Annotated in this window: 51 protein-coding genes and 3 pseudogenes (1 of these 54 only partly in view); 29 read left to right on the forward strand and 25 right to left on the reverse strand. The window is 39.9% G+C overall.

The window, feature by feature from the left end:
• Positions 1 to 950, reverse strand: the start of a protein-coding gene (ppsA, locus tag LZZ98_RS07155) for a phosphoenolpyruvate synthase (RefSeq protein ID WP_237787242.1). The gene continues 1,429 nt to the left of window position 1, outside the view; only the first 950 of its 2,379 coding nucleotides appear in the window; its start codon is at positions 948 to 950; its stop codon lies beyond the left edge, outside the window.
• 153 nt (positions 951 to 1,103) lie between these two features.
• On the opposite strand from ppsA, the gene ppsR reads away from it, so the two are divergent.
• Positions 1,104 to 1,940 carry a posphoenolpyruvate synthetase regulatory kinase/phosphorylase PpsR gene (ppsR, locus tag LZZ98_RS07160; protein WP_086175047.1) on the forward strand — a complete coding sequence of 279 codons (837 nt, stop codon included), beginning with the start codon at positions 1,104 to 1,106 and terminating at the stop codon, positions 1,938 to 1,940.
• 103 nt (positions 1,941 to 2,043) lie between these two features.
• A complete protein-coding gene (locus tag LZZ98_RS07165) occupies positions 2,044 to 2,787 on the forward strand; it encodes a hypothetical protein (RefSeq protein WP_237787243.1) in 744 nt (247 codons plus the stop codon).
• A 70-nt stretch (positions 2,788 to 2,857) separates the two neighbouring features.
• Here LZZ98_RS07165 and LZZ98_RS07170 read toward each other — a convergent pair whose 3' ends face one another.
• From LZZ98_RS07170 to LZZ98_RS07200, 7 genes are all read right to left on the reverse strand, one after another.
• Entirely contained in the window at positions 2,858 to 3,412 is a 555-nt protein-coding gene (locus tag LZZ98_RS07170; protein WP_237787244.1) for a flavoprotein, read from the reverse strand.
• A 20-nt stretch (positions 3,413 to 3,432) separates the two neighbouring features.
• Entirely contained in the window at positions 3,433 to 3,714 is a 282-nt protein-coding gene (locus tag LZZ98_RS07175) for a hypothetical protein (RefSeq protein ID WP_237787245.1), read from the reverse strand.
• 112 nt (positions 3,715 to 3,826) lie between these two features.
• Positions 3,827 to 3,994 (reverse strand): hypothetical protein, encoded by a 168-nt coding sequence (locus tag LZZ98_RS07180; RefSeq protein ID WP_237787246.1) that lies wholly within the window; start codon positions 3,992 to 3,994, stop codon positions 3,827 to 3,829.
• Between the two features lie 546 nt (positions 3,995 to 4,540).
• Complete coding sequence (gene yiaA, locus LZZ98_RS07185) at positions 4,541 to 4,948, reverse strand: inner membrane protein YiaA (RefSeq protein WP_237787247.1); 408 nt, start codon at positions 4,946 to 4,948, stop codon at positions 4,541 to 4,543.
• A gap of 171 nt (positions 4,949 to 5,119) precedes the next feature.
• Positions 5,120 to 6,121, reverse strand: a complete 1,002-nt coding sequence (locus LZZ98_RS07190; RefSeq protein ID WP_237787248.1) for an LLM class flavin-dependent oxidoreductase — start codon at positions 6,119 to 6,121, stop codon at positions 5,120 to 5,122.
• Positions 6,122 to 6,279: 158 nt separating this feature from the next.
• Positions 6,280 to 6,795 (reverse strand): hypothetical protein, encoded by a 516-nt coding sequence (locus LZZ98_RS07195; protein ID WP_237787249.1) that lies wholly within the window; start codon positions 6,793 to 6,795, stop codon positions 6,280 to 6,282.
• A 192-nt stretch (positions 6,796 to 6,987) separates the two neighbouring features.
• Positions 6,988 to 7,419: a hypothetical protein gene (locus tag LZZ98_RS07200; RefSeq protein ID WP_086175054.1), complete on the reverse strand. Its 432-nt coding sequence runs from the start codon at positions 7,417 to 7,419 to the stop codon at positions 6,988 to 6,990.
• A 366-nt stretch (positions 7,420 to 7,785) separates the two neighbouring features.
• Between LZZ98_RS07200 and prfA the strand changes: the two genes are divergently transcribed.
• Together prfA and prmC are read left to right on the forward strand one after the other, a co-directional pair.
• Positions 7,786 to 8,874: a peptide chain release factor 1 gene (prfA, locus tag LZZ98_RS07205; protein ID WP_237787250.1), complete on the forward strand. Its 1,089-nt coding sequence runs from the start codon at positions 7,786 to 7,788 to the stop codon at positions 8,872 to 8,874.
• Positions 8,874 to 9,692, forward strand: coding sequence for a peptide chain release factor N(5)-glutamine methyltransferase (gene prmC, locus LZZ98_RS07210; RefSeq protein WP_237787251.1), 819 nt, complete (start codon positions 8,874 to 8,876; stop codon positions 9,690 to 9,692). The genes prfA and prmC overlap by 1 nt, the downstream gene beginning before the upstream one ends.
• 44 nt (positions 9,693 to 9,736) lie before the next feature.
• Here prmC and LZZ98_RS07215 read toward each other — a convergent pair whose 3' ends face one another.
• From LZZ98_RS07215 to LZZ98_RS07230, 4 genes are all read right to left on the reverse strand, one after another.
• Positions 9,737 to 10,567, reverse strand: a complete 831-nt coding sequence (locus tag LZZ98_RS07215; protein WP_237787252.1) for an ABC transporter permease — start codon at positions 10,565 to 10,567, stop codon at positions 9,737 to 9,739.
• A complete protein-coding gene (locus LZZ98_RS07220) occupies positions 10,567 to 11,535 on the reverse strand; it encodes an aliphatic sulfonate ABC transporter substrate-binding protein (protein WP_237787253.1) in 969 nt (322 codons plus the stop codon). Before LZZ98_RS07220 ends, LZZ98_RS07215 begins: the two co-directional genes overlap by 1 nt.
• Before the next feature lie 572 nt (positions 11,536 to 12,107).
• The gene (locus tag LZZ98_RS07225) at positions 12,108 to 12,461 is read right to left on the reverse strand and encodes a hypothetical protein (RefSeq protein ID WP_237787254.1); all 354 of its coding nucleotides are present in this window, start codon (positions 12,459 to 12,461) and stop codon (positions 12,108 to 12,110) included.
• Between the two features lie 210 nt (positions 12,462 to 12,671).
• A complete protein-coding gene (locus LZZ98_RS07230) occupies positions 12,672 to 13,694 on the reverse strand; it encodes an AraC family transcriptional regulator (RefSeq protein WP_237787255.1) in 1,023 nt (340 codons plus the stop codon).
• Positions 13,695 to 13,850: 156 nt separating this feature from the next.
• Between LZZ98_RS07230 and LZZ98_RS07235 the strand changes: the two genes are divergently transcribed.
• From LZZ98_RS07235 to LZZ98_RS07275, 9 genes and pseudogenes are all read left to right on the forward strand, one after another.
• Complete coding sequence (locus tag LZZ98_RS07235) at positions 13,851 to 14,621, forward strand: 3-hydroxyacyl-CoA dehydrogenase (protein WP_237787256.1); 771 nt, start codon at positions 13,851 to 13,853, stop codon at positions 14,619 to 14,621.
• Positions 14,622 to 14,877: 256 nt separating this feature from the next.
• On the forward strand, positions 14,878 to 16,014 hold the full coding sequence (locus LZZ98_RS07240) for an acyl-CoA dehydrogenase family protein (protein WP_237787257.1): 1,137 nt from the start codon (positions 14,878 to 14,880) through the stop codon (positions 16,012 to 16,014).
• A gap of 264 nt (positions 16,015 to 16,278) precedes the next feature.
• Positions 16,279 to 17,925: an AMP-binding protein gene (locus LZZ98_RS07245; RefSeq protein ID WP_237787258.1), complete on the forward strand. Its 1,647-nt coding sequence runs from the start codon at positions 16,279 to 16,281 to the stop codon at positions 17,923 to 17,925.
• A 231-nt stretch (positions 17,926 to 18,156) separates the two neighbouring features.
• A pseudogene (locus LZZ98_RS07250) lies at positions 18,157 to 18,420 on the forward strand (ATP cone domain-containing protein); the annotation flags it as partial.
• A 276-nt stretch (positions 18,421 to 18,696) separates the two neighbouring features.
• Positions 18,697 to 18,897 carry a hypothetical protein gene (locus LZZ98_RS07255; RefSeq protein WP_237787259.1) on the forward strand — a complete coding sequence of 67 codons (201 nt, stop codon included), beginning with the start codon at positions 18,697 to 18,699 and terminating at the stop codon, positions 18,895 to 18,897.
• Between the two features lie 91 nt (positions 18,898 to 18,988).
• Entirely contained in the window at positions 18,989 to 19,744 is a 756-nt protein-coding gene (locus tag LZZ98_RS07260) for a HesA/MoeB/ThiF family protein (protein ID WP_269091604.1), read from the forward strand.
• 58 nt (positions 19,745 to 19,802) lie between these two features.
• Positions 19,803 to 21,101: an ABC1 kinase family protein gene (locus tag LZZ98_RS07265; protein ID WP_237787261.1), complete on the forward strand. Its 1,299-nt coding sequence runs from the start codon at positions 19,803 to 19,805 to the stop codon at positions 21,099 to 21,101.
• Positions 21,102 to 21,257: 156 nt separating this feature from the next.
• Positions 21,258 to 21,638 (forward strand): dihydroneopterin aldolase, encoded by a 381-nt coding sequence (gene folB, locus LZZ98_RS07270; RefSeq protein ID WP_237787262.1) that lies wholly within the window; start codon positions 21,258 to 21,260, stop codon positions 21,636 to 21,638.
• Positions 21,595 to 22,032, forward strand: a complete 438-nt coding sequence (locus tag LZZ98_RS07275) for a 2-amino-4-hydroxy-6-hydroxymethyldihydropteridine diphosphokinase (RefSeq protein WP_237787263.1) — start codon at positions 21,595 to 21,597, stop codon at positions 22,030 to 22,032. Before folB ends, LZZ98_RS07275 begins: the two co-directional genes overlap by 44 nt.
• Positions 22,033 to 23,171: 1,139 nt before the next feature.
• Here the strand turns inward: LZZ98_RS07275 and LZZ98_RS07280 are convergent.
• Positions 23,172 to 23,498 carry a pyrimidine/purine nucleoside phosphorylase gene (locus LZZ98_RS07280; protein ID WP_237787264.1) on the reverse strand — a complete coding sequence of 109 codons (327 nt, stop codon included), beginning with the start codon at positions 23,496 to 23,498 and terminating at the stop codon, positions 23,172 to 23,174.
• A gap of 484 nt (positions 23,499 to 23,982) precedes the next feature.
• Here LZZ98_RS07280 and LZZ98_RS07285 point away from each other — a divergent pair, with 484 nt between their 5' ends.
• The gene (locus LZZ98_RS07285) at positions 23,983 to 24,555 is read left to right on the forward strand and encodes a DedA family protein (protein WP_237787265.1); all 573 of its coding nucleotides are present in this window, start codon (positions 23,983 to 23,985) and stop codon (positions 24,553 to 24,555) included.
• Positions 24,556 to 24,608: 53 nt separating this feature from the next.
• On the opposite strand, the gene coq7 is transcribed toward LZZ98_RS07285, so the two are convergent.
• Together coq7 and LZZ98_RS07295 are read right to left on the reverse strand one after the other, a co-directional pair.
• The gene (gene coq7, locus LZZ98_RS07290) at positions 24,609 to 25,244 is read right to left on the reverse strand and encodes a 2-polyprenyl-3-methyl-6-methoxy-1,4-benzoquinone monooxygenase (protein ID WP_237787266.1); all 636 of its coding nucleotides are present in this window, start codon (positions 25,242 to 25,244) and stop codon (positions 24,609 to 24,611) included.
• Between the two features lie 4 nt (positions 25,245 to 25,248).
• Positions 25,249 to 26,571, reverse strand: a complete 1,323-nt coding sequence (locus LZZ98_RS07295) for an MFS transporter (protein ID WP_237787267.1) — start codon at positions 26,569 to 26,571, stop codon at positions 25,249 to 25,251.
• A gap of 177 nt (positions 26,572 to 26,748) precedes the next feature.
• Here LZZ98_RS07295 and LZZ98_RS07300 point away from each other — a divergent pair, with 177 nt between their 5' ends.
• From LZZ98_RS07300 to LZZ98_RS07310, 3 genes are all read left to right on the forward strand, one after another.
• A complete protein-coding gene (locus LZZ98_RS07300; protein WP_237787293.1) occupies positions 26,749 to 29,472 on the forward strand; it encodes an autotransporter assembly complex protein TamA in 2,724 nt (907 codons plus the stop codon).
• Between the two features lie 38 nt (positions 29,473 to 29,510).
• Positions 29,511 to 34,025: a translocation/assembly module TamB domain-containing protein gene (locus LZZ98_RS07305; protein WP_237787268.1), complete on the forward strand. Its 4,515-nt coding sequence runs from the start codon at positions 29,511 to 29,513 to the stop codon at positions 34,023 to 34,025.
• A 107-nt stretch (positions 34,026 to 34,132) separates the two neighbouring features.
• Positions 34,133 to 34,570 (forward strand): Sbal_3080 family lipoprotein, encoded by a 438-nt coding sequence (locus tag LZZ98_RS07310; RefSeq protein ID WP_237787269.1) that lies wholly within the window; start codon positions 34,133 to 34,135, stop codon positions 34,568 to 34,570.
• 100 nt (positions 34,571 to 34,670) lie between these two features.
• Here the strand turns inward: LZZ98_RS07310 and LZZ98_RS07315 are convergent, their stop codons facing one another.
• Positions 34,671 to 34,880, reverse strand: a complete 210-nt coding sequence (locus LZZ98_RS07315; RefSeq protein WP_086175076.1) for a cold-shock protein — start codon at positions 34,878 to 34,880, stop codon at positions 34,671 to 34,673.
• Between the two features lie 541 nt (positions 34,881 to 35,421).
• Here LZZ98_RS07315 and LZZ98_RS07320 point away from each other — a divergent pair.
• From LZZ98_RS07320 to LZZ98_RS07340, 5 genes and pseudogenes are all read left to right on the forward strand, one after another.
• Positions 35,422 to 35,781 carry a hypothetical protein gene (locus LZZ98_RS07320; RefSeq protein ID WP_086198044.1) on the forward strand — a complete coding sequence of 120 codons (360 nt, stop codon included), beginning with the start codon at positions 35,422 to 35,424 and terminating at the stop codon, positions 35,779 to 35,781.
• A 146-nt stretch (positions 35,782 to 35,927) separates the two neighbouring features.
• Positions 35,928 to 36,200 carry a hypothetical protein gene (locus LZZ98_RS07325; RefSeq protein WP_237787270.1) on the forward strand — a complete coding sequence of 91 codons (273 nt, stop codon included), beginning with the start codon at positions 35,928 to 35,930 and terminating at the stop codon, positions 36,198 to 36,200.
• A gap of 294 nt (positions 36,201 to 36,494) precedes the next feature.
• Entirely contained in the window at positions 36,495 to 39,134 is a 2,640-nt protein-coding gene (locus LZZ98_RS07330; protein WP_237787271.1) for a bifunctional aconitate hydratase 2/2-methylisocitrate dehydratase, read from the forward strand.
• 354 nt (positions 39,135 to 39,488) lie between these two features.
• Positions 39,489 to 40,654 (forward strand): annotated as a pseudogene (locus LZZ98_RS07335) (IS3 family transposase).
• Positions 40,655 to 40,970: 316 nt separating this feature from the next.
• Positions 40,971 to 41,114, forward strand: a complete 144-nt coding sequence (locus tag LZZ98_RS07340) for a hypothetical protein (RefSeq protein ID WP_237787272.1) — start codon at positions 40,971 to 40,973, stop codon at positions 41,112 to 41,114.
• Between the two features lie 58 nt (positions 41,115 to 41,172).
• Here the strand turns inward: LZZ98_RS07340 and LZZ98_RS07345 are convergent, their stop codons facing one another.
• Entirely contained in the window at positions 41,173 to 42,312 is a 1,140-nt protein-coding gene (locus tag LZZ98_RS07345; RefSeq protein ID WP_237787273.1) for a catalase family protein, read from the reverse strand.
• Positions 42,313 to 42,935: 623 nt separating this feature from the next.
• A complete protein-coding gene (locus LZZ98_RS07350) occupies positions 42,936 to 43,796 on the reverse strand; it encodes an alpha/beta hydrolase family protein (protein WP_237787274.1) in 861 nt (286 codons plus the stop codon).
• A gap of 120 nt (positions 43,797 to 43,916) precedes the next feature.
• Between LZZ98_RS07350 and LZZ98_RS07355 the strand changes: the two genes are divergently transcribed.
• A complete protein-coding gene (locus tag LZZ98_RS07355; RefSeq protein WP_237787275.1) occupies positions 43,917 to 44,381 on the forward strand; it encodes a hypothetical protein in 465 nt (154 codons plus the stop codon).
• A gap of 84 nt (positions 44,382 to 44,465) precedes the next feature.
• Here LZZ98_RS07355 and LZZ98_RS07360 read toward each other — a convergent pair whose 3' ends face one another.
• Entirely contained in the window at positions 44,466 to 44,708 is a 243-nt protein-coding gene (locus tag LZZ98_RS07360; protein ID WP_086175145.1) for a hypothetical protein, read from the reverse strand.
• Positions 44,709 to 45,192: 484 nt separating this feature from the next.
• Positions 45,193 to 46,479, reverse strand: coding sequence for a branched-chain amino acid transport system II carrier protein (gene brnQ / locus LZZ98_RS07365; protein WP_237787276.1), 1,287 nt, complete (start codon positions 46,477 to 46,479; stop codon positions 45,193 to 45,195).
• Between the two features lie 357 nt (positions 46,480 to 46,836).
• Between brnQ and map the strand changes: the two genes are divergently transcribed.
• On the forward strand, positions 46,837 to 47,631 hold the full coding sequence (gene map, locus LZZ98_RS07370) for a type I methionyl aminopeptidase (protein WP_237787277.1): 795 nt from the start codon (positions 46,837 to 46,839) through the stop codon (positions 47,629 to 47,631).
• A 404-nt stretch (positions 47,632 to 48,035) separates the two neighbouring features.
• On the opposite strand, the gene LZZ98_RS07375 is transcribed toward map, so the two are convergent.
• Positions 48,036 to 48,935, reverse strand: coding sequence for a LysR substrate-binding domain-containing protein (locus tag LZZ98_RS07375; RefSeq protein ID WP_237787278.1), 900 nt, complete (start codon positions 48,933 to 48,935; stop codon positions 48,036 to 48,038).
• A gap of 346 nt (positions 48,936 to 49,281) precedes the next feature.
• Between LZZ98_RS07375 and LZZ98_RS07380 the strand changes: the two genes are divergently transcribed.
• Positions 49,282 to 50,196 (forward strand): LysR family transcriptional regulator, encoded by a 915-nt coding sequence (locus LZZ98_RS07380; protein WP_086175149.1) that lies wholly within the window; start codon positions 49,282 to 49,284, stop codon positions 50,194 to 50,196.
• Between the two features lie 28 nt (positions 50,197 to 50,224).
• On the opposite strand, the pseudogene LZZ98_RS07385 reads toward LZZ98_RS07380, so the two are convergent.
• Both LZZ98_RS07385 and LZZ98_RS07390 read right to left on the reverse strand, forming a co-directional pair.
• A pseudogene (locus LZZ98_RS07385) lies at positions 50,225 to 51,134 on the reverse strand (alpha/beta fold hydrolase).
• A gap of 15 nt (positions 51,135 to 51,149) precedes the next feature.
• Complete coding sequence (locus LZZ98_RS07390) at positions 51,150 to 51,695, reverse strand: PadR family transcriptional regulator (RefSeq protein WP_237787279.1); 546 nt, start codon at positions 51,693 to 51,695, stop codon at positions 51,150 to 51,152.
• A 138-nt stretch (positions 51,696 to 51,833) separates the two neighbouring features.
• Between LZZ98_RS07390 and LZZ98_RS07395 the strand changes: the two genes are divergently transcribed.
• The 4 genes from LZZ98_RS07395 (at position 51,834) to LZZ98_RS07410 (ending at position 56,055) form a co-directional block, all read left to right on the forward strand.
• Complete coding sequence (locus tag LZZ98_RS07395) at positions 51,834 to 53,858, forward strand: NADPH-dependent 2,4-dienoyl-CoA reductase (protein ID WP_237787280.1); 2,025 nt, start codon at positions 51,834 to 51,836, stop codon at positions 53,856 to 53,858.
• Positions 53,859 to 53,984: 126 nt separating this feature from the next.
• Complete coding sequence (locus tag LZZ98_RS07400; protein ID WP_442862694.1) at positions 53,985 to 54,383, forward strand: nuclear transport factor 2 family protein; 399 nt, start codon at positions 53,985 to 53,987, stop codon at positions 54,381 to 54,383.
• Between the two features lie 85 nt (positions 54,384 to 54,468).
• Complete coding sequence (locus LZZ98_RS07405) at positions 54,469 to 55,557, forward strand: YheT family hydrolase (protein WP_237787282.1); 1,089 nt, start codon at positions 54,469 to 54,471, stop codon at positions 55,555 to 55,557.
• A gap of 264 nt (positions 55,558 to 55,821) precedes the next feature.
• Positions 55,822 to 56,055, forward strand: a complete 234-nt coding sequence (locus LZZ98_RS07410) for a hypothetical protein (RefSeq protein ID WP_086175168.1) — start codon at positions 55,822 to 55,824, stop codon at positions 56,053 to 56,055.
• Positions 56,056 to 56,739: 684 nt separating this feature from the next.
• On the opposite strand, the gene LZZ98_RS07415 is transcribed toward LZZ98_RS07410, so the two are convergent.
• Both LZZ98_RS07415 and LZZ98_RS07420 read right to left on the reverse strand, forming a co-directional pair.
• Positions 56,740 to 57,051: a hypothetical protein gene (locus tag LZZ98_RS07415; RefSeq protein WP_237787283.1), complete on the reverse strand. Its 312-nt coding sequence runs from the start codon at positions 57,049 to 57,051 to the stop codon at positions 56,740 to 56,742.
• A 93-nt stretch (positions 57,052 to 57,144) separates the two neighbouring features.
• Positions 57,145 to 57,510, reverse strand: coding sequence for a hypothetical protein (locus LZZ98_RS07420; RefSeq protein WP_237787284.1), 366 nt, complete (start codon positions 57,508 to 57,510; stop codon positions 57,145 to 57,147).
• Positions 57,511 to 57,671: the final 161 nt, after the last annotated feature.

Raw genomic sequence — 57,671 nt, forward strand, 5'->3', positions numbered from 1 at the left:
GCCCATTCGATGTCCATTGGCGCACCGTAATGTTCTTCAATGATCAAGGCTTGTTTTGCAAGTTCTTGAAGTTCATGATCATTTAAAGAAAACTGTTGACGGTCTTGTTTTTCAACGTCGACTACAACCACAGACTTACCTGCAGCGCCTTCTTCACCATAAATCATTTTTTGGTGTTTAGAACCAAGGTTACGACGCAGGATTGAATGTTTGCCGTTTTTAAGAAGTGGTTTAGAGATATAGAATTCGTCAGGATTTACAGCACCTTGAACAACCATTTCACCCAAGCCATAAGACGCAGTGATAAATACTGCATCACGGAAGCCAGATTCTGTGTCCAAAGTGAACATTACACCTGCAGCACCAGTTTCTGAGCGCACCATACGTTGTACGCCAGCAGAAAGGGCAACCACGTCATGTGCAAAGTTTTGGTGTACACGGTAAGAAATTGCGCGGTCGTTATAAAGAGATGCAAATACTTCTTTAATTGCAATAAGAACGTTGTCAATGCCACGGATGTTCAGGAAAGTTTCTTGCTGACCGGCGAAAGAAGCATCCGGTAAGTCTTCTGCAGTCGCAGATGAACGAACGGCAACCGCGATGTCGGGGTTGCCGTTTGAAAGAATTGCGAAAGATTCACGAACTTCTTTTTCAAGTTCTGCCGTAAGCGGAGTTTCGACAATCCATTGACGGATTTTAGCGCCAGTTTCTGCTAGAGCTATTACGTCATCAACATTTAGTGCTGCAAGCTCTGCGTTGATTTTAGCGTTTAGGCCGCTTTGCTCGAGAAATTCACGATATGCAGCAGCTGTGGTTGCAAAACCACCCGGTACCGATACACCAGCATTAGACAAATGGCTGATCATTTCACCCAATGATGAGTTTTTCCCACCAACGAGTTCAACGTCGTGTTTCCCTAATTTTTCTAGACCAATTACGCGCGCTTCCAAAGTTGTTACTCCACTTATGCAGTATTAATCACTATCTTGGCATGAAATTATAGCAAATCGCCGAGCTTTAAGAATTTACTGGGCGACAGTCATGTAAGATGGTTTACTATAAAGATTATATAGCACTAAGACAAATATTTAAGGAGAATTTTAATGTCAGAAGGTAAACAGATTAAGCGCAGTGTGTTTTTTATCTCCGATGGTACTGCAATTACTGCTGAAACCCTTGGACACTCACTGTTAGCGCAGTTTCCTCATGTAGATTTTGACATTCATATTATTCCTTATATCAGTTCCGAAGAAGCTGCAATGAATGTTGTAGCTGAAATTAACCAGCGTGCTGATCAAGACGGGCAACAACCTTTGGTGTTTGATACTCTGGTAGACCCTTATGTACGTGATATTATTAATACTGCAAATGCAGTAAATCTTGATGTTTTTGAAGGGCTTATTGGTAAGTTGTCTGAGGTTTTGGGTACTGCGCCTACAACTTTAGTCGGACAAACCCATGCCGTGACCGATTCCGAGTCATATAAGGCACGTATTGATGCGGTACATTTTGCCCTGGATAACGATGATGGCGCACGCACACGTCATTATGACAAGGCCGATTTGATCCTGATTGGGGTATCTCGTTCCGGTAAAACACCAACTTCAATTTATTTGTCATTACAATTTGGAATTCGTGTTGCAAACTATCCATTGACTGAAGAAGACCTGGATGACAACCGTTTACCTGCGGTGTTAAGAGCACATAAACATAAACTATTTGGCTTAATGATTGATGCAGAGCGACTTGTCGCGATTCGTACCGAGCGTAAAGCCAACAGCCGTTATGCAAGTTTCAGTCAATGCCAGATGGAACTGCGTGCGGTAGAAGGTATTTATATTTCAGAAGGCATTAAATATCTGAACGTTTCTGAAATGTCGATTGAAGAAATTTCAACCCGTGTTTTGCAAATGACTGGCCTGAAACGTCGTATTGGTTAATTGAAAAGTTTTAAACTAGAGTTAAATCAAGGTTTAACTCTATGTTTTAATAATCGAAAATAAAAATGGTTATTATATGAATAAAATATTAAAGCCAAAAATAATGGTCTTTTTGTTTGCCTGGCTCAGTCTGGCAAATAGCTCAATTTTTGCAGCATCTGTGGCTGATTTTGAAACCCGAATAATCAATCAATATGAACAAATCCGCTTAACTGACCGCTATGAAAATGAGGGTGTGAACCAGGAAGTTGCATTAAAAATAAAGGAATTTATTAAACAGAATCCGCAAAGTTTTGCTTATGATTTTAAAAAATTAAGCAGCAAAAGCATGGTTTTTGTAAATTATAGTCCTGATCGAAAGCTTAAATTTTATACATTTGATGTTTCTGCAGGCGGTACGATGCGCGAATTTGATTCCTATGTGCAATTTAAACAGGGCAATAAAGTCATTACTCAAGCCGTAAAGGGTGGTGGATTTATTCGATCCATTCAGCAAACGCAATTGAATCAGCAAGCGGTTTATTTCATTTCCAGTACTTATGTAGGCAGTAGTTGTGTCGGGGCTTATGCTATACAGGCAGCACAAATCAAAAATGCGCAATATAAAGCTATTGATGTGTTTAAAACCAGAACTCAAACAATGAACCATATCGATGTCGATTATGACTGCAATTATTATCCCAAAAATATAGAGCCTTTTGATATGAATCAGCACTATATTCGGGTATCTAAGGATTTAAAAAATATCGATATTTTAGTGGTGAAATCTTCAGGTGAGTTAACTTCAAATTATCTGCGTTATCAAAAGGATAAAAATTATTATCGATATATGGGCACAGTCAAATAAAGGCTATTCAATAAAACCAATAAAAAAAGAGGCTTCTAAGCCTCTAATTTTTGATGGCAAATACTCGCCCTTAATAGGTGCTAATAATTACATCTACCAGATGTTCAACACCTTCCATGCTTTGTACGGCATTTTCAGTGATTTTCACCACAGGCCAGGTAATCAGCTTGCAATTCTCGCGTTGTAGTGCAGCGTAATAACTATCAGATTTGAAAAAAATCTTGTTTTCAGAAGCTGAATTGGGCATGAGTTGGCGTTTTAACCAGGTATCCTGAACTTGCGATTCAAGATAGCGAATCGCCAATAATGATTTAACGCGGTTATTAAACAAACGACGATTCTTGATAATTAAAGGATGTGAAAGCAGTTTGTGAATGCCTTTTTCAGTTTGCGGCAAAATAAACAAAGGCATATTCTGGAATACTTTCACAAATTTTGCAGTACTGCAGATCTGCTCCAGATGCATGATTGTCATTTGGTTGCCCCTCACAACAGCCACATTTAAATTTGTAAAATCAAAGTTTTTAATATCTTCAGAGGCGACAATTTTTCCCTGGAATTTCTGGAAAAACTCGGGTGAATTTTGAAAGAAACCATCCAATGGACTCTTCTTCTTGTTAACCATTTTCATATCCTTTATTATTTTTACTTCGTTGCAGTTGGTTCTGCAGTTAACTGGTATATCCAAGATGGAACTTTTGGTAAAGATTTTTCTGGAATCTTGTCAGTCATCGTTACCATGGCATCTACTGGAATATGGAACCATTTTTGCTTGCGGTCGACCACTTTGTAAGCATGGAACTGGATAATCTGATACCAGGGATTGCGACGTCCGGCTGCAGTTCGGCCGCCAATTCTGGAAAACTTGTTCATGGCAGCATAGAGTTTTTCTTCTGCAAGCCCTAATTTGATCACATTGTCACGCATTTTATTGATCAGGGGTAATAGGCTAAAATACCGAGCAACATGCGCGGGTCTACGGCTTTGGCAGCCATCTGCGCCAGTTGAATAAAAGTTTTATTATAGCCTTGCGCTTCCATCACACTAAAAAACCCACACCGAGGTGACGAGCTTCATCGCCATTGATCAATTTAAATGCCTGATGACAAACAGGATCATCTACACTGTCCAGTAAAAAAGTACATAAGGCACCATCCAGGGCAACTTCCAGCATGGGAATGACCGCACCTAAAATATAAAAGGGCATACATTTCAGCCAACACCGGATTGGACGCTTTTTTTGACATGGCCGCAAAAGCGCGTGCACCGGCATGTTCAATCCACATTAAATCGGTCATAAATTCTTTAAGATTTGGCCATTGTTCAGCCATGATCAATTCTTTTCCTGGTGCATCCCAGTCAATATCAGATAAGGTCTATTGGGTATTTTTGACTTTATCCAGCATTTTTTCCAAGTCGAGTGAAGCCATCCTGTATACCTGTAAAATCATTATTTAATTACAAGTGTATGAAAAAGCCTGACAATGTAATTTTCTTAAATGCTTAAAATCAGGTGAGCATTTTTGTTAATTATTTAGTTTGCTGATTTATTGGAATAATTTATTTAACTATTTGATATTAAATATAAGACTTGTCATTAAGGGCCAAGTCTTATCTTTAAAATGTATGGGATTGTTTAATGATAAGGAAAGTACTGCTGGGAATAAAACACCTCTAAAAGCAGTTAGTTTTTTTCGTTATCCTGTTCTGGGGAGTGCAATTCTGTAGTTGAATAATTTGGCATACTCGGTGGCTAGCTATAAACGCGTAGATAGTCTAAATCACGGATATTTTTTTGCACGGCAACAGTACCAAATAAGCTGAGTAAAAAAGCCATAATATAAAAGCCTTTTTCACTCAATTGTAGTGAAGCATTCCACAAACCTATGGTCAATAAGGCAATGCAGATTGCAATGGAGGCCCAGCACAACCCAAAATATATGCCAGTGACATGAATTCCTTCGAGTTTATCGCGGACAATTTTTTGTAATGATACTGCAGCAAATGGGCCATACAAAATCAGGATCAGATAATAGCCTTTTTCATTTAACCGCATTTCTGCATTCCAGAGACCAATTATGTAGGCTGCTGCACCTGCGATCAGCGCCAGCCAGCTTGCAGCAATAAATGCAGAGCTAGGTTTATTGATATATTGATTCATTTTATTGTCCATTTTTATATGAGTTTGTTTTTTATACAGCTATTAAGCCTAAGCTCCAGCATTTCGCAATTATTGTTATGACTCATTTTTTAAATGAAGGAGCTCATTTACTTGAATTTTTTGCATAAAAAAAGCACCGCTACAGGTGCTTTTTAGATTTTTGACCCAGAATCAAGAATTCTTGATATCCATTAATAACTCAAAGTTTTTAATACGTTTTTCTGTGTCATAAATGTCACAGGTAAAGATAAACTCATTCACCTCATAGCGTTCAAGTAGACGTTCAAGACCTGCTTTTACCGTTTCTTTAGAACCAATTTGTGCCATGGCATAGAACTGTTGCACCGACATTTTCTCAGATGGTGTCCAAATTTCATCAATATTTTCGATTGGTGGTTTCAACTTGCCGCGTTGGTTACGGAACATTGAGATAATACGCTGATAGGGTGATGTTGCTAAATATTGCGCTTCTTCATCTGTATCAGCTATGACAGTAGGTACACCCATCGACACATAAGGTCGCTCCAGATATTCTGAGGGTTCAAAGTTTTCTCTATACAGTTTGATGGCTTGATCCAGCATACGCGGCGCAAAATGTGAGGCAAATGAATAGGGCAGTCCCAATTTTGCAGCCAGTTGTGCGCTAAACAAACTAGAGCCCAATAGCCAGACAGGAACATGGGTACTTTGGCCTGGAGTTGCCACAATACGTTGTTGTGGTAGTGGGTCTTTAAAGTATTGCAGAATTTCCAGTACATCTTGCGGGAATTGATCTTCAGTTTCTTGCTGACCACGACGCAGTGCACGCATTGTATTTTGATCTGTACCCGGTGCACGACCAAGACCAAGTTCAATACGGTTTGGATAGAGTGTTGCTAAAGTGCCAAATTGCTCTGCAACTATTAAAGGGGCATGGTTCGGCAGCATAATACCGCCTGAACCGACTTTTAAAGTTTGCGTATTTGCCAATAAATAGCCTAAGAGAACAGAAGTTGCTGAACTGGCAATACCGGACATATTGTGATGTTCAGCCAGCCATAAGCGTTTATAACCTAATTTTTCGGCATGTTGAGCCAAAGCAAGTGCATGATGCAATGAAGATTGAATGCTTTTATTTTCACGAACAGGAACTAAGTCCAGAATTGAAAATTGGGTATCTTTTAAAGAACGCATTGGTTTTCTCTAATATCAGGGCTAAGAAAAGCATACGATGCTTGCCTGAATTTGTATATCGTTTTTTTTCGATATATGGGTGAGTTGTGTAAATAGGGTTGTGCTCATCGCAACTATAAAAAAAGCACCCGAAGGTGCTTTAAATTGAATTTTTAAAATTAACGATGTTTGTTCCAGCCTAAATGACGGCCATTGTCGTGGCGGTCACTGTAACGGTAACCATTATTACGGCGGTCATAGCGATCATTATAACGACGACGGTCATCGCGATCATAACGATCCTCATCGCGATCATCATAACGGCGGTCTTCACTGACTTTTTTACCGAGAACTGCACCACCGGCAGAACCTAAGCCAGCGCCAATATAACCACCGTTGGTACCGCCCATGTTTTTGCCTACGGTATAGCCACCGGCACCGCCTAAAGCACCACCGATCACAGCGCCAGTACGGTCACGCTTATTTGCAGCAACACCCGCTCCGGCACCACCACCAATGGCGGAACCAATCATGGCACCTGTAGTACCACCCATTTGTTTACCTACTGCGGCACCAACCACCCCACCTAGGGCAGAAGTTAAGGCTGTATTTGTTGTATTGCCTGCATTGGCGGTTGTCATTGTTAAAGCAGATGTTGTTACGACAGCAGCTAGAATTATTGAATTAAATTTCATGGCAAACTCCAGAGGGAAGCTTTTGTTATCTATTGGCTTAAATGTAATAAAAGATGTAGAAATAAAAATGGATGAGTTGTTTATGATTTGTATTTTTTTTCTGACGCATTTATTCATAATTAACAGTCAATAAGAAGAATAAATAAAAAAAGCACCCGAAGGTACTTTTTTATCCAGTCAGTTAATGATGTATTAACGATGGCTGCGATAATATTTTTTAGAGTGTTTTTTGTACTTGCGTTGATCAGCATGACGGTCTTGTGATACTTTTTTACCAAGAACTGAACCACCCGCAGCACCTAGAGCTGAACCAACATAACCGCCAGTGGTACCACCCATGCTTTTACCTACAGTGTAACCACCAACACCGCCTAAACCACCACCAATTGCAGCGCCAGTACGGTCACGTCTATCCGCTGAAACAGCAGCACCACCCGCACCACCGATTGCAGAACCAATCATTGCTCCAGTGTTACCACCCATTTGTTTACCGATAGCAGTACCGGCTACGCTACCTAATGCAGAAGTTGCTGCAATACGAGTAGAGTTGTCTGCATGAGCAGTCACAGTAAACATCGATGCAGTGGCTAATGTTGCGCTGAGTAATAGTGCATTAAGTTTCATAGTTAACTCCGTGTCCAAAAGTGGACATTGTCAGTAAGTTATTTCGATGGCGGCAAATGTAACAAAAATTTTTTCCAACAATGTGGAGAGGATAGTTCATAGTTGTGGCGTTTAGTGTCTGCTTTGTAAAGTTTCTTTAACAATGTTGAAAAGCGATCAGAAAGTATGCATTTGCAATTAAAATATGAAGAAAACGAGGAGCGAAGTAAAGCTTGGTTGAAAAAAATCTCAGTGTGTAAGGGGTTTTGTCCGCACAATATCTATGTCATTTAGCCCTTAGAATCGTTACACTAGGCACAATTTTTTTGCGCTGATCGATGTCTAGTCCGACATGGAGATGGCCTTTTTATTGAGATATTTTAGCAAATGAAAGAATCGTTGCGTTTACGATTAGATCAACTTTCTGACCGTCACGAAGAATTAAATGCATTACTTGCCGACGTTGAAGTGATTTCAGATAACAAACGCTTCCGTCAATTGTCTCGTGAGCATAGTGATTTATCCGAAATTACCGAAGTCTGGACTAAATTCCGTCAGGCCGAAGAAGACATTGAAACTGCCGAAGCCATGCTGTCAGATCCTGACTTTAAGGAGATGGCGCAGGAAGAAATTAAAGACAATAAAGCACTGCTAGAACAACTCGAAGCAGATCTAAATATCCTGATGATTCCGAAAGATCCAAATGATGCCAACTCTGCGTATCTGGAAATTCGTGCCGGAACAGGCGGTGATGAAGCTGCGATTTTCTCGGGAGATTTATTCCGTATGTATAGTAAATATGCGGAAAGTCGAGGCTGGCGTCTGGAAATTCTGTCGGAAAATGAAGGCGAACATGGCGGCTATAAAGAAGTCATCTGCCTGATTAATGGCGAAGGCGTATATGGTCGACTGAAATTTGAAAGTGGTGCGCACCGTGTACAACGTGTACCTGCAACCGAGTCTCAAGGTCGAGTACATACTTCAGCATGTACCGTTGCCATTTTGCCTGAAGTCGATGTAGACACTTCAGTCGATATTAACCCGGCAGACTTGCGTATCGATACTTACCGCGCATCGGGTGCGGGTGGTCAGCACATTAACAAAACCGATTCTGCGGTACGTATTACCCACATTCCAACCGGTACTGTGGTGGAATGTCAGGATGAGCGTTCACAGCATAAGAACAAGGCCAAAGCCATGGCGCTGTTGGTTTCCCGTCTGGAAAATGCCAAACGTGCAGCAGCAGATGCCGCAACTTCGGAAATGCGCCGTGACCTGGTTGGTTCGGGCGACCGTTCAGAACGTATTCGTACCTATAACTATCCGCAAGGTCGGATGACCGATCACCGTATTAACCTAACCTTATATAAGTTAGATGCGGTGATGGAAGGTGATTTGAACGAATTGCTGGATAGTTTGCATCGCGAATATCAGGCAGATCAGTTGGCGATGCTTGCACAGCAGAATGGTGGATAATGAATATTTTACAAGCCTTGGCTTTACGTGGTGAACCAGAAAGCTACGAACGTCAAGAAAATGCGTGGTTGCTAGAACACATTACCAAGATCGACTCTTTTGATTTGATCATGAAGAAAGACCAAGAGCTGACTGCAGAGCAAGAACATGCTTATATTGATGGTTTAAACCGAATAGAAGATGGCGAACCTTTGGCTTATGTCACCGGTTCACAACCCTTTTGGACTTTAGATTTAAAAGTCACCAAAGATACTTTGGTGCCACGACCTGATACTGAAGTACTGGTTGAAACAGTATTACGTCTGGAACTCCCTGAAGATGCCCGTATTGTCGATTTGGGCACCGGAACCGGGGCCATTGCCTTATCACTTGCCAGTGAACATCCTGAATGGGCCGTTACTGCAACGGATATCTATGCGCCAACTTTGGAAGTTGCACAGTTTAATGCTGAAAAGCATGATTTAGCTCAGGTGAAATTCGCATTAGGCAGTTGGTTTAAAGCGCTAGAAAAAAACCAGTTCTTTGATGTAATTGTGTCGAATCCACCCTATATTGATCCGCAAGACAAGCATATGAAAGATTTAGGCTCTGAGCCTAGACGTGCTTTGGTGGCAGGAAATAATGGTCTGGCCGATATTGAATTTATTATTCAAAATGGTAAAAAATGGTTAACTGCTAATGGTTGGGTTGCACTTGAGCATGGTTATGATCAAGCTGGTGTAGTGTATCAACTGTTTAAAAAATATGGTTATAAAGATATTCAAACCATTAAAGATTACGGCGGCAATAACCGTGTGACGATCGGCTGTTCAAGATAGCTGAAAAAGCAATCAATTTAAAAAATAAAGCGCTCAAAAGCGCTTTATTTTTTGACCACATCGCGCCAGCGTAATAACCAGTTTTCAGCAAGCTTCATTAAACTATCGGTTAATTTTCCTAAAATGGCCAATAAAATAATCGCAATAATCACAATGTCAGGTCGCGAGGTTTCCCGTCCATCACTAAGTAAATAACCAATCCCTTGAGTGGCTGCAATCAGTTCAGCGGCAATCATAAACATCCAGGATAAACTTAAGCTGTTGCGTAAACCGGTTAAAATACCAGGGGATGCCGCAGGCAGCACAATCTCCTTAATCTGTTGAAAGTATTTCAGACGGTAAACTTGCGCCACTTCAATCAGTTTACGGTCTACGCCCTGAATCGCGGCCACGGTATTGGTATAGGTCGGGAAAAATGCACCGATGGCAATTAAGGTGATTTTAGAGGCTTCATCAATACCTAACCACAGCAGTAACAACGGAATCCAAGCCAGACTGGGAATCGACTTAATCGCTGAAAAAGAAGGTTCTAAAAATTCTTCAGCCTGTTTATTTAAGCCTACAAAAATTGCGAAAACCAGCGCAAGCCCGCTACCGATAAAGAAGCCTAGAAATACCCGCCAGGTACTGGTCCAAATATGCAACCACAAATCGCCAGAAGATAGCTCCAAAAGTGATTGCCATAAACTGCTGGGAGCGGGGAGCAGGTAGGGCTCTATAAAACCGTTTCTAACCAAAATTTCACACAGGATCAACGCAAAAACTGGGATGACCAGCCCCTTCAGTTTGCTTAATAATCTAAGCAAGCCAGGCGCTGGGACTCTATCAACTTCAGGTTGAACCGGCGCCTTATTCGTTGTTGCAGACGAACTCATTATTTTTTTACAACCTTTTGTGCATATTTGGCATCAAACAGTTGATCCACGACTTGATTGACGTTGGTACCGTTACGCACCAGTTCTTCTTCAGTCAAAATGGTTCCAGATTTTTTCAGGGCATTAATATGCTTGGCTGTTGGAATATTTTGCTCAAAATTGGTACGGCTGAGTTGCAGTTTTGCCACAGCAATAGGCAATTTCGATTCACGCGCCAGCAATTCGGCCAGTTTAGCCGGATTGGCTTTGGCCCATTTACGTGCCTGTTCATAGGCTTTAATCACCGCTTCAATAGCCTCAGGACTCTGGTTGGCAAATTGTTCCTTGGTACTTAATACGCTGTAACTATTAAAACCGACATTTCGATACAGCAGTTTTGCACCCGACTGGACTTGAGCAGCAGCCATCAGCGGATCTAAGCCTGCCCAGGCATCGACTTGTCCACGTTCAAGCGCGGTTTTACCATCTGGATGTTGCAGATGTACAAGCTGAACATCCTTCTTATTCAAGCCTGCAGTTTCCAGTGCCTGTAAGGTAAACAGGAATGGGTCTGTACCTTTGGTGGCGGCAATTTTTTTCCCTTTTAAATCTTTTAGGCTTTTAATTGGAGAATTTTTTGCAACTAATAAGGCAGTCCATTCAGGCTGACTCTGGATATAAACCGTTTTAATTGGACTACCATTGGCACGGCTCAAGACGGCAGCCAAACCGGCGGTTGAGGAAAAATCCACACTGCCGCTATTTAAATATTCTAGAGAGCGGTTACTGCCTTGGCTAAATACCCATTTAATCTGGGTATTAGGTAAAGCTTTTTCTAAAAGTTTTTGTTCCTTCACCACCAAACTGGTCGGAGCATAATAAGCATAATCCAGCTTTAGCGTATCCGGGAGAGCCGCTAAGCTATATTGACTGATCAGGCCCAATGTTATCGCAGAGAATATTTTCGTTTTAAAACCAGACTTTTGCATACAAGCCCCAATTAAATGATTTGAATGAGATGCAGCGAATAGTGCCAGTGAGTGAAGAGATAAGACAAAAAAGTAATTTTTATAAAATTATCTTAATTCCAGATATGCTGATGAACTTACATTAAGTAATTGAAAAATAATTAAATTTATTTTTAATTTTCTTATATTTTCATTTTATACGAAAAACATACATCAACATGAATAAAAGGAAAATAAAGAAATTTTTAGATTGTAAATGGCTTTTGTTATTTCATAGTAATTTCAATGTAATGACAAATGGCTTTATGAGAAGAAATCTGAAATAATAAAAATACCGCTAAATTGCCGACAGGTTTGAATTGTGAATGATCCTAGCATTTTACTGAGGTTGAGCTGTGACGGAACACTGCTTTTCAAATAAGGTATTAGACCTGAAAGCTTAAACAGCTGCGCAAACAAAATTAGAATCAAACCCAGAACCGCACTAAGTTGTTAAAGCTTGAAGCATGGTTATTTCATTCAAGTTTTAAAGATTGAGCAATGATGTGCATTAAAAAACGGCTCCTATGAGCCGTTTTTTATATACAGGAAGATTACATCGGATAATCTTGTAAGCAGTCTGAAACTTCAACTTGCTCTAAGCTGTTGGTTTCAAGGGCTAAACAAAGCGCGACAATTTTTGCTGTATCTGCAAGATATTGATCATCTTTCAATGCCACACCCGCTTGTAAAGCTGTAATGCGGTCGGCACTGATATCAAGAGCCTGAGCGGATTCAATGGCATCAGCACGTTTAAAGAAACTGAGCACCGCTTTTTGCAGTTCAGAATCAGAACTATTTAAAATGCCCTGATTGAATAATTCATCGAATTGGCCAGTTTGAGCGTTGAGAGAATGAGTAAAATTTTGCACCAAGCTTTGCTCTAGTACATCAATCATCTTAAGCATGTCAGAACCTTTAATCTAAGGTGTTTCATGGGGAGGAGTACAGCAGGGATGGCATAAAGATATGCCTTTAAATTGGTTGAAAAGTAATCTAATTTGGTATTTTTTGCAACTAGATTCCGACGAAAAATGTGTCATTTTTTTAAGATAATGAAAAGCAAAGAATTATTAAATCTTCAATAAAAGATTCATTTTTTCAGCAAGCGATTTAACTTATTGATCTTGGTTCTGCCGATAGGCACCGGGACTAACTCCGGTCCATTTTTTAAAAGCACGGTGAAAGGCACTCGGATCATGAAAGCTTAATTCATCGCTAATTTCCTGCAAGGTTTTTTCTGTTTTGGTCAGCAATTCAATGGCCGTATCACGCCGGATATCATTTTTAAGTTGCTGATAACTGACACCTTCGCTTTTTAAGCGCCGTTGCATGGTGGCATCCGACATATTCAAACGCTGGGCAATTTCATTCAGTTCCAGCCATTCAGCGGGAGGAACATGCATTAAATGTTTACGGATCTGGGAGCTGATGGCATGCGGGTTTTTAAAACGCACCAGCAAGTTTTGCGGGGTCTGCCTGATAAATTGATACCATGATTGCTGATCTTGTTTGATCTGGATTTTTAAATAATTGGCATCGAACTGGATGTAATTTTCATCACTATTGTATTGGATATTTTCACAAAATCGCACCTTATAGTCCTGATCATCCAGAGGTGCATCACATTTAAGCTGAATCTGATTCAGTAAAACTCTTTGTCCGCTTAACCAGCACATCAAGCCATGAATCAGCATTAAATAGGTGGCATAGCTGAACATTCTTTTGGTCTGTTTTTGTTCATAAATCACAATATAGGCATAGTTTTCCTGCACAAATAACTGACTGACAAAATCATCCAGCAGCAGATTTAAGAATTGCAGAATATGTTGCAGGGCTTTTTCTAAAGTCTCCGCTTGCATAACCAATTGCGACAAGAGCTTAAAGCTGCCACGTCGCATGGGATGGCTATCCATGCCAAAAAACTCATCATTCATGGCATCGGCAAGCTCGGTCCAGAGCTGGGCGTATTGGGAAACGGATACTCGGGCTTTGCTGGAGTGCATCAATTCATCGGGAATGCCTGATTTCATCAGAATATTTTGAATGTCCAGACCTTGTTGCTGCGCATTGAGCAGTGCCTCATGCACCAGGCTGATTGAAATCGTACCTTTGCTGTAGTCTAAATCCTGTTCATTCATGCGCCGTTATCCATATTCCGTATTTTTGCTGCCGTGGCTGGGATTGTCCAAATCCATCATAGAGGATGCAACGTTTGGAAATTGTACTCTAGCTTAACTGCATTTACTCTGCATCTTAAGTCGAGTGTTTATTCAAAGAATTAACAGGAAAATAAAATGAAAATCCAAGGAAAAGTGTTCGTAGTGACCGGTGGTGCATCAGGTTTGGGTGCCGCGACGGCAACATATCTGGTGGGTCAGGGCGCTAAAGTGATTATGGTCGATATGAATCATGAGCTAGGCCTGGAAATGCAGCAGCGTTTAGGCGAGCATGCTGCATTTGTCAAGCTGGATGTTACAGATGAGCATGCAGTTCAGGTGTTCTTTGACAATGTAGCTCAGCAATATGGCCAATTGAATGGTCTGGTGAATTGCGCCGGTATTGCACCTTCTGCCAAAGTGCTGGGCCGTGATGGCATTCATGATTTTGCCATGTTCCAACGTGTGTTGAATATTAATGTGAATGGCACATTCAACATGATTCGTTTTGCGGCAAGCTTGATGGCGAAATATCAATTACAGTCGGGTGAAGAAGAGCGCGGTGTCATCGTAAATACAGCTTCAGTTGCTGCATTTGATGGTCAAATTGGTCAGTCCGCTTATGCAGCATCGAAAGGTGCCGTGGTTGCCATGACTTTACCTTTGGCACGTGAGCTTGCACGTGAAGCGATTCGTGTGATGACCATTGCACCGGGCATTATGGAAACGCCTATGCTCAAGGCGATGCCACAAAATGTACAGGATGCTTTGGGACAAATGGTGCCGTTTCCATCACGTTTAGCCAAGCCGGAAGAGTTTGCACATCTGGTGGGGCATATTTTTGAAAACAGTTATCTGAATGGTGAAGTGATTCGTCTAGATGGGGCGATTCGTATGCAGCCTAAATAACTTTTTTTGGGGTATGTCACTACGGAGTCATACCTTTATTAATTATTTTGCAGCAGCTAATTCCGTTACTTTTGTTTCGGCAAAAGTAACCAAAACCATTGTCATTTGCAAAACTCGTTAAATTGCGTCTTGTGATCAAGAACTCGCAGAAACATTACAGAATGATGTAATCCTGTCTCGAACAGTTGCAAATGACTTTTTCACGTATCAAATTTTAAAAAATTTAATAAAAACCTGACCATGAGAGGGAAACTCAATGATTTTAAATGATGAACAAAAAATGGTTCAGGACATGTTGCGCAATTATTCGCAAAACAAGCTGAAACCTACCGCAGCAGAACGTGATAAAACCGCTCAATTTCCCGCGCAAGAACTGAAAGAACTAGGTGAGCTGGGTGCTTTAGGCATGACGGTTTCAGAACAATGGGGCGGTGCAGGTCTGGACTATGTATCCCTTGTGGCTGCTTTGGAAGAAATTGCCGCAGGTGACGGGGCGATTTCTACTATTGTGAGCGTGCAAAACTCATTGCCTTGCGGAATTACCCAACGTTACGGTACAGAAGAGCAAAAGCAAAAATATTTAACCAAACTTGCCACCGGTGAATGGTTAGGCTGTTTCTGTTTAACAGAGCCGCAAGCCGGTTCAGATGCAGGTTCGCTGGAATGTAAAGCAGAACGTGATGGTGATTTTTGGGTACTGAATGGCACTAAACAGTTCATTACCACAGGCAAACATGCCCAAGTTGCGATTGTATTTGCTGTGACGGATAAATCGGCGGGGAAAAAAGGCATTTCCTGTTTCATTGTACCAACAGATACCCAAGGTTATATCGTTTCCCGACTTGAAGAAAAAATGGGACAACACTGTTCAGATACCGCAACCATTATTTTTGAAAACTGTCGAATTCCTGCCGAAAATTTATTAGGTAAAGAGGGCGAAGGGTACAAAATTGCTTTATCTAACCTGGAATCAGGACGTATTGGTATTGCGGCACAATCAGTCGGAATGGCACGTGCGGCTTTGGATGCTGCAGTGGAATATGCCAATGAGCGTAAGGCTTTTGGTGTAGAGATTGTTCAGCATCAGGCGGTGGCATTTCGTCTGGCAGATATGGCCACCCAGATTGAAGCTGCACGTCAGCTGATTTTCCATGCTGCGACTTTAAAAGATGCAGGTTTACCGTGCTTAAAAGAGGCCTCAATGGCCAAGCTGTTTGCATCAACCATGGCAGAACGTGTCTGTTCTGATGCGATTCAAATTCATGGCGGTTATGGCTATGTCTCTGATTTTCCTGTAGAGCGAATTTATCGTGATGTACGGGTCAGCCAAATTTATGAAGGTGCATCTGACATTCAGCGCCTAGTCATTGCCCGAGAAGTCACTAAAATCTGAATAGTAATTTAATGGTGGTTAAATTTTAGACTTTAGTGGGTGCTCAAATCCTGCACATTTTTTGATGGATTCGGAAATTGCAGGATGTCAGCAATCATGATTATCTAAAGTAAGTTATCTAAGTAATTATTTAAGTCGATATTGAAGTAAAAAGATTAAAAATGCTGAATGAATTTTGGCATTTTTAGACTGAGAACAATAAGCAAAATGGATCAAACAAGGCAGGAGCTTTGTTTATAAAATAACGGATGAGAGGCTGTCGCTATGAAGACACTACAACAAGCACATCAAGAGTTTAATTTTGATAATTTTCTTGCTGAACAACTGGTCGGTACATCTCAGGCAGTTAATGCCTATATCGAATGTTGTGAGCGTTATCTCGGTTTAAATAAAACAGCATTAATCTGGGAAGGCAAAAATGGCGAATCTGAACAGTGGACATTTGAACAACTGGCAGATGCTTCTGGGAAATTGGCAAATTACTTTACTTCGCGTGACTTGAAAGCAGGTGATTGTGTAGCAGGTTTATTGCCACGTACCCCTGAATTTCTGATTACCATTTTAGCCACCTGGCGCATGGGTGCAATTTATCAGCCATTGTTTACCGCGTTTGAATCCAAAGCGATTGAACATCGTGTGAATACTGCTAAAACTCAATTTATTGTGACCAATCAAGAGCAGCGTCCAAAACTGAATAGTATCGCTGTCCCGCATATTCTAACCGTGCATCAGTCAGATCATTCAAATCGTCAGGATGATGATTTTTGGACAGAACTCGACAAGCAATCTTCGTCTTTTGCACCCGTGATGCAAAACTTTGAAGATGATTTTCTGATGATGTTTACTTCTGGCACGACTGGATTGGCAAAATCCGTTCCTGTTCCTTTAAAAGCGGTATTGGCATTTAAAGGTTATATGACCCATGCTGTCGATTTACGTGAAGATGATTCTTTCTGGAACCTGGCTGATCCGGGTTGGGCGTATGGCTTGTATTACGGTATTACCGGACCTTTAAGTTTGGGCCACAGTATTATTATGGATGAACGTGCGTTTAGTGTAGATAACGCCGTGCAAGTGATTAAAAAATATAAAGTGAGCAATTTAACCGGTTCGCCAACTGCATTCCGTATGTTCTTTGGATTTAAAGAAAAATTTGATCCATCCATTAAAACGCATTTACGTGTGGTAAGCAGTGCAGGTGAACCGTTAACCCCTGAAGTGATTCACTGGTTTAACCATGATTTGAATGTGAATATTTATGATCAATATGGACAAACTGAACTGGGCATGGTGATTGCTAACCATCATGCTTTAGAGCATGAAAAGAAAGTCGGTTCAGCAGGTTATGCCATTCCCGGACATCGTTTTACGGTATTGAATAAAGATCATAAAGAGGTTGAAAAAGGTGGTATTGGTACACTTGCCATCGATTACTCACAATCACCTTTGGCCTGGTTTAAAGGTTATGACGGTCATAACCTTAAATCTTTTGTGGGTCATTATTATTTAACCGGCGATACCGTTAAATTAAATGAGTTTGGTGGGGTAGATTTTATTGGACGTGCTGACGATGTCATTACAACGTCAGGCTATCGTGTAGGTCCTTTCGATGTGGAAAGTACTTTACTGGAATGTGAACAGGTTTTGGAATCGGCAGTAATTGGTAAGCCAGATCCGGAGCGTACAGAAGTGGTGAAAGCCTTTGTGGTACTCAAACCGCAATTTTCAGCTTCAGAGGAGTTAAGCCGTAAACTTCAGGAATATGTGCGTTCACGTTTGTCCAAACATGCTTATCCTAAAGAAATTGAATTTGTGGAGAGTCTTCCTAAAACGTCAAGTGGTAAAATTCAGCGAAATTTACTCAAACAACAGGAAATTGCCAAAATACAGGGAATTCAAAAAGTGGGATAAGCCAATCTCTAGTTAAAAAAGTTTCATGCTCTTTGCACCCGAAAGGGTGCTTTTTTATTGATTAATTATTTAAAGTGAATATTGATCTATCCTAATTTTTCCCTTATCTTGTGGTTGATTTTATTTTAAACACTAGTTCTTGTGTTTATTCCTCGAACACTATGACAAGTTTTAATTAATTTAAATGATCCATATACATAAAACAATAGATGATAATGGAGCTATGCCAACATGAGCGTAATCACTTCAATTCCTGGTCAACTTCAGGTGATTAAACGTACCGGTGATATTGCCGCTTTTGATGCTGAAAAAATTTCTGTAACCATAGGTAAGGCTTTTTTAGCTGTTGAAGGCCAACAAAGAACAGGCTCAAGCCGTATTCATGATCGTATAGAACAACTGACTGAAATGGTCATGAACACGTTTAACCGTCGGTTACCGTCAGGCGGTACGATTCATGTTGAAGAAATTCAAGAAATTATTAATGTAAAAATTAATTTTTATTTTTTACTTTCTTCAATTAAAGGATTGTTAAAACAGAAATTAGTAACTATATGTTCAGTATTTATTAAACAATTAGATATGATTTACCTACCAATAATATTTAAAACTATTCGTATTTTTTCCCTACAAAAACAAATAGCTATTTCTGCTTAATAGGTTTTTTTTAATGTCCCAACGTAATTTAATTACACGTTTGGGATTCATTACTGTTTATTATTGATACCAAGCGTGTAGCCCCAAAATGCTCTTAATTCGGAGTAAATATAAATGGCTAGACGTAAGAAAAAGCCAAAAAACAGTAATGTCAAAAACTTAAATTCTCAATCAAAATTTATGGAACTGAAGATTGAAAAACATACTGCTTATATTAAATTAGTAGTAGAAATTTTTAAGTGCATAAATTTACTTTTGATAGAATTTAAACTTGATAACTGGTTGATACCAATTATAAAAGCTTTATTACCTTAAATACTATTTTATCTGTTTCTAAAAAACAGATGGTATAAAATAATACTGTCTGTTTTTATGATGGAAATTTTAAGTGACCAACCCACTCGATATGGACCTAGAGTTAACTGATGAAGAAATGCATCTCTATAGCCGTCAAATTTTGTTAGATGGCTGGGATATTGAAGCACAGGAAAAACTTAAACTTGCCAATGTCTTGATTGTGGGGTGTGGTGGAATTGGCTGTACAACTGCGGAACTACTTGCACGTGCAGGCGTGGGACAAATTACCTTAATCGATGCTGATACGATCGAAATGAGTAATCTACAACGGCAAATAGCCTATGTGGAAGACAATATTGGTTTCTATAAATCTGAAATACTGGCAAAACGCTTACAGAAGATTAATCCGTATATTCGGGTTGAATCTCAAACGGTCAAACTGGATCAAAGCAATGCAGAACAACTGATTTCAAATCAAGATCTGGTTTTAGACGGCTGCGATAATTTCACCACCCGTTACTTAGTTAACCAAATCTGCAAGCAATTCAATGTACCTTTAATCAGTGCCTCAGCCATTGGTTTTCAGGGACAACTGTTTATGGTAGAAGGCGAATCTGCCTGTTATGAATGTTTATTTCCCAAAGAACAGCATGCGAATGAAAACCTGCGCTGTGCCGATTCTGGCGTATTAGCCACTACGCCTAATGTGATGGCAAGCTTGCAAGCCCATCATGCCTTGCTTTATTTGGGTTTGGGCAAAACACCACTGAAGCAAAAACTGATGCTTTGGGATGGTTTAAGCATGAAACAGCGCTTACTTGCTTTCGAAAAAGATACAGATTGTCCAATCTGTCAGGCAAGATAGAACTGCAAGGCTAATTTTTTTTGCTACACTCACTACAATTTAATTCTAAGCTGACATTATGAAAAACAATATCTGGTTAGATGGACTGCGTTCGGTTGCCCGTGTTGGGGAAACTGCTGTTATTGCAGCTAAAGCCGGCATTAAATACGCCACAGAAAAACCAAGTAACGCCAAACTGATGCGTGAAACCTTTGAATCATTAGGTTCAACTTATATCAAGCTGGGACAGTTTATTGCTAGTACACCTTCATTGTTTCCACGTGAATATGTGGAAGAATTTCAGGGCTGTCTAGATCAAACACCATCTCTGCCATTCAATTATGTGCAAGGAGTATTGGCTTCTGAATTTGCAGGCCGAAATTTAGATGAAATGTTTGCCTCAATTGACGAAAAACCATTAGCTTCAGCCTCTATTGCTCAGGTTCATGCAGCAAAACTGGTGACCGGTGAAGATGTGGTGATTAAAGTGCAAAAGCCGGGTGTAGAAACCATTCTGTACACCGACTTAAATGTATTGCACTGGGCGACTAAAATTTTAGAAAAAGCGGTGCCGAAAGTAAAATTTGCATCACTTGCCGATATAGTCGATGAAATTAAAAGCCGTATGGTGCGTGAAGTGGATTTTATTGAAGAAGCACAAAACCTGGATGATTTTGTCAATTATCTGAATGTGACGCAAAATCAGAAAGCCACAGCACCAAAGGTTTATCACCAATATTCAACCCGCCGTGTTTTAACCATGCAGCGTTTGTATGGCGTGCCATTGACCGATTTTGAAGTGGTAAAAAAGGTGGCTAAAGATCCATCTCAAGTGCTCATTACCGCCATGAATACATGGTTCGGTAGCCTGATGATGTGTAACAGCTTCCATGCCGATTTACATGCCGGAAACCTGATGCTGCTTGAAGATGGTCGTGTTGGTTTTATCGATTTTGGCATCGTCGGTCAGCTGAAACCTGAAGTTTGGACCGCATGTATTGCCTTTATGGATGCATTGCAAAACACCGATTACACCTTGATGGCAGAAAACATGCTGAAAATGGGCATGACTGACAAGAAAATTGATACTCAAGTACTCGCAGCTGATTTAGAGCGCTTATTTAGTGGCGTGCTTATGGCCGATCCTCAAGAATTGCTGACTTCCAATCCTGCTGATTTAAATGACATCATGATGGATATGGTGGATGTAGGGGAGCGTCATGGTATTCGTTTCCCGCGTGACTTTGCCTTGCTGTTTAAGCAAATGCTGTATTTCGATCGCTTTATGCGCATTCTGGCACCGTATACCGATATTTATGCAGACCAGAGACTGCAAATGGTGCAAACTCTGGATCCGAATTTGCTGTTAAAGCATTAAAGTATTTTTAAGAAAATCCCCCTAAATCCCCCTTTATTAAAGAGGGACTTTTTGACTATTCAACTTCTGTTGAGCCAGCTTAAAGCTCCTCCCTTTTTAAAGGGTGAGAAACATTGTTTCGCAAGGGAGGGATTATAAATTAATGAAAGGTTAAAAATGGACGCAATTATCATTGAAGGTTTAAGGGTTGATACTGTAGTGGGATGTTTCGCTTGGGAGCGTCAAATCATGCAGCCTTTAATGCTGGATATGACCATTCAGACCAGTCTGGAGCAAGCCGCTAGTTCGGATGAATTGGAACATACCCTGAATTATGCGGAAATTTGCGAGATTTCAGCAAAGGTCATTCAGAATGCCCAGCCAAAATTGATCGAACATGCGGCAAAACTTGTGCTCAATGCGCTTTTTACTACCTTTCCGGCCATAGAATCGATTATGATTACTATCCGTAAGCCTGCCATTATCGCGCAAGCAAATTCTGTAGGAATTCGTCTTGAACGCCACCGAAACGATATTCGCCTTAGCTCTGGCGAGTAATTGTAATCCTGAACTTCATTTTAAGCAGGCATTTGCCCAGATTGCTGAAATTGGACAAGTTCAATTCTCGAACATTTATGTGATCCCGTGCCGGGATGCAGTAGGTGCAGACTATTGGAATGCGGCATGTTTGTTAAAATCAGCCATATTGGTGGATGATATCATTGCGCTATTAAAAAAAATGGAAGCGGATTCTGGCCGTGTACGACCTTCACATCAAATTTCTTTGGATGTCGATTTAATTGCCTGGGGCAGTGATTTACAGCACATGCAGTTTAATCCAAAAAAATTGCCTTTGGCTTTAGATGTCAAAATTCCAATGTGGGATATTTGGCAAAGTAACGACTTTCAGCACGAAAAACATCAATTTCCAGTGGTAAATTGGATGAAATAACTTTTATTCGATGAATCAAGTATAGTCTTTTTTATTAAATAGCCTAAGCTAAATAAGATTAACCTGAACAGTTAATTTGTTTAATCAAGCAATAAACATAGGACAAAAGGTGAGTGCTTATAAAGTCTAAGTTATTTAAATTATGAAAAAATGATCAAATATTAGGCGTGGAACGTTAAAAATCAATCAAAAAGACGATTCTATAAGGATTGGATTTTTTGATTTATGTTAAATTAATGATTTATAAAAATAAATTTTGAACTTCGCATAACGTGTATTATGTTAATTTTAGAAAAACTAAAATTTAGTGAGTTTTTTGTGAGTAATAATGCATTAACGTGGTTAGGGCTCTTACTGGGATTCCTACTCTATCCAATAATTATGTTCTTTCTGCTCGCTCAAAGACACAGTGGTTTAAACTATATTAATGATTTATCTAGTTTTAATAAAATAGTTGTTTTCATATCTTGTGCTTTAATATTTCTCATACCAACTTGGAATGAAAGATGTCTTATAGACAGTGAAGGGAAAAGCCCACATTGGTATCAAAGATATTTTGTGCCTTTGATATATTTCATAATTGGAACCATTTTTACAGGAATGTTCTTCATTTTAATTATTAGATAGCTTTTCCAAATGACCTCTATTTAACATAATGGTGCTTATACGAAACGAAATTAATTTAAATATTAAATTTCAAATACTTAAGCAAATATGAAATTTCTAATAAAACCGGATTTGAAACAAGTAGGTTTCTTTTTAGTCAAAAGTGGAATCTTTTGCCAATAAAAAAAGGTCATTTTTTAATCAAATTGAAACTTTTTTCAATATTTCCGGCCTTTCCAAGGCAAAAGTTATCCCCAATTTCTGCGGATAAACCTGGGACAATTTTTAATCGGCTTTGTACGCATTTGCTCACATGAATTCAAGGTTATAGCTTCTGGTTGGAATAGTGGGAATTTCAATGATGAACTCATCAGGAACAGGAAGTTCCACACAAGAATAACAATAGACAAGCACAAGGACAGTAAGGTAGGACAGGAGTTATACCGAGCGAACCAATACGAAACAGCCCGACAGGATGTCGGGCTTTTTTTTATTGTTGATCAATTACTGTGTAATGCAGGTTGCAGACAATCTTAACGATCTTCCAGATGGCAAACATAATCGATTATATTATCAGTGATGATTTTAAATTGAGTTTTTTTAGGTACATAAAAAGATTCACCTGCATGATAAGTTTGACTCTCTCGACTTTTACCAATTTGAACCAGACACTTGCCTGAAACGATTTCTATGCGTTCAGCAACCAGAGTTTCAAAAACAAGAGGGCGTTCTGTGGGAAGAATCACACCTATGGTTTTTTTGGTTCCATCTTTCAACTCAATCACATGACTTACAGAACAGCCATCAAAATGAATGTTTGATTTTTTTTTGACAGAGACAAAATTGAACTGAGTAGACATACCTTGCTCCTTAAATTATTTTTGTTGTTGGTTTTTTTTGTTGTTTGTGCAGCTAATATTTATTTTTATAAAGTATACGAATCAATTTTTTTATATGTTTTGGTCATCGTATTGTATAAATTTTACAAGAATAAAAGCTTCATACGGCGCTATAAAAGCTTATTTATGCCAATAAAATTTTAGACAAGTGTTGTAAGCTAAAACTTACAAGGAAACAGGTTTATCTCTTATATTTTTGGATTCATTTTTTTGAATGAAAAAAGCTTTTTAAAAACAGTTTATTGCAGATGAATAACAAATATATAAATAATGCCATGCCCGAGGCAAAGCTAAAAGTAACAAATATGGATGAGATGATATCGGCCGAGAAATCACTTTATTTTACTGATGAAATATAAATGCTGAAAAAAGCAACCAGACTGGTCTTTGCAATGAATAGCGATCTGGTGAAGATAGTAAAACTGTTATCAGACACATTAAAAAAATGAACTGGACTGATCTACTGCAACATTATGGCTATTTTGCCATTTTTATTGGAACTCTATTAGAAGGTGAAACCGTCCTGATATTGGGAGCCTATGCGGTGCATCAGCATATTTTCCATTTCTGGATACTCATTATGGTCGCGATGGCAGGTGGTTTTATTGGCGATCAATTTTACTATCAAATAGGTATGCGCTATGGCCAGAAAATCATCCAAAGCAAGCCGCAATTGGCGCAAAAATTTGCCCAGGCCAGCATCATCATCGATCATTATCCGGTGCTGACCATTTTATTGATGCGATTTGCATGGGGGCTTAGAACTATTCTGCCCATATCCATAGGGATTAAAGCTTATCCGCTGTGGAAATATATGCTGATTAATCTGCTGGCCTGTTTAATCTGGGCCTTTGTTGTTGTGAGTGTGGGATTGCAGATTAGCTACTGGTTACATGTATTTTGGGCAAAAATACTGCCTTATCATCATGATCTTTATATTATTCTTGCAGTGGTGGCCTGTATTTTATTGCTTCGGATCATGTATGCCATTGTCATCCGATATAAAAAAATGCGATGAATAGGCATAAAAAAGCCCACTTTGAAAGTAGGCTTAAAACATGAATATGTTGATTAAATATAATAACTGGTCTTGGTCATCAGTTTGGAAATTGCCGTCATGGTAATACGTACTGGTGCAGGTAAATCTACACCTCCAGCATTTAACGCGGTATCTCTATGGTGCAACTCATCTTCATTCATTTGCACTAATATTTTACGTGAACGATCATCCTGTTCAGGCAACTGGCTGATGTGATGCTGCAAATGTAAGCTGACCTGACGTTCTGTTTCTGCCACAAAGCCCAGACTATATTTATCACCGGCGATACCGGCAATCGCACCCATACCAAAAGACAGGCCGTACCAAACCGGATTGAGCAAACTGGTATGGCTATCCAGTTCTTTTAAACGGTCTTCACACCAGGCCAAATGATCCTGTTCTTCAATTGCAGCCTGTTCCATTTCAAGGCGTACATTGGGGAGTTTGGCGGTGAGCGCCTGGCCATGATATAGCGCTTGGGCACATACTTCACCACTATGATTGACCCTCATTAACCCTGCGACATGGCGTGCTTCACTGACGCCTAATTTGGTTTCTACATCATGGCCTGGATTTTCACGATGGGCAGAGGTTGTTCCGGGAACCAGACTGCGTAGCGCTTGGTCAAACGAATGAATAAATTTGTCGATACCGGTATATTGGCGCATAAAATTAATCCTCTAAAGCATCTTGTTGCTGTGCTGCAAGCATGGGCTTGAGCTTAAACAGGAGCCATGTAGTGAAAATGGCGCTTAGAATTGCTGTGATACTAAAAAGTATTTTAATATCAATCTTAAGTACACTTAAGATGATAATGGAGAATATTGCAGAGGATACCATGAATACGGCATTTAAAATGTTGTTTGCGGCAACCACACGGGCACGATGTGATTGTGGTGAAAAGGCCTGCATCATGGCATAAAGCGGTACGATATAAAAACCGCCACTCATGCCGAGCAATGTCACAGCAAGCATGACATGGTAATAGCTCCAGCCTTGGGTAAAGATATCTTTCAAGCCGAGCATCTCGCCAGTACGTTCAGGCACAAAAGCCAAACTTGCGGCCAGATAAAAAGCAAATACGGTTAAGCCAATCGCCCCAATCGGAACCATCTTCAAATTAATTTCTGCACCGCCAATTCTGCGGCACAATAATGAGCCCACCCCAATCCCTACAGAAAAGAAAGTTAATAGCAAACTGACTACGTTTTCAGAGGCGTGCAGGTTCTGTTGAGTCAGTTGTGGAATTTGGGTGAGATAGGTTGCTCCATAAAACCAGTACCAGGAATTGCCCAGTAAAATTAGGAACACGACCGGTAAACTTTTGGCATAGCCCAGGGTTTGAAAGCTGGTTCTAAAAAAGTTCCAGTCAATGTGTACATCAGCTGCAGTCACTTTTTGCTCTAATACAAAACGACTGGAGAAATAACCTAAAACTGCAATGCTCACTATAGTAAGACTAATCCAGATCAAATTACCGTCTGATGCGGAAATTACTGCGCCACCTAAAATCATCCCGACTAAAATGGCAATTGAAGTTCCTGACTGAAATAAGGCATTGCCCGACATCAGTTCATTAGGCTTTAAAATTTCCGGCAAAATAGCGTATTTGATTGGGCCGAAAAAGGTAGAGTGAGTGCCCATTAAAAATAGAGCCACTAATAAAAGCCACAAATGACCCAGTAAAAAGCCAGCAGAACCAATCAGCATAATCACAATTTCGAGAATCTTGATTCCCCGTACAAGTTGTGAGCGTTCGTATTTGTCGGCAATCTGTCCGGCTGTCGCAGAGAAAATGAAATAGGGTAAAATAAACAACAAGGCCGCGAGATTGTTGAGTGTACTTATACTGGCACTTTGCTGATTGATCCAACCATAGGTAATGACCAGCAACAAGGCCTGTTTATAGACGTTGTCATTCAGGGCACCAAAAAATTGAGTGACAAACATCGGTAGGAATCGACGTGTGCCTAGAAGATGTTCATTTTTTTCCATGGTTTCTGGACTTCATTAAGTTTTATTAAGAAATGTGAGCATTTGGTAAAACACAATAAAAATCATGTATGATGTTTTCAACCTATACTTTTGGGAAAATTCCAATAGATTTGAGTTTGTTAGCAAGCTTTCATCGGGCATTTCCATTACAAATATTATATGAGTTTAGAGTTTTTTATGCTTTCAAAACTGAATTTTCAAAAGTCGACACTTAGTTTAAGTGTTAATTCCATTTTACAGTGGAACAATGAGCATAAACGATTCGGACTCAGTCTGGTATTCATGTTACTGGCTCAACACGGTTTTGCACAAGTGACTCAGCCAAATACTCCAATCACTGAAGCAGAATTTCAACAACAGCTCAAGAATGAAGCTGTTAAACAGGGTGTGGGCAGCAGTGAAGAGCTGAAAAAATTAGAAAGTATCCAAAATCAAACTGAACCTGATAGCCTGCAAATGCTGGAGCAGCAAGAACAGGCAACACAGCCTCTGGAAGAATTCAAACCGATTGAATTTGAGGATCTAGAAGAACTGCCGATTACACCTGTCAGTGCAGACATGACAAATGAAATTTTTCGTGTCGCTGAAGAGGCGAAAAAAGAGGCCCAGCAATACCGTGCAGGTCAGCGCACAGAAGCGGTAGTTTCTGATGCCACACAACAGGAACTGGTTGAAATTAATCAGGCACCGGTGAATATAGATCAGCTGATGTCGACTATTCAGGCCGACAGCCAGATTATCGTTGAAGCCAATGAAGCGGGCAAAACCTTGCCTGAACTAGCCCCGGCAGATGAAGTCGAAGAACCCAACTTTTTTAAACGCTGGCTCTACAAAATACGCCCGCCGCGTCAATTCAATACTGCTAAGGTAGATCGTATCAGTGCGGATGTGATTGTGGTTGCTACGCCAAACAGCAGCGACGTTTCTGCTAAAGCTTATGCACAAGCACTGGAAAATCTGAAAACAAATCTCAAAGCTAAACTTTCCAGTTTTACTCAGGAATCATTTAGCGATTTTCCATCTGCATTGCCACAGCTGAGGACCTTGTCCAATCAGGCTGCACAGGCTATGGGTTTTTATAATGCTGAATTTAAATTCGAGAAACTCAGTGAAAACCGTGTTCGGGTCAGAGTGACGGCAAATGCACCGGTACAAATTAAAGAGCAGAATATTGAATTGAGTGGTGCAGGGGAAAATCAGCCCCAGTTCCAGGTGATCCGGCTTTTACCTGATCAGGATATAGGCGATATTTTCAATCATGGTCTATATGAACAAACCAAAACCCGTATTAACGATGCCGCATCCAATAACGGTTTCTTTGATGGTTACTGGCGTTTGCATGATGTTAAAGTGGCCCAGCCACAAAACACGGCAGATGTGAATTTACGTTATGAAACAGGCGAACGTTATAAGTTAGGCCCTGTTGAGTTTCGTATGAGTGATCCGACACAACCACTTCCAATCGATATGGATGTGTTGCAAAGCATGGTCTCTTGGGAAGATGGTGCGGACTATACCTTCTGGCGTGTCAATGGTTTAGCCAATAACCTCACCAACTCGCGTTATTTTAATTACACCTTGGTGAATGCAGTACACCCAGATCCAATTGAAAAATCGCTGGAATTACCACCAGATATTCAGGCCTTGGTTGATCAGCAAAAAATATCTGAAAGCGAAGCGGCTGTGCAGGATAAAAAACGGGTCGCTTCTGCAAAAGAGGTAACGCAATCGGTAGCAGATGAAACCCAATTTGCCGGTAAAGGTGAAACTGAAGGGGATGAAAATCTGCGTCAAATGCGTGCAGAGCAGGAAATGAAAGATTCTGAAGAGGAACGTTTAAAAGTTCAGGCGCGTGAAGAGAAAAAAATTCCGGTTATTGTGACTTTAAACGCAGACCGTTTGAATAGTGCAGAGCTGGGGGCGGGTTATGGTACAGATACAGGTACGCGTTTACGTGGTCAGTACCGCCGTGCCATTGTTAACCGCCGTGGGCATTCCTTTGATGCCAACGTCGAACTCTCTCAAATTCGTCAGTCTATAGATGGGCATTATAATATTCCTTATCACCATCCAATCAATGACTATATCAGTATTGTGGGTGGTTATGAGCATGAGCAACGTGATAATGTTGCCCAAGGCAATAGCTTGCAGATTGAATCTGCCGTGGCTGGTGTGGACAGAATTATTAAAAAACCGCGCGGTAGCTGGCAACATACTTTTGGTCTTCGTTACCGTTTGGACCAGCTGACCCAAAATGGTGAAATTGCCGCGAGTGAAATTCCGGACACCTTCCTGGCTAATTCCAATGAACAGCAACAATCTTTATTGTTTGGCTATGAAGCGTCTCGTACCACCAGTGACAAACGTGTTAACCCAGGTAAAGGCTTTAAGCAGACCTATAAAGTGGAACTCGGCAGTGAATCGTTATTGTCTGATGCGGATATGGCCATTCTCAATGCAGGCTGGCGTTTTATTTACTCTTTGGGTGAAAATGACAATCACCAGTTTGTAGGACGCGGTGATTTAGGTTATATCTTGACCCAAGACTTTAGCAAGGTGCCTTATAATCTGCGTTACTTTACCGGTGGTGACCAGACTATACGCGGTTTTGACTATAAAAGTTTATCGCCAGAAGAAAATGGATTTAAAATCGGTGGCCAAGCTTTGGCTGTGGGATCACTTGAATATAACTATCAGTTTAAAGAAGGCTGGCGTGCAGCCATTTTTAGCGATGTCGGCAATGCTTACGATAAAACCCTTAATACACCTACAGCATATAGTGTGGGCTTGGGGCTGCGTTGGGCATCGCCGATTGGCCCTATTCGCGTAGATGTGGCTTCAGGTATTTCTGATGACAACCATCCAATACGTCTGCATTTCTTTATTGGTTCACAATTATAAATCTTGGTTTTTATAAATCTTAGTTTTTAGAGAGTATTATGGCTGAAGTAGAACAGCAACCAGAGACCGAAACACCTAGACCTAAAAAGCGTCGTATTCTAAGGAGTGTGCTGTTCACACTGCTTATTGTGTTTGTCTTGCTGATTGCTTCTTTCGCTGTAATGTTTAGTACCGATAAAGGCAGCAAGTTTTTGCTGGATCGTGTTTTAGAGCGTCAGCACATTATTCATTATGAATATGAAGGCGGCAATCTGTTAAGCGGCATTATCCTAAAAAATATTTTAGTCACGCTCAAACCTGTAGACGTTAAAATTGACCGAGCAGATGTCACTTTGGGCTGGCGTGCCATCCTTAAAAAAGAAATTCACCTGAATCGTGCCGATGTGCGTAATCTACAAATTATTAGCAAACATCCACCGAGTGATAAACCATTTAAATTTAATGAAATTCGCTTGCCCTTTGTGTTGCGTCTAGACACCGCAGATGTCGATCATCTGCTGATTAAGACTGCTACGGCAAGTGTAAAGTTTCACGATATTCACCTGAATAAAGCCCTGTGGTCGGGGACTGAACTGAAGTTTGAAGATTCCCGGATGGATATGGGCTATCTTTCTGTGAAAAATGCCAGCGGAAACATGAAGTTTGAAGGGAAATATCCTTTAAATGCCGTGGGTGACCTGAATATTCCTGCACTTCATAAAAATCTGAATATTCATGATATTAAAGTCGTGGCGCAAGGTTCACTGGATACCATTCAGGCCGGTGTAGCCACCAATACTCCAGACTTGTTGACCGGTTGGGTGGTGTTGCATCCAGTGCGTAAGCATGTTCCCATGTTTGGTGAGTTGAAGCTTAAAAAATACCATTGGCCATTACTGACTGAACAAAAACTATATACCAAGAATGGTGTGGCGAAATTTAATGGTGATATTCAGCGTTTAAATATTGATGCGATTACGGACATAAGCGGCAAGAATATTCCGCAAGGTCAATATAACGGCAGCATGCATACTGACTTGGTACATCAGCTCGACATTAGCAATCTAAATGGCCAGCTGATGAATGGTGCGGTGAATGTGGCTGGTGTAGTGAGCTGGAAAGATCATGTGACTTGGGATATGAATGGCCGTGTCGATAAAATCAATCCCAAAGACAAACTGATTCCGCAAATCATTCAGGACTTTTTGCCGCCAAGTCTGGATGCCAAAATTGCCTCTAAAGGGCATTTGCAAGATGGCATGCATTTAACCGCATTGGTGGATTTTGACCCTTATGAAACATGGAACTTAAAACTCGATCAGGCGGAGCAGAAAGGCAAAAAACCAAATCCGATGCTGCTAAATGTGGCTTGGCAAAATATTGATCGTGCCGTGCCTTATGTGGGCTGGTTAAGCAGTAAATCTGGCGATGTCAAACTCGCACTGGTTGAAGGCAAGCAGGATATTCATGTTGCCACAGCGGTGTCAAAACATGATAAAGGCATGCTGCCTGAGGGCCTGTATACCGCACAGCTCAATCTAAAAAATGATAATTTAAATATTCCAAGTTTTAGTTATGTGGCTGGCAAAGGTAGTTTAACAGGTAATGCAAAAGTAGAATTGCCGACTAAAAAACGTCAATTGAAATGGAATGCCATTGTTAATGCCAAAGATTTTAATCCGCAAACGGTTGTAGAAGCTGCACCAGTTAATTTGCTTAATGGACAGGTCAAAGCCAATGGTTTCGCCAAACCGAATCAGCAAATTATCCATCTGGATGCGATTAATTTAACCGGTCGTCTAGCACAGCAAAATAACAACGAAACTGTACGCTTAACCGGTCGTAGTACCGCAGCGATTTTGTTTAATGATCAGAAAGCGGGTGGTACGTTTAAAAGTTTTGCCGTGAATTATGATGGTGCACTCAATGCTAGTCAGCTTCCTGCCAGTGAAGGCATGCTCAAGTTTAAGGTCTCCGGTACGCCGGAACTGATTAAAGTGGATGAACTGAAACATTCAGGTATTGCCGGGAAAATTTATGCCAGTGGTCTGATCCATTTGCACAATGGCATTGGCTGGAATATCAATGCCTCTCTGGTACGCTTTAAACCGCATTATTTTGTCTCCTCTTTACGTGGTGAACTCTCCGGCAATGTGAAAACTGAAGGGCTTTGGTCGGATGCTTTAAAACGCATTAATATCCAGAAACTCAATCTAGCGGGTATCATCAACAATAAACCTGTACGGGGCACCGGTAATCTGGCTGTGGTGATTGATTCAAATCAAAAAGGCTTCCTGCCACAACAATTTGAAGCAAATAACCTCTATCTCTCTTATGCCAAAAACCAGGTTCAAGCCACAGGAAATGCACAGAACTTAAGACTGAAAATCAATGCGCCTGCCTTGTATGAAATTTACAGTGGTCTGCGTGGTCGTGCTTATGGCTATTTGAATGTGCAATCACAGCCCCGCTTGCAAGCAACTGCAAATCTGGCAGTAGATGATTTCGGTTTTAACCAGTTATTTAGTGTAAAAAAATTGCGGGTACAGGGCGAGCTGCCGACTTCGGAATCAACCCCGACGCTGATGACTGCGAAAATGGAAAACTTGCGCAGTGGTAAGCGTGAGATTCAGCAGGGGGAAATTTCACTGGCCGGTACCCGCAAAGCTCACATCTTGAAAGTACAGGCGCAAAACCGAATTTCCAAATTCTATGTGCAATTGGCCGGTGGTTTTAATGCACAGAATGATTGGTTGGGACAAATCCAGAACGGTGACTTTGACTCTTTGCGTGCACGTTTGGTGCAACGTCAAAATGCCTCTGTGATTTATAGCTCGGCAAAAGGTGAATTATTTGTAGGCGCACATTGCTGGTCGAGCCAGCAAAGCCAGTTGTGTTTTGACCAACCGATTCGGGTGAGCAAAACCAAGGGTAATGTTTCCTTTATTACCAAAAATGTCGACTTAAATGATTTTGCTGCCTTTATGCCTGAAGGTCTGGAAATTACCGGTAAAGTCAATGGCTATGCCAAAGCTGCCTGGGTACAAGGCGGTAAGCCAAAAATTGATGCCAGACTAGTGACACGTAATGGCGTGATTGGGCTTGCGGCCGAAGATCCACAAGATACCGGTTCTACGCTGAATTATAATGAAATTGCGGTAGTGGCAAAAAGTGTCGCTACAGGTTTACAAGTTCGTCTAGATGTTAAAACACCTGAAATTGGTACCGGTTATGCCAATGTAATTATTGATCCTTATAAAGACAGTATGCCGATGCGTGGTGAGATTGCCTTCGATCAGGTACAGCTGAAAGTCTTTAAACCCTTTATTCAAGATATCCGTTCTTTGGCTGGTAACTTGTCATTTGCCGGAAAAATTAGCGGTACATTGACGCAGCCTTTAGTGAATGGTGAAATGCGCCTGAAAGATGGGGCAATCAGCATGATCTCATTGCCGGTGAATTTAACCAATATTCAAGTTTATTCTTCTATACGCCAAGATCACGCCACCATTAATGGAGCATTTAATAGTGGACAAGGTGCCGGTGCATTAACCGGCAGCGTAAACTGGAAAGATGATCCGCGTATTCAATTGCATTTAAAAGGTGAAAACCTGCTTGTTCGACAGGCACCGTTAATTACCGCCGTGGTTACGCCAGATTTGACTTTGGATATGTTGCCATTTAAGAAAAAATTGACCTTAAACGGTAAGGTGGATGTGCCACGTGCCTTAATTTCTATGCCTGAAGCTTCAGCACCGGTGGTCAATGTATCTTCAGATGTACGGATTGTGCGTGAAGGACAGGATCAGCTGGCCATATTAAGAGCTGCCCGACCTTGGGATATTCGTGCCGATGTCTTGGTAAATTTGGGTAATCAGGTGATTTTCCAAGGTTTTGATAGCCGTATTCCACTGGCAGGACGTTTGTACCTCTCACAACGTGGGCTTGAAACGGCTATGCGTGCCAATGGTGCTATAGGGGTGAGCCAGCGGGTAAAAATTGAAGCTTATGGGCAAAGTCTGGATTTAAATCGTGCGATTGCACGTTTTAACGGGCCTTTATATAATCCGACTTTAGATATCGATGCCAATAAGAGTGTACAAGGTAGCTTGGTTGGGGTACGGGTAACCGGTACAGCAACCACTCCAAATATTCAGGTCTATAACGATGCCGGTTTGTCTGAGCAAGAAGCATTGAACGCCTTAATTACTGGTCGTATTAATGAAGGTACCAGTGGTATTAGTCAGGCAGAAGGCTTCAAGTCCGATGTAAATAATACCATTGCTGCTGCCGGAATCAGTATGGGTTTAGGCGGTACTCGTGCGCTAACCAACCAGATTGGACGTACTTTTGGTCTAAGTGGCTTGGCTCTGGATGCTCAGGGAACAGGTGATGATACTCAAGTGAGTGTGACGGGTTATATTACCCCGGATCTGTTTATCCGTTATGGTGTTGGGGTATTTACACCAGTGAATAAATTGACCTTACGTTATCAAATGAATAAGCGTTTATATCTGGAAGCAAGTCAATCGCTGGAACGTGCCATTGACGTGTTCTATAATTGGCGCTTCTAAATTTAGCGATGAGATCTTCTTTTCATCATTGACCGCCTTCGGGCGGTTTTTTATGATATAAAATAGTGTTTTTGCTGGTTTATTATTAATTATAAAGGGGAATTAGAATGAAAAAATTATTTATTGCGGGGATAGTAGCAAGTGGATTGACCGGTTGTACAGCCATTCAGGTGAATAACAGCACTGGATTTAATCCAGAGTCGATTAAACAGGTGTGTATTGTTCATAATCCAAAAGTCATCATTCAGGATTTTGATCAATTGGTTGCAAAGAGTTTTGCGCGTTATCACATTCAGGCACAAACCTATAAAGAGACGGATAATTTAAGCTTCTGTCAAACCACACTGCATTATACGGCGCTAAGAGCTTGGGATATGGCTCCATATATGGTGTCGGCACGGTTCAATCTGATTCAAGATGGTCGTCAGGTATCTGAAGCTTCCTTTAGATTAAAAGGAAATGGAGGTTTGGCTTTGAATAAATGGAGAAGTACCGAGACTAAAATCAATGAGCTGGTGGATCAATTATTAAATAAAACACCTTGAAAATAGGTTAAGTTTTTATTGAACCTAAATACAAAAAAGCGAGAGTTTAACTCTCGCTTTTTTTCTAATCCGGCTTACTGCTGTAAGCGTGATTATAAAATTATAGTGCTACGATGTTTACAGCATTTGGGCCTTTTTGACCTTGAGCGATGCTGAATTCAACTTGTTGGCCTTCAGCTAAAGTTTTGAAGCCGTTACCAGTGATTTCGCTGAAATGAGCGAAAACGTCAGGACCATTTTCTTGTTGAATGAAACCGAAACCTTTAGTTTCGTTAAACCACTTTACAGTACCTTTTACAGTGTTAGACATAATATAAATCCTATGAAAATATTTTTTAGCTTATTGAAAAGCTTGATGATTTAACTTGAAAAGAAGAATGGAACTTTAAATCTGAAAAAACGAAGGATTATGACTAAAACTGCGAAATACTAAAAGATTTACCAGAACAAACTATTTTTCTAGTTGGGATTAAGTATATAGCGATGTTTCATTTTATGCAACCGAATATCTATTTATTCGGGTTTTTATCTTCTATAATTTGTAATTATATAAATACCTTTAATAAAAACAATAATTTAATATTTGTAATAGGATGTAAGCTTGTAGAAATAATAAACGAGATAAGTTCTGCAGTTATTTATTTCATTCGTAATTAATCGTTTCTTTATAAAAGCAATCAATTTGTTATGAAAAATAAGCATATTCAATAAGCGTACATAGGGGTGTATCAATCATCAATCAGTATTTTGATGTATTAGGTTTATTTTGAAGTGGTTGTTCTGATTTCGGGCCAGGAGATTTCGTATTTTCTTTAACTTTGATTATCATAGGGGGCAACAGGAGAACATTGATGAAAAAATTATTTGCTTTGACGGTATTGGTTGCCTTGGTTGGATGTGCTGAAAAAAAGCCGTTAACGCCTGAAGAGCAATGGAAAGGCTATTGTACAAGTATGGGTAATGCTGCGAACAACATTATGTATGATCGTCAAAATACCATTACCAAAGCAGCTGCCATAGAACATGCCAACAAAATTGAAGATGAAATCACCAAAACCTTTATTTTGGATATTATTGAGCAGGTTTATGCATTACCGTTAGCAGAGATAACGAAAGATCCGGAAGCAAGCCGTAATCAGTTCAAGCAAAAAATTACTGAAAAATGTATTTCTACACCGCATGACAAAATGCCAAATTACAAACCGTTCTAAGGAACGGTTTTTTTTATTCCCGAATAATAAAAAATAGCCTAAGCAAAATTTGGTACAAATTGTGACATTTACTTAATGAAAAATATGGAAAAGCTTATCTTATTATTAAATAATGAACTCTACAACAATAACGTAGGAGCAGGAAAATGGATGTGATCGGCTACTTACATCATGCAGATTTGCTTTTGGAAGATGAGCAAGGCATGGCTATTATTGGTGGTGGAAATTATGTGCTCAGCGTAGGTGATAAAGTATTTCTGCGCAGAAAAATTGATGGGAAAAACAATCCACGCTATATGGTAGATATTTCATTTGCAAGTTCTAATCACAATGACTTATTTGAAGACCAATGCATGCTTAAATTTTCAGGCAATCGTGCAGAATTACAGCAATATTTGTCCGAAACCACAGTCCACTAAGGTTGAATATTTTTATAGAAGAAAAAAAGGCAACATTAGGTTGTCTTTTTTATGTTTAATGTTCAGGTAAAACTCAGTTTTTTGCTATTAAAAAGCCTTGAAAGTGAAGTATTTGCCTAATGTGTAACCAATATGAACATCATTTAGCTACAAAATAATGGACATCACAAAGAAACACTTTAGTTGCATTAACTTTTAACTGGAATTTTAGTAAAATTTAGCAGTCCATATTATTTGCGAAGCTTTGAATAAGCTGGAATTCGTAGATAATTTTTTAAAAAGAGGAATAACACCGTGCTAGAAGCTTACCGCCAACACGTTGAAGAACGTGCCGCACTCGGAGTCCCACCGAAGCCACTTGACGATGCTCAAACAGCTGACTTGGTTGAACTATTAAAAAATCCACCGGCTGGAGAAGAAGCATTTTTAGTTGATTTGCTAGAAAACCGTGTTCCTGCAGGTGTTGACCAAGCTGCTTATGTAAAAGCTGCATTCTTGGCTGCATTGGCAAAAGGCGAAGCAACATCTCCTTTAATCACTAAAGAACGTGCTGTTTACTTACTAGGTACTATGCTTGGTGGTTACAACGTTGCACCTTTAGTTGCACTTCTTGATGACGCTGAACTTGCAGAACTTGCTGCTGAAGCGCTTAAGAAAACTCTTCTTGTATTTGATGCATTCCATGACGTTGCTGATAAAGCAAAAGCAGGTAATGCAAATGCACAAGCTGTTATGCAGTCTTGGGCTGATGCTGAATGGTTCACTACACGTCCAGACGTTCCATCTGAAATTAAATTGACAGTTTTCAAAGTAACTGGCGAAACAAATACAGATGACTTGTCTCCTGCACAAGACGCTTGGAGCCGTCCAGACATCCCGTTACACGCGAATGCGATGTTGAAAAACGAACGTGATGGTATCAATCCTGAAAAACCAGGTGAAGTTGGTCCATTAAACCAAATTAAAGCACTTATCGCGAAAGGCAACCAAGTTGCTTACGTAGGTGACGTTGTTGGTACTGGTTCATCTCGTAAATCTGCAACTAACTCTGTTCTTTGGTTCTTTGGTGACGACATCGCTCACATCCCGAACAAAAAAGACGGTGGTTACTGCTTAGGTTCTAAAATCGCTCCGATCTTCTTCAACACCATGGAAGATGCTGGTGCGTTACCGATCGAGATCGACGTTGCTAACATGAACATGGGCGATGAAATCGTTCTTAACATCGATCATGCTGCTGCAAAAGTGACTGCGTCTAAAGACGGTGCGGTTATTGCTGAAGCTGAACTTAAAACACCAGTTCTTCTTGACGAAGTTCGTGCGGGTGGTCGTATCAACTTGATCGTTGGTCGTGGTTTGACTACTAAAGCGCGTGAAGCTTTAGGTCTTCCTGTATCTACTTTGTTCCGTACTCCAGTTCAACCTGCTGCTACTGGCAAAGGCTTCACTCAAGCACAGAAAATGGTTGGTCGCGCTTGTGGTCTTCCTGAAGGTCAAGGTGTACTTCCAGGTACTTACTGTGAACCTAAGATGACGACTGTTGGTTCGCAAGATACCACTGGTCCTATGACTCGTGACGAATTGAAAGACTTGGCTTGCCTAGGTTTCTCTGCTGACCTTGTTATGCAATCTTTCTGTCATACAGCTGCGTATCCAAAACCAGTTGACGTTCAAATGCAACACTCGCTTCCTGATTTCATCATGAACCGTGGTGGTGTGTCTTTACGTCCAGGTGACGGTATTATTCACTCTTGGTTAAACCGTATGCTTCTTCCGGATACCGTTGGTACTGGTGGTGACTCGCATACTCGTTTCCCAATTGGTATTTCATTCCCAGCGGGTTCTGGTCTTGTAGCGTTCGCTGCAGCGACTGGTGTTATGCCACTTGATATGCCTGAATCTGTTCTTGTTAAGTTCAAAGGTAAAATGCAACCTGGTATCACTCTACGTGACCTAGTACATGCAATTCCTTATGTTGCGATTCAGCAAGGTGACTTAACTGTTGAGAAGAAAGGTAAGAAAAACATCTTCTCTGGTCGTATCCTTGAGATCGACTTAACAGAAATGGAAACTGACTTAACTGTTGAGCAAGCGTTCGAATTGTCTGATGCTTCTGCTGAACGTTCAGCTGCTGGTTGTTCAATCACTCTTTCTGAAGAGAAAGTTGCTGAATACCTTAAATCAAACATTACTATGTTGAAATGGATGATTTCTGAAGGTTATGGCGATGCGCGTACTATGGCTCGTCGTGTTGAGAACATGGAAAAATGGTTAGCGAACCCATCACTTCTTAAAGCTGATGCCGACGCTGAATACACTAAAGTGTATGAAATCGACCTTGCTACAATCACTGAACCTGTTCTGTGCTGCCCGAACGATCCAGATGACGCGAAATTACTTTCTGACGTTCAAGGCGTGAAAATTGACGAAGTATTCGTTGGTTCATGTATGACGAACATCGGTCACTTCCGTGCAACTGGTAAGTTACTTGAGAAAGTTCCTGGTGGCGTATTGTCTACTCGTTTGTGGATTGCTCCACCGACTCGTATGGACGAACGTCAATTGATGGAAGAAGGTTTCTATAACATCTATGGTAAAGCTGGCGCTCGTACAGAAATGCCAGGTTGTTCATTGTGTATGGGTAACCAGGCACGTGTAGCTCCGAACACAACTTGTGTATCGACTTCTACTCGTAACTTCCCGAACCGTTTAGGTCAAGGTGCGAACGTTTACTTAGCTTCTGCTGAACTTGCATCTGTTGCTGCTGTACTTGGTAAATTACCAACTCCAGAAGAATACCAACAGTATGCAGCTCAAATTGACAGCATGTCTGCTGACATCTATCAATACTTAAGCTTCGACAAAATGGGCGACTATACTGACGCTGCTAAAGATGTTGATACCAAGAAAATTGCTGCTGCTCAATTGTCTTAATGAGCTAGGATAAAGAAAAGCCGAAAGGCTTTTCCCTAGCGTAAGAGTAAGTTTTTGATTTACTTGAAAATTAAGCGTTAAGTAATAAAAAATAAGGGCTGATTAATCAGCCCTTATTTTTTAATTTTATTGTTTTTAAGGTATATAAAATGTAAAATAAGCCTAACTTAATACTTTGATTTTAAAATAAAAATGACAAAACCAAGAATTTTTATTAGCTCTACATATTTTGATTTACGTAATATTAGAAGTGATTTAGATCGATATATAAAAGAAAGAAACTATGATTGATATGTGCTGAAAAAAGCGGAGACTTTAACTTGGTAAACTATACTTACTCATCAGGAGTTTACCATGAGAAAAAAGCAAAATTTTTACACGTCAGAATTTAAAGCTGAAGCCATAAAAGTAATTGAAGAAAATAAGGGCAATGTCTCAGAAACAGCAAGGCAGCTCGGCATATCCATGCAAACACTTTCAAATTGGTACAATAAAGCTAAATCTGGAACATTAGTTGGTACACAACAATATTCTCCAGATCTTGTAGCCCTGCTTGAAGAAAACAAGAAGCTGAAGCAACAACTCAAAAATGCTGAAATGGAAAAAGCATTTCTAAAAAAAGCAGCAGCGTACTTTGCAAAAGAAAGTCAGTAAGGTACGCATATATGAAACTGCAAAGACATGTATACCCAATAGCTATGATGGCTCGTCTACTTCATGTTTCAGTTTCAAGATTTTATGACTGGTTGAAGTGTGGCTTGAGCAAAAGTGCTATTCAAAGAAACCAACAGACGATATTGGTCAAAATAGCTCATGAAGAAACCAATGAAAGCTATGGTTAAATTCGGTTGACCAAGTACTTGCATGCTCAAGGCATTGAAATTAGTCAGTATGCAGTACGTAGCATAAAGAAACTTACACAACTCTATTGTAAGCGCTATAAACGCTTTAAAAGAACGACGAATAGTAATCACAATCGTGCTGTGTACAGCAATCTGTTAGAGCAAGAATTCAACATGAGTGTTCCAAATCAAGCGTGGGGAAGTGACATTACCTACATTTGGACAAGTGAAGGATGGCTATATTTAGCTGCTTTAAAAGATCTTTATACGAAACAGGTCGTTGGCTATAGTTTAAATGAACGTATGACAGCAGAGCTTGTTTGCAATGCTCTAAGTATGGCTATTCGTAATCAAAAGCCAAGACAAGGTTTAATCGTTCACTCAGATAGAGGAAGTCAGTATTGCAGTCATGAGTATCGAACTATGCTTGAAAAATATGGTTTTCAAGGTTCAATGAGCAAAAAAGGAGATTGCTACGACAATGCACCTATTGAAAGCTTTTGGGGCATACTGAAGAATGAATTGGTTCATCATCGTAATTATAAAACACGAGAAGAAGTTAAAGCAGATATTACTAAATATATTGAGCTATTTTATAATCAGCAGAGAATTCAAAAAGGATTAGATTTTAAAACACCAAATCAAATGGCAGCAGACTTTTACAAGTTGGCTGCATAGAATCTACCAAGTGGAAGTATCCTGTTAATTCAGCACACATCAATCGAAGCTTGGCAGAAAAAGCAGATGGCCACGCAATTGATGTCGAAAGATTGAGTAACGTTTGGCCAGAAAAGGAGCTTTTGAAATAAGAGATTCAGGTAATGATTGTTAACCTCATCTAAAAAGTTTTGTTAAAGATCAGTCCACTATATTTATTCAACTTACATTCACGCAAATTGATACAGACAAGGTATTGGATAAGCAAATTTAAAGAGTAGCCTGATAACGTTGCTATTAAAGCAGCGTATTCCAAAACTATAGGATGGAAACTAAAATGGCTAATCAACAACCAAACCAACAATCTGATCAACAGCAACAGCAAAACCAACAGAACGATCAGAAACAACAGCAACAACAATCAGACCCTAAAAAGCAACAAAATGAACAATCTCAAAACCCCCAAAAACAACAAAAATAATATTGGATAGAATGAAAGCCCTCAAGTGAGGGCTTTTCTTATAAGTACTATTTAGGTATCAATGCGGTTCTAATCTGTTGGTAGAATTCATCTCGTGTCTAACTTGACTAATACGATCATAAATCACTTTACGCATTCGGTTTATTGCTCCAAGCGGCTTATGTTCAGGTAGTGTATGCCATGGTGTAAAGGAGAGGTTTTCACAAAACTTATTTTGGTCAGGCGTATCAAAAACGTGTTGGGGAATACGAATAGTTGCTATCTTATAGAAAGGTGCTTGGCTTTCTTTCCATTCGGTCATGGAATCCTCGACTGACATGGTACTTGATGTTCTAGGTTGTATTAAAAACTCCATACATGCATCGCCCTTTTGCAGGCTATTTCGTAGGGCATCTCTCAGAAAATCATGACTCGGTTTTTCTGGCATAGGGTCTATTACTGTTGAGCAAGCTCTAGCAGAGTATTTTACCGCCTGGCGATCAGAACCTAGTCCTAACTGGTAGGGAACCATGGACCAATATCGAGTTTGCAGGGGATTTGAAATTTTATTTCTAGAATTTAATGCAATCCAAGTTCCTTTAGCCCCTAATGCAAAAGGAAAATGGAGTTTTTTAAGAAATCTGTCACTATTTATATCCTGCATAAATGACATATAACGAGCTGGATCATTCGCAAAAAAAACAGGATGATTGATCATAATGAAATCTTGCGTGGATGTTGCATCATCTAAAAGTTTTTTCCCTGGTACTGCCAAAAGTTTTATCGCCATGCCCCGAGCATCTTTTTTAATATCCGCCTGTTTTGCATCACTAGATCCATTAGAGAAACGAATCCAGGCCTGATATGTTTTTCCAGGAAGAAAAATGCCTTGAGCCAAGTTTTTTGGGAGTGCTTCATCTATCTTAAATTCTGCACGTACGCAGCCGTGTGCTTTGGGGTGTGCATCACGTAGCGCTAACCCTGTGGAATACTCTTTCCGGATCGACATTTCAATGATGTCTGCAATTTTTTCAGCTGTGGTTGCTTCATTAGGATAAAGACTTTCACTTAAACCCCGATCTATATTTGGGTAGACACTATCTTTGGGAGAGCTAAGAGCCATAGGGGGCGTATTAGCATGTACAGCAGTACAAATACTTATTGCCATCATGGGGTGGAAAAGTAGACCCAAATATACAGGTCTTATAAAGTTCGGCATTGATTGTCTCCTTGCTATAAAGCTGGAATCATTTTTAATTTTTAGCCTGATAGTGTGAAATTCTTTAGACTTATTTAATACATAAAATAATTACAATGTCTGTGGCATTTTTTCATTCATTTCTAATTTTTGGAATAAGTGGTGGGATTTTAAAAATAACATTCTAAAAGGTATTTCGTATTAATTTTCATAATTATCCCTGCGATTTAAATTAATCGAGATTAACTCCACACCCCACTCAAAATCAAAAAACCACTACCACACCCATACTCATAATCAAAACAACTATGCCACACCGCCAACCAGATTTTTTATTCCAGGGCTCAGCAAATTTCATGCAGTGTTCAATGTGAGAATATAGGTATGTTTTCATTTTTATAATTCTATATTCCGCTCATAAAGCAGATGATATAATTAACACTAATAAGCAGTTATTACCTGTGGATAACTTTGTATTTACGCCAGTTTTACGCCCATTAATTTTAAGCTATTGATTTCAAAAATTAAAAAGCCCCATGGTTAGGGGCTAGTCGTATGCACATCTAAGGCACATACTGTAAGAGGCTCATCTCATACTAAGCGTATTAAAACACAAATTTATCAAACTAGCGATGTCTAAATGCTTAAGCTGAGAGTTCTTTTTCAATTACCCGCCATAAATTTTGATGCGATTTTTTAAACATCAGCATATGGCCAATGGCTTTATGTTCATAGCTTTTAGGCTTTAATTCAATCATTTCAGTCGCTGCATTTGGGTACAAACGTAATAAATCCTTTACGTTAGCTTCGGTTGCAATTTCATCGTCTGAAGACCACAGTACCGTAATCGGACATTTAATTTCTGAGTGATAATCTTTAAATACCGTTTTACCTATGGCATTGATGACATAACCCGGTTTGCTACAAAATTGTGCCCATTGCTTGGCGACATCTTTAGGCAGGTTTTCACCCATGCCAATCGCTTGAGTCGGGCCATAACCTAAGGTGTAACGGGAAAGTGGGAAAATGCCGCGGAACATTACTGGTGCAAGCAGTTTGGTTTTACCTTTGAGTCCTTTCACATGTCCAGTTGAACCTGAAACCGCGACAACTTTGGCCACTTTTTCATAATTAGGTACAATGCCCAAAAGCTGACCACCCGCACTATGACCTAATAAAATCACTTTTTGGGCCGTTGTTTTGGTAAGTAAGGTATCAATGGCAGCAGGAATGTCCAGTTGTCCCCATTGCACTATACTGGCCTTGGATTTTTTCAGTGGGCCTGTCAGTGAATCCCCAATCCCGCGAAAATCAAAAACTAAAACATCATGACCTTGCTCAGCCAGCCATGTTGCATAGGCATAGTAAAACTGTTTTGTAATGCCGGTTGCTGGACAAATTAAAACCGGTAAGGACTTTGCATGCGCAGTTTGATGTGAATAAAAGCGGGCATGTAGCGTATAGCCATCCTGACATTGGATTTCTAAATTTTCGTATTGAGACATGATTTTCCAGTGAGCAATGTCATAAAGTCATTGTTTTACTTTACATAAGTTCCAAAAAGAAACTTGTAAAATGTATGACTTTAAAGTCAAATAGTGCTCTAAAAATAAGGATATATATGAATGGAAACAGGAATGTTAAATCAGTCGGTTGCCTGGGCAATCATCTTTAGTGGGGTTTTTCTGTGGGTAGGTATGCTTACAGGCGTATGGAAATATTATCAAATTCGGCATTCTCCACAGGCGCGTGCACATTATTATGTCGATATTGCCCATAGAAGTAGCTTGCTCTATGCACCAGCCAGCCTGATTATTGCAGTTTTAGCTTATTTTTCAGTTTGGAGCGAGGGACTTAATTTAATTTTTGTGCTGATCAATCTGTTTTTTTTTAGTTTTTCAATTTTAAGTTATGTCTTACATGGCTGGCTTAAAGATACCACCAATCAATTTAAACAACCGCACCAAATGGGGCGCTGGCATTTGCCGAAATGGATACTGAGCAGTGCGATGATTTTTTTGGTGATCGGGGAGTTGGGTGCGACAGCAGGATTGTTACTTGGAACTATGCTGGGATTAGGGAAATTTTAATTTAATGATTTTTATTTTTAAATAAGTATTTGATTAATATTTATTATTGTTCTTTTTTAAGATGGGTGAGGGTTCACCCATCTTTTATTCTGTGGAATTACTCTGCTTCTGGTAACGATATTTTTGGTCGACCACCGCCCAAATATAAAAGGCAACCGAGACAATAAAAGCATACATAAAGAATTCAGGCTTTAAATTACCCTGAATTAATCCATGGATAATGAGTGTCACCACTAAAGCTATTGAGGTACTTAGATAAGTAACCATGTTCTTGTTTGCTTTTAGAGCGTTAATGAAGATTTCCTTATTGAAATGTAATGTTAACATCCCCACCCCTCCGGTTATTTTATGACCTAAACCTAATTGTTTTAGTCAGATTAGTTTCTAATGTTTTACTTCGAATTTCATCTCATTTCAATAGGCAATGTCATTATTTTGTCATAAAACAATGCTAGTACATAAAACTATATGCTTATCTTATTCAAAATATGAATATGAGCTATTTTTTGATCAAATATTGTACTGTTCATACATATTATCAAAATAAAAAAAATTGAAGATATTCAACAATAGTCGATATAAAAACAGCAATATTGATGCCAAGCTTTAAGCAAAAAATCTGCTATAGCTCAGACGGAGAGAAATTAAAAAGGGAGTGATTGATTTTATTTAATTTTAAGTTGTTAGAAAACATATCAAGCCGATGTGAATGTAAACAATAAAATTCTGTTTGGGTAAAACATGACATTTTATTGATTACGCTTAAAATCAGGTTTGGGTAAAACGCAATTTTAATGACATCAACTTGAGGTTATTTTTTAACTTTGTCGATCAAAATAGCCATAATCAGCACAATAGTAGATGGAATAAGCCAGGCTAAATTTTGCGCATTTAAAGGTAAATGTTGAATGATTTCAGGTAAGTTGAAACCTGCTACCTTAAGTCCATCAAGCACGCCAAATAAAAATGCAATCGCGGTTACCGGGGCAACAACATAGGCAGGTTTATTGAAATACTTCCACAAGAAACTGAGCAGGATCACCACAATGGCTGGTGGGTAAATGGCACTCAACACAGGCACAGATACGGCAATCAGTTTGGTTAAACCCAGGTTTGAAATGATGAAAGAGAAGCCTACCAACACAAAAACGAAAATTTTATAAGGAATTTTAGTCAGTGCTGAGAAGTATTCTGCACATGCACAGGTTAAGCCAATCGCTGTCACCATACAGGCAAGGAAAATCATTCCAGTCAAGAACAGAGAGCCAATATCACCAAAAGCATGTTGTACATATGCATGCAGGATCACTGCACCATTGGCAGCATTTGGTGCAACTTCGTGGCTACCTAAACCAAGTTTGAACAGGCTTAAATAAACCAGGGTTAAACCGACACCCGAGATTAAACTCGCAATCACGGCGTATTTGGTGACCAGTTTTTTATCTATTACTCCACGTGAATGAATCGCGTTAATGATTACAATACCAAAAACCAAAGCACCTAAGGTGTCCATGGTTAAGTAACCATTGACAAAACCTTCGGAAACCGGGGCAGTTACATAGTTGTCAATTGCAGGCGGAATAAATCCGGCTGGAATCATAAATGCAGCAATACCCAATACAGCTAAAGAAACAATCTTTAACGGTGCAAGGAAATGACCAACAGTATCTAAGAGTTTATTTGGGTATAAAGAAATAGCCGTCACCAGCGCAAAATAAATCGCACTGTAAATGAGCAGGCTGCTACTTGATGTACCAAAATAAGAAGAAAAACCGATTTCATAAGAAACCGTTGCGGTACGTGGTGTTGCAAATAAAGGACCAACAGCTAAGTAACACACGATAGTTAAAATCAGACTTGCGATTTTACCTAAAGGGGAACTTAAATTTTGGATGGATCCTTCTACACGTGATAACGCCATAATGGTGATAACAGGCAGACCAACTGCGGTAATAAGAAAACCTAAAGCAGCTAGCCATACATGTTCACCGGCTTGTTGAGCCACAATAGGTGGAAAGATAATATTGCCCGCACCAATAAAAAGTGCAAAGGTCATAAAACCTAAGGCAACAATATCTCTTGTACGGAGACTTGTCATAGAGGGGAGATAGATTGATCAAAAGAGGCAATTTTAGAGGATATGAACGTTTTTTTGTAGATTATTTTATGAAGGTTATGAACTTTAGTGATTTAAAAACCTACCTAAATGAACAATTGGAAAAAATTAAGTTTAATTATATATATGATTAATTGGTAAAAAAATAAAAATATAAAATATTATTCTTTTTTAATTATTTAAGTAGATTTTAATTTTTTTATAATGATTGGTTAAATGTATGTAAAACAATCACCCAACTTGCAAAAATAGTCAAAACGCTCCTGTTTATCTGTTCTAATTAAACAAAATAAAAGTAAAAGGACTATAATCATAAGCCTTATTCTTGAGGATGATGCAATGAAAGCTTCCACTATTACCATCAAAACTGAGCAAGATTTAGAAAAACTCCGTATTTCCGGGCGTTTGGCTGCTCAGGTTTTAGAAATGATAGGGAAGTATATCAAGCCGGGAGTAAGCACAGAATATCTGGATGACATCTGTAACGACTTCATTGTGAACACTTTAAAAGTGATTCCGGCCAATGTGGGTTATTACGGCTATACCAAAACCACCTGTATTTCCCCAAATGAAGTAGTGTGCCATGGTATTCCATCTGCAAGTACCATTTTGCAAGATGGTGACATTGTCAATATTGATGTGGCGATCATTAAAGATGGTTATTTTGGTGATACCAGCCGCATGTATTATGTCGGTACGGTGAAGCCTGAAGCCAAAAAACTGGTTGAAACTACTTATGAAGCGATGGTTGCCGGTATTCATGCAGTGAAACCGGGCGCAACTTTGGGGGATGTCGGATTTGCCATCCAGTCGGTTGCGCACCGCGAAGGTTATAGCATCGTCCGTGAATACTGCGGTCACGGCATTGGCAAGGTCTATCACGAACAACCGAATGTTCTACATTATGGACAGTCAGGACAAGGTCTTATCCTTAAAAAAGGCATGGTTTTTACCATTGAACCGATGATCAATGCAGGCAAGGCACGTGTCAAAGAGCTTAAAGATGGCTGGACTGTAGTGACTGCTGACCGTTCATTGACAGCGCAATGGGAACACATGGTTGCAGTAACAGATACCGGCTTTGAACTTCTATCTCCTTGGCCAGAAGGTACAGGTACATATCCTGTAATTTAAGTGAGAAGAGTTAAATGAAATAGATAGTTTTATACTTTGGTATAGAATTGTTGATTTTATGTTCAAACAAAGTTTTAAAATCTATTACTTTAAAGACTAATTTTATGATTTTAAATGAAAACTTATTTTTATTATTTTTTCATAATATATTTTAGATATTAGATTTATATATTTTTTTTTTGTACTATACAACTATAGATTCTAGCTGTAGTTTCTTATTTAAAGTTTATAAGCTTATCCACCTCGGATAAGCTTTTTTTTGCCTAAAATTTTGTATTACTCAAGTGAATTTTATATTTTTGTGACAAGGTTGGTAGTTTTATGGTAAGGCAATCAAAAATTCAAAGGCATCTTCCAATTGTTTAAAGATAGCCTTATTGCTTTTCTAAGCAGAGGCATAAGTATTAATGCTTACTGAGCTGTTCCACCAAATAGTCGATAAAGACACGGACAGCGGGTAATAAGCCACGGCGTGAAGGATAAACTGCATGGAAAATACCGTGAGGTGCTTTCCAGTCCGGCAGTACACGCACCAATTCACCACTTTGAACATAATCTTGAACAATGGTGTCGGGCAACAAGACAATACCGCAATTTTGTCGTGCCAGTTGTGCCAGCATCATCAAGTCAGAACCCATTACCATAGGGTTGACCTTAATTTTTTTCTGCTGGTTTTTATCATCATGTACAACGATATACTGGTCTAAATGTTCATCCGACATGCTAAGAATATGATGCTGGCTTAAATCTTCCGGCTGTTTTAACTCCCCAAATTCATTCAGGTAGGCTTGACTGGCAAATAAATGCTGTTCGATATTTTCAAATTGGCGTAAAACCAGGTTCGGGTCATCATCCAAATTGGAACGTACCCGTAATGCCACATCTATCCCTTCATTGATAATGTCTACACGGCGATTGCTGACAATCAGCTGTACTTTAATTTCAGGATAGGTTTTCAGAAATTTTGGCAGAATCTTGGCGATTTCATTTTGCGCTATGGAAACCGGCAGACTGACTTTAATTACTCCACGCGGCTGAATACTTAAATGATCGACCAGATCATGTGCAGCTTGAGCAGCATTCATCATCACTTGCGCATGGCGATAAACATTCATTCCAATTTCAGTCACGGCAAAATGGCGGGAACTGCGCTGGATTAAGCGAACGCCTAAATGTTCTTCAAGATTGTAAACGCGACGGCTTAATTTTGATTTTGGAATATCCGTGGCACGTTCTGCTGCACTAAACCCGCCATGTTCAACCACCAATGCAAAGCAATAAAAATCATCAAGATCAGACAGCATTTAAGAATTCCATTTATGCAACAATATCTAAGATTAAAGAGGTATCGTTGCAATTTGTCAATTTCAAATTTGCTCAATCTTCATTGTTTATATTTTTATTCTGCGCCGTGATCAGCTGTTATCCGCTTTGCTTTATTGAAGATTTGAAAATCATAAATATCTGAAAAATAAAATCATCTTCTTCTATCTGACTATCAAAAGAGCAAGCGAAAGAGCAAGGCTAAAGTGGAATAGTCAGTAACAGCGCTTTTCTTTATGGTTCAATTTCAGTGCTTTGAATTGGCTACGGTGAATTGCCTTGCTGGTTTTGGGCTGGATGTATAGAGATCAATAAAGGAAAAATGTCATGGAATTAAGACATTTACGCTATTTTGTTGCGGTAGTAGAAGAACAGAGTTTTACCAAAGCGGCAGAAAAATTATTTATTGCTCAGCCTCCATTAAGCCGTCAAATTCAAAATCTTGAAACAGAACTCGGTGCTCAGCTGTTTGAACGAGGCAGCCGACCATTGCAACCGACTGTAATCGGGCGTTTTTTTTATCAGCAGGCGCTCAAGCTGTTAGCCAATGCTGAGCAGCTTAAATCCATGACCATGCGTGAAGGCATGATTGAAAGAACGCTGACCATTGCCTTTGGTGGTTCCTTATTGTTTGGACTGTTGCCTCGAGTGGTGTATTTATTTCGTCAGCAGCACCCACATTTGAAAATCAAAATGGTCAAGATGAATGCCATGCAGCAAATCGATGCGCTGAAAGAAGGGCGTATTGATGCTTGCTTTGGCCGGGTGCGTATATCAGACCCGGATATAAAACGGATTTTACTGCGTGAAGAACCTTTAATGGTTGCGGTGCATTCAAGTCATGCTATTGCACAGCATAAAGAAGGGCTGAGACTTGCAGATATTGTCGATGAAACTTTAATTCTATATCCCAATTTGCCCAAACCCAGTTTTTCGACCCAAATGAAAGGCCTGTTTTCTGAATATGGTCTTAATCCCCAAAATTTAACTGTGGTGGAAGATATCCAGTTGGCCTTGGGTATGGTGGCTGCTGGTGAAGGTCTCTGTATTGTCCCGGAGAGTGCTACAACCATGCAATTTAAACACTTAGATTATGTGCCGATCATTGATGATGCAGCTGTCAGTCCGGTATTTTTAATTCTGCGTAACAATGATGAAAGTGACTATATCCGTGCATTAATCGATAGTGTTTATCAGGTCTATGATCTGGAAGCCATTAAATATGACCGCATCATTTTTTAATGCTGCTACTTTTAGGATGCATCACGATTTACCTGGACTGTTTAAGAAACTGGGTAATTTCACGACCGAATTTAACCGGTTCACTCAGCAATGGCGTGTGCCCGGATTTTTCAAAATGAACCTGTTTGGCATGTGGAATACTTTGTGCAATCAAGGTTTGGCCTTCTACAGGATAAAGCTTGGATTGGAGTACCGCTGAGGAAAGTTACCGGGCATTGCAGTTTTTGAATCACCTCGCGGTAATCTTCCTGATGATACAGATAATTGTTGATATACCAGGCCGTATAGTCGAGCCGCTTAGAGGGTAGTAATAAACTTTGTAATCGCGGCTGATTTAACACCCATTCAAAGGCCTTTAAACTGTATTTATTGCTATTTTGCAGGCCCATAAACTGTAGCCAGAGTTTGGCAATTTGCCGGCGGGATTTACTATCCAGATTTTTTAAATATTTGATGTTTTGGTACTGAGATAGCAACTGCGATAGCTCAGTCAGAATAGAAATAAAGACCGGATGATGCTCGCCAAACAGTCCATAAGCCCAGCTGTCATCCACCGGAATTTTAGGGGTCTGGTCAATATGCAAATAGGCTGTGATATGTTCGGCAAAGTTGCCATATTGCATGCCATGCATCGCCGTGGTTGCTCCCATGGAATAGGCAATCACAATCACTTTGTCCAGTTGCAACTGGGCCATAACGGATTGTACATCTTGCCAGTGACTGGAAATGGCATCCATATCTGGAATACGGCAATTACTGGACGCGCCAAAACCACGCCATTCAGGGATAATAAATTTATGATTTTTGGCATGGGGATATAAAAAAGGTAGCCATTGCCAACTCTGCATGCCTAAACCTGACAGGACCAATACAGGCTGTCCTTGTCCAAATTCACGAACAAACAGTTGCTCATTATCAGGCATGCGGTAGTGTGGCATACGCTTATCCTTTATTTAGGTCTTATCTTCAAAGGCTTTTAATTGCGGAATAACAGTTTCGAGCCACTTGATCCAGCCTATTTCCAGATCAATGCCGAGTTGCAGAATCATTTTATGAATAAATTGGGTACGGTCTTGATCAGGCCCATCGGCAAAGTCTTTGGCAAAAATCGTTTGGTAAATTTTTAAATTTTCTTGGTGTAACAGCAAATGCCGTTCTAATTCAGGCAGTATGGTATTGCCACCCAATTGTGCTTCAGCACGCAGCCGCACCATTAAATCATCGCGTAATTGCGCCGGAGCGCTTTGTTTGAGCATCCAGTCTGCCAGTTCGGCACGTCCCAGCGCTTCAACCTGATAGGTTTTTTTACGGGTATTGGAACTGTGATCTTCAAGCGTGGATATCCAGTTCTTTTGCTGCATGGCGCTGAGTTCACGATAAATTTGCTGATGGGTCGCATTCCAGAAAAAGCCCATAGAACGGTCAAAGCGACGAGCCAAATCAATCCCGGTACTGGGTTTTTCAATCAGGCTGGTCAATAAAACATGGGCTAAGGACATAAACGGCTCAGTCAGTAAAAATTTACCAGAACATTATGCAACATGTTGCATAAAAATCAAATCTGGAATATAAATTATGCAACAAGTTGCATTAAGCACCCCGAATAGCTAGCTGAGAAAGCACGCCAAGGAGATCATATGTCGAATTACCCTCATTTGTTGGCCCCTTTAGATTTAGGCTTTACCACACTCAAAAACCGTGTCTTGATGGGATCTATGCACGTAGGTCTGGAAGAAGCGCCACGTGGCTATGAACGCATGGCTGCATTTTATGCAGAACGGGCACAAGGCGGCGTAGGGCTAATTGTTACAGGTGGGATTGCACCGAATGATGCAGGTTTGACCTTTGCGGGCGGGGCGAAATTAGACTCTGTAGAAGAAGCTGAAAAACATAAAGTTATTACTCAGGCGGTGCATGACGCGGGTGGCAAAATTGCCATGCAGATTTTACATACCGGACGTTATTCCTATCAGGCTGAGCTGGTTGCGCCGTCTGCCATTCAGGCACCGATCAATCCAAGCAAGCCCCATGCCTTAAGCGCTGCTGAGGTACAACAGACCATTGATGACTTTGCCCATTGTGCAAAGATGGCACAATACGCCGGTTATGACGGTGTAGAAATCATGGGTTCGGAAGGCTATCTGATTAACGAGTTTATTGCTACACGCACCAACCACCGTGATGATGAGTGGGGCGGCAGTTATGAAAACCGTATCCGTTTCCCGATTGAAATCGTCAAGCGTACCCGTGAAACCGTGGGTGAAAACTTTATCATCATTTATCGTTTATCCATGCTGGATCTGGTCGATGGCGGTTCAACTTTTGAAGAAGTAGTGCAACTGGCCAAAGAAATTGAAAAAGCCGGTGCAACTATTATCAATACCGGGATTGGCTGGCATGAAGCGCGTATTCCGACTATTGCAACCAAAGTGCCACGCGCTGCATTTACCTGGGTGACTGAAAAATTAAAAGGTTTGGTCAAAATTCCATTGATTACCTCAAACCGTATCAATACCCCGGAAATGGCGGAACATGTGTTGGCTTCGGGTCATGCAGACATGATTTCCATGGCACGTCCAATGCTTGCCGATGCATTCTTCGTGCAAAAAGCAGAACAGGGCCGCAGTGATGAAATCAATACCTGTATCGGTTGTAATCAGGCATGTCTGGATCATATTTTCTCGATGAAAATTGCTTCTTGTCTGGTGAATCCACGTGCATGTTATGAAACCGAACTGATATTCAAGGAAACGACACAGGCTAAAAAGATTGCGGTGATTGGTGCGGGTCCGGCAGGTTTAAGTTTTGCCACTTATGCCGCCGAGCGTGGACATCAAATTACTGTTTTCGAAGCATCTAACCAGATTGGCGGGCAGTTTAATATTGCCAAAACCATTCCGGGCAAAGAAGAGTTTTATGAGACCTTGCGTTACTTCAAACGTAAAATTGAATTACAACCCAATATTAAATTGCTCTTAAATCATTCAGCGACCTATGAAGCATTAAGCCAGTCTGACTTTGACGAGATTGTGGTGGCAACCGGGGTAAGCCCGCGTCATTTAGAAATTGACGGCATTGATCATCCAAAAGTACTGACTTATCTGGAAGTATTAAAAGAACGTAAGCCGGTGGGGCAACGTGTTGCCATTATTGGCGCAGGTGGTATTGGCTTTGATACAGCAGAGTATTTAAGCCATGAAGGTGAGAGCGCCACGCTGAATCCGCAAAAATTCTATAATGAATGGGGCATTGACACCGGTTATGAAAATGTCGGTGGTTTAAAAGCAGCTCAAGTAGAACCATCGCAGCGTGAAATCTATCTCTTGCAACGCAAGGCTAGCTCAGTCGGTGCAGGCTTGGGTAAAACTACAGGCTGGATTCACCGTACCGGATTAAAACACCGCAATGTAAAAATGGTGGCGGGTGCGAGTTATGAAAAGATTGATGATCAAGGTTTACATATTGTGGTGAATGGTCAACCGAGCGTGTTGGAAGTGGATCATGTGGTGATTTGTGCCGGTCAGGAACCTTTTACCGCAATGTTTGACCAGCTGCAAGCCGATGGCAAAAATGTATATTTGATTGGTGGTGCCAAAGAAGCTGGTGAACTGGATGCCAAACGTGCCATTCGTCAAGGTGCAGATTTGGCAGCCGTGATTTAATCCCTCTAAATCCCCCTTTGATAAAGGGGGACTTTATTCCTCCCTTTTTAAAGGGTGAGAAACATTGTTTCGCAAGGGAGGGATTGTATAAATAAAAGCATAAGGAAAATAAAAATGGCTTTAATAATGACTCAAGCAGCGGTACAACGTTGGCATGCCATGCTGGAAACACGTGATATGTCTATTCTGAATGAGCTGCTGGCTGAAGATGTGGTGTTTCGTTCACCTGTGGCGTATCAGCCTTATCCAGGTAAGCAGGTGGTATTTTTTATTCTGAGCAACGTGATTCAGATCTTTGAAAATTTTACTTATCACCGTGAATTCTATACAGAAGATGGATTAAATGTAGTGCTGGAGTTTTCCGCCAATGTTGGTGAAAAAAAACTCAAAGGCATAGACATGATTCGTTTTAATGAACAAGGTCAAATTATTGATTTTGAAGTGATGTTACGTCCCAAGAGCGGCTTGGAAGCATTGGCAGCACAGATGGGGCAACGTATGGCTGCTTTTATGCCCAAAACATAAGGAGTATAGTAAAAATATAAACGGTTGAGTGGAGCGACACGTACTAAGTATTTTGAGTTACATCATTTTATGAGGTAAAACGAATATGAAGTTTATGCCCAATAAAATTAGCCAATTTGTGCAGGATATTGTCGATCAGGTTACCGGTGCGGAATTACCCATACTGTATGGTGATCCGCAAGGTGAAGTCCGGCAAAAGCTTGATGCCTTACCGCAATTACAACAGAAATATCGTCCTACGCCATGGTTAGCAAATACGCATGTACATTTGCTGTATTTCGATTTAATCAAAAAGAAAAACATTCAGCTTCACTATGATGCCATCGAACAGTTACAGATGCTGGATGGCGGAGTGACTGCCATTGCTTGGTACGGCCTTCATCTGCCAGCAGATACCCCGACCATTGTGTTAATGCATACGCTCACCGGTACACCGGAAAGCATGGCAGAACTGGTGGGTGACTTACACCGTCATACCGGATGGCGTATCGCCCTCTGTTTGCGCCGTGGTCATGCCAATTTACCCATGCCTGTACCCAAAATTTCCATGTTTGGGTCTACCGATGATTTGCGTGAACAGATTCAATATATTCAGACCAAGTTTTCACAATCTGCTTTATATGCGGTCGGCTCATCTGCCGGAACTGGGTTATTAGTGCGCTATTTAGGGGAGGAAGGTGAAAACACCCCATTTAAAGCGGCATTTGCATTATGTCCCGGCTATGATACTGAACTTGGCTTTAAAAATGTACATTCTTTTTATAGTAGGTTGATGACGAAAAAGCTGTTGGAGGCATTTATTCATCCTTATAGTGAAGCTTGGCAACAAATTCCTTCCTTGCCCAAAGTGCTTGCTGCCAAGGATTTATTAGAGTTTCAGTATCATTATTTTGAACTGGCGGGCTATAGCAGCTTTGAAGACTATAATCAGGCTACAAATCCGATCCATGTGTTTGAAAATGTCAAAATTCCCTTGATGATTTTAAATGCGGAAGATGATCCTGTCTGTCATATTCGAAATCTGGAACCTTATAAAGACGCCATTCAAAAGATGCCCAATATTGTAGTGGTGACCACTAAAAAGGGCAGTCACTGTATTTTTTATGAAGGTGTAAAACAGCCAGAGTCTTGGGCGACACGCCTGATTGCCGATTATTTGCGGGTTTATCAGTAAATTACATGCATGTTGATAGGTGAAGATAGAACAAGGAAACTTGAAATATTTAAATACAATTATAATTAATATAGTTGATATGTATTTGAGAATTAAATCAGTATTTCTGTTATAATAAATTCCACAATAAGACTTACATGAAAATGTTCTCTTTTAATAATTGCTAGAGACGCTTCTACTCATTTGAGTGATCCCAAGTTAAGGTTGTTGTTTTGAAATGCCAATGGTGGCGTTTCTGTATGTATTAAAAAATTGGTGTAAATGTTGAATAAAACTGAAAATTTAGTCGCAAAATCTGTAAATGGTCGTGAAATTGTAGTATCGCTGGTTCCTGTTAAAAAAATGCAAAATACCCGTGACGGGTTTAAATGGGTTGAAGTAGGCAAGAAAGTCTTGCTTGAATCTGGTATTGAAATTAATTTGAACCTTGATGGCCGCAGTTTCTATACGGGTATTAATGAGATGTTCCGCTTTAATACTCCCGTAAATAAGATATAACTATTTGGAAAAGGAAAACCGTCTTTAAGGCGGTTTTTTAATGCCTAAAATTCCATTTTTCAGTTCATATAGAGTAAGTCATGAAATATCTAACCGATGATCTGTAGGCGGCAGTGAGTTTAGAGGGAAGGAAGCGGACAAGTGTTGCAAAGTTTTAAATCCGACTCGAACACACCCAAAAATGAGTATCAAAAAATAACAGGAAAGTTAATTTCCCTATCCACTATCTGCATAGTTGAACAAAGATAAAGAAGTTAAAATAGTTAAAGAATTATTTTTTAAAATATTGAAAAATATATAAATATTAAAATCAAATGCTACTAAAAAATGAAACGACATATTTTGCAATAAAATTTTGTATTTGTGATAAGAGAAAATGTTGATTTTAAAATGTGATATTTATATTTTTGGTATTTTTTGATACATTATTGTCAATAATTGTTATTGTCTGACAAAATTTATCAGTGTATAAAGAGTGTTCCACTATAAGGAAGTGAGAGTGGGTTATGAAAGCGATAGAACTCCTTGTAACTTCGTCATCTGCGCTTATGCTGATGTATGTTATCTATGCATTTGGGCAAATGTTCAATTAGTCAGAAAAATATTCTATAAAAAAGCAGTATAAAAAAGCACCCTCGGGTGCTTTTTTAATGAATGGAAATTGAAGTGAAATTTTTTATTCCGCTACATTCTGTCCCATGCATCTTTTACAGCATGTTTTGCATGTTCCCATTTTAAGCGTGAGGTAGTTTTAAACTGTTCCCATTTGCTTTGAAGATCATTTTCCGAATCTTCAAAACGGGCATTCTCGCCGTACTGAGAACGTGAATTTCTTCCAAATTCATAAGCAGAGGATAGATCCTTGTCATAATCAATATCTGGAATATCACGGTGTAAATCTTGATAATAAGGCCGACTGGTATAATTTTCACGCCAATACCGATCAGATTCACTATTTGAGATACGGTTTTGATTTTCTAAAGTGGGATCAGTCATTCTGTAGAGCTCCTAATTTTTTTGAATTAATCGCTAAGCAATTAAATACCATTCCACAGTCTAGAGTGCGAAATTGAATTCTTAATCAACTCATTATTTCTGTTGATTATTTTGGTCATTCTGATTTTGTCTAAAATCTTGCTGCTGACCGGATTGCTGACGTTGATTCTCATTTTGCTGCTGTTGTTGCAGGTTGCTTTGCTGCTGACCAGTTTGCTGGCGTTGCTGATCTTGTTGCTGCTGTTGGGGCATGTTGCCTTGCTGCTGACCAGGTTGTTGGCGTTGCTGATCTTGGGGCATGTTGCCTTGCTGCTGACCCGGTTGTTGGTGTTGCTGATCTTGTTGCTGTTGCTGACCAGGCTGCTGTTGTTGACCCGGTTGTTGACGTTGTTGGTCGTTCTGTTGCTGCTGTTGGCGTTGTTGATCATTTTGTTGTTGGGTTTGATTTGGATTAGTCATCTCTACACCTCATATATGCTTTTAATAAAATCTGTATAACCAGATATAATTATTATTAGCATGAATATTTTATTAAAAAATAGAATGGATGTTACATAATGTTTGGAATGTAATTATAATGATCTGTTGTTAAATTATACTAATGAAATATATCGAAAATT

The organism is Acinetobacter sp. SM34, from assembly GCF_022012365.1.
Classification (GTDB): Bacteria; Pseudomonadota; Gammaproteobacteria; order Pseudomonadales; family Moraxellaceae; genus Acinetobacter.

Excerpts from the sequence above, each read along its gene's own strand:
- LZZ98_RS07230 (WP_237787255.1), bottom strand. The coding sequence starts at position 13,694 with ATGAATGAACAGGATTTAGACTACAGCAAAGGTACGATTTCAATCAGC.
- LZZ98_RS07380 (WP_086175149.1), top strand. The coding sequence starts at position 49,282 with ATGGAATTAAGACATTTACGCTATTTTGTTGCGGTAGTAGAAGAACAG.
- folB (WP_237787262.1), top strand. The coding sequence starts at position 21,258 with ATGGACGCAATTATCATTGAAGGTTTAAGGGTTGATACTGTAGTGGGA.
- prmC (WP_237787251.1), top strand. The coding sequence starts at position 8,874 with ATGAATATTTTACAAGCCTTGGCTTTACGTGGTGAACCAGAAAGCTAC.
- LZZ98_RS07325 (WP_237787270.1), top strand. The coding sequence starts at position 35,928 with ATGGATGTGATCGGCTACTTACATCATGCAGATTTGCTTTTGGAAGAT.
- LZZ98_RS07420 (WP_237787284.1), bottom strand. The coding sequence starts at position 57,510 with ATGACTAATCCAAATCAAACCCAACAACAAAATGATCAACAACGCCAA.
- map (WP_237787277.1), top strand. The coding sequence starts at position 46,837 with ATGAAAGCTTCCACTATTACCATCAAAACTGAGCAAGATTTAGAAAAA.
- LZZ98_RS07355 (WP_237787275.1), top strand. The coding sequence starts at position 43,917 with ATGGAAACAGGAATGTTAAATCAGTCGGTTGCCTGGGCAATCATCTTT.
- LZZ98_RS07245 (WP_237787258.1), top strand. The coding sequence starts at position 16,279 with ATGAAGACACTACAACAAGCACATCAAGAGTTTAATTTTGATAATTTT.
- LZZ98_RS07320 (WP_086198044.1), top strand. The coding sequence starts at position 35,422 with ATGAAAAAATTATTTGCTTTGACGGTATTGGTTGCCTTGGTTGGATGT.
- LZZ98_RS07305 (WP_237787268.1), top strand. The coding sequence starts at position 29,511 with ATGGCTGAAGTAGAACAGCAACCAGAGACCGAAACACCTAGACCTAAA.
- coq7 (WP_237787266.1), bottom strand. The coding sequence starts at position 25,244 with ATGCGCCAATATACCGGTATCGACAAATTTATTCATTCGTTTGACCAA.
- LZZ98_RS07340 (WP_237787272.1), top strand. The coding sequence starts at position 40,971 with ATGGCTAATCAACAACCAAACCAACAATCTGATCAACAGCAACAGCAA.
- LZZ98_RS07285 (WP_237787265.1), top strand. The coding sequence starts at position 23,983 with ATGAACTGGACTGATCTACTGCAACATTATGGCTATTTTGCCATTTTT.
- LZZ98_RS07195 (WP_237787249.1), bottom strand. The coding sequence starts at position 6,795 with ATGAAATTTAATTCAATAATTCTAGCTGCTGTCGTAACAACATCTGCT.
- yiaA (WP_237787247.1), bottom strand. The coding sequence starts at position 4,948 with ATGAATCAATATATCAATAAACCTAGCTCTGCATTTATTGCTGCAAGC.
- LZZ98_RS07190 (WP_237787248.1), bottom strand. The coding sequence starts at position 6,121 with ATGCGTTCTTTAAAAGATACCCAATTTTCAATTCTGGACTTAGTTCCT.
- LZZ98_RS07220 (WP_237787253.1), bottom strand. The coding sequence starts at position 11,535 with ATGCAAAAGTCTGGTTTTAAAACGAAAATATTCTCTGCGATAACATTG.
- LZZ98_RS07255 (WP_237787259.1), top strand. The coding sequence starts at position 18,697 with ATGGCTAGACGTAAGAAAAAGCCAAAAAACAGTAATGTCAAAAACTTA.
- LZZ98_RS07345 (WP_237787273.1), bottom strand. The coding sequence starts at position 42,312 with ATGCCGAACTTTATAAGACCTGTATATTTGGGTCTACTTTTCCACCCC.
- LZZ98_RS07170 (WP_237787244.1), bottom strand. The coding sequence starts at position 3,412 with ATGGTTAACAAGAAGAAGAGTCCATTGGATGGTTTCTTTCAAAATTCA.
- LZZ98_RS07415 (WP_237787283.1), bottom strand. The coding sequence starts at position 57,051 with ATGACTGATCCCACTTTAGAAAATCAAAACCGTATCTCAAATAGTGAA.
- prfA (WP_237787250.1), top strand. The coding sequence starts at position 7,786 with ATGAAAGAATCGTTGCGTTTACGATTAGATCAACTTTCTGACCGTCAC.
- LZZ98_RS07260 (WP_269091604.1), top strand. The coding sequence starts at position 18,989 with ATGGACCTAGAGTTAACTGATGAAGAAATGCATCTCTATAGCCGTCAA.
- brnQ (WP_237787276.1), bottom strand. The coding sequence starts at position 46,479 with ATGACAAGTCTCCGTACAAGAGATATTGTTGCCTTAGGTTTTATGACC.
- LZZ98_RS07395 (WP_237787280.1), top strand. The coding sequence starts at position 51,834 with ATGTCGAATTACCCTCATTTGTTGGCCCCTTTAGATTTAGGCTTTACC.
- LZZ98_RS07315 (WP_086175076.1), bottom strand. The coding sequence starts at position 34,880 with ATGTCTAACACTGTAAAAGGTACTGTAAAGTGGTTTAACGAAACTAAA.
- LZZ98_RS07175 (WP_237787245.1), bottom strand. The coding sequence starts at position 3,714 with ATGCGTGACAATGTGATCAAATTAGGGCTTGCAGAAGAAAAACTCTAT.
- LZZ98_RS07300 (WP_237787293.1), top strand. The coding sequence starts at position 26,749 with ATGCTTTCAAAACTGAATTTTCAAAAGTCGACACTTAGTTTAAGTGTT.
- LZZ98_RS07390 (WP_237787279.1), bottom strand. The coding sequence starts at position 51,695 with ATGTCCTTAGCCCATGTTTTATTGACCAGCCTGATTGAAAAACCCAGT.
- LZZ98_RS07265 (WP_237787261.1), top strand. The coding sequence starts at position 19,803 with ATGAAAAACAATATCTGGTTAGATGGACTGCGTTCGGTTGCCCGTGTT.
- LZZ98_RS07295 (WP_237787267.1), bottom strand. The coding sequence starts at position 26,571 with ATGGAAAAAAATGAACATCTTCTAGGCACACGTCGATTCCTACCGATG.
- LZZ98_RS07375 (WP_237787278.1), bottom strand. The coding sequence starts at position 48,935 with ATGCTGTCTGATCTTGATGATTTTTATTGCTTTGCATTGGTGGTTGAA.
- LZZ98_RS07215 (WP_237787252.1), bottom strand. The coding sequence starts at position 10,567 with ATGAGTTCGTCTGCAACAACGAATAAGGCGCCGGTTCAACCTGAAGTT.
- LZZ98_RS07400 (WP_442862694.1), top strand. The coding sequence starts at position 53,985 with ATGACTCAAGCAGCGGTACAACGTTGGCATGCCATGCTGGAAACACGT.
- LZZ98_RS07405 (WP_237787282.1), top strand. The coding sequence starts at position 54,469 with ATGAAGTTTATGCCCAATAAAATTAGCCAATTTGTGCAGGATATTGTC.
- LZZ98_RS07280 (WP_237787264.1), bottom strand. The coding sequence starts at position 23,498 with ATGTCTACTCAGTTCAATTTTGTCTCTGTCAAAAAAAAATCAAACATT.
- ppsR (WP_086175047.1), top strand. The coding sequence starts at position 1,104 with ATGTCAGAAGGTAAACAGATTAAGCGCAGTGTGTTTTTTATCTCCGAT.
- LZZ98_RS07350 (WP_237787274.1), bottom strand. The coding sequence starts at position 43,796 with ATGTCTCAATACGAAAATTTAGAAATCCAATGTCAGGATGGCTATACG.
- LZZ98_RS07310 (WP_237787269.1), top strand. The coding sequence starts at position 34,133 with ATGAAAAAATTATTTATTGCGGGGATAGTAGCAAGTGGATTGACCGGT.
- LZZ98_RS07240 (WP_237787257.1), top strand. The coding sequence starts at position 14,878 with ATGATTTTAAATGATGAACAAAAAATGGTTCAGGACATGTTGCGCAAT.
- LZZ98_RS07165 (WP_237787243.1), top strand. The coding sequence starts at position 2,044 with ATGGTCTTTTTGTTTGCCTGGCTCAGTCTGGCAAATAGCTCAATTTTT.
- LZZ98_RS07180 (WP_237787246.1), bottom strand. The coding sequence starts at position 3,994 with ATGCCCTTTTATATTTTAGGTGCGGTCATTCCCATGCTGGAAGTTGCC.
- LZZ98_RS07200 (WP_086175054.1), bottom strand. The coding sequence starts at position 7,419 with ATGAAACTTAATGCACTATTACTCAGCGCAACATTAGCCACTGCATCG.
- LZZ98_RS07360 (WP_086175145.1), bottom strand. The coding sequence starts at position 44,708 with ATGTTAACATTACATTTCAATAAGGAAATCTTCATTAACGCTCTAAAA.
- LZZ98_RS07225 (WP_237787254.1), bottom strand. The coding sequence starts at position 12,461 with ATGCTTAAGATGATTGATGTACTAGAGCAAAGCTTGGTGCAAAATTTT.
- LZZ98_RS07235 (WP_237787256.1), top strand. The coding sequence starts at position 13,851 with ATGAAAATCCAAGGAAAAGTGTTCGTAGTGACCGGTGGTGCATCAGGT.